This window comes from Bacillus sp. AR8-1 (genome assembly GCF_008042345.1).
Lineage (GTDB): Bacteria > Bacillota > Bacilli > Bacillales > Bacillaceae_G > Bacillus_A > Bacillus_A cereus.
Window position 1 is genome coordinate 144374 of the sequence record NZ_QNUB01000017.1, and the last position, 56573, is coordinate 200946.

Genomic DNA, 56573 nt, shown 5'->3' on the forward strand with positions numbered 1-56573 from the left:
AAAATAAACGAGTTGTAGAAGAAGCACCGGTCGTAGAAGAGAAATCAGTTGTAGAAGAAGCACCGGTCGTAGAAGAGAAATCAGTTGTAGAAGAAGCACCGGTCGTAGAAGAGAAATCAGTTGTAGAAGAAGTGCCGGTCGCAGAAGAACAACCCGTTGTAAAAAAAGAAGAACCAAAACGTGAGAAAAAGCGTCATGTACCATTTAATGTTGTTATGTTGAAACAAGATAGAACACGATTAATGGAAAGACATGCAGCTAGAGCAAATGCAATGCAGCCTTCTGCTAATGTACGAGTAGAGAATAAGCCAGTACAACAAGAGGTAGCAGAACCACAAGTGGAAGAACAGCCAATGCAGCAAGTAGTAGCAGAACCACAAGTGGAAGAAAGCCCAGTGCAGCAAGTAGTAGCAGAACCACAAGTGGAAGAACAACCAATGCAGCAAGTAGTAGCAGAACCACAAGTGGAAGAACAACCAATGCAGCAAGTAGTGGTAGAGCAAGTACAAAAGCCAATTTCAAGTACGGAAGTAAAAGAGAAGGCATATGTTGTAAATCAAAGAGAGAACGATATGCGAAATGTATTGCACACACCACCGACATATACTGTTCCACCATTAGCGTTGTTGTCAATTCCACAGCAAACAGCGCTAGATAATACAGAATGGTTAGAAGAGCAGAAAGAATTATTAGATACAACGTTTAATAATTTCCATGTTGGAGCACATGTTATTAATGTATCGCAAGGACCAGCAGTAACTCGTTTTGAAGTGCAACCAGACCCAGGCGTGAAAGTAAATAAAATTACAAATTTAAGTGATGATATTAAGTTAAGTTTAGCTGCGAAAGATATTCGTATTGAAGCGCCGATTCCAGGGAAGAGTGCGATTGGGATTGAAGTTCCAAATAAAGAAAGTAAGCCAGTATTTCTTCGTGAAATTTTAAGAAGTCCTGTATTCACAAAGAGTGAATCACCGCTTACTGTTGCACTTGGACTTGATATTTCAGGGGATCCAATTGTAACGGATATTCGAAAAATGCCGCACGGACTTATTGCGGGTGCAACGGGTTCAGGTAAAAGTGTGTGTATTAACGCAATTTTAACGAGTATTTTATATAAAGCGAAACCACATGAAGTGAAGTTAATGTTAATTGATCCGAAGATGGTTGAGCTTGCACCATACAATTCTGTTCCGCATCTTGTAGCACCTGTTATTACGGATGTAAAAGCAGCAACAGCTGCATTAAAATGGGCAGTTGAGGAAATGGAACGCCGTTATGAATTGTTTGCACACGCAGGTGCTCGTGATTTAACTCGCTACAATACGATTGTAAGTGAGCGAGAAATTCCAGGAGAGACATTACCTTATATCGTTATTGTCATTGACGAGTTAGCTGATTTAATGATGGTAGCACCGGGTGATGTTGAGGAAGCGATTTGTCGTATTGCGCAAAAAGCACGTGCTTGTGGTATTCATTTATTAGTAGCGACGCAGCGTCCATCTGTAGATGTTATTACAGGTTTAATTAAGTCAAATATTCCAACGCGTATTGCGTTTACTGTATCATCTCAAGTTGATTCACGTACGATTATCGATATTGGGGGCGCGGAGAAATTACTTGGCCGTGGTGATATGTTATTTTTAGGGAACGGTACATCTAAGCCAGTTCGTATACAAGGTGTCTATGTATCGGATGATGAGATTGAAAAAACAGTTGATCATGTGAGAAAGCAAATGAAGCCGAATTACTTATTTAAGCAAGAGGATTTATTAGCGAAAACAGAACAGGCTGAGTCGGAAGATGAATTGTTCTTTGATGCATGTCAATTTGTTGTAGAACAAGGGGGAGCGTCCACATCTTCTGTACAGCGAAAATTCCGCATCGGTTATAATCGCGCGGCACGTCTCATTGAAGAGATGGAATCGCAAGGAATTATTTCTGAAGGTAGAGGAACGAAACCGAGAGATGTCCTTATTTCTGAGGATGAATTTGCCGCTATGCAGGAAACAAATGTATAGTAAACGGTTTTGCTGTATACTAATAGAAAATGTTGGATAGTAAAGTAGGGAGTAAAGCGACATGAAAGAAATTGAATTAAAATTAAAAGGTGAAATAAATCGACTAACAAATAAAACATTTAAATTTGACGAACGCGTTGGGGAAGGTTGGTTCTCCGCCGTTTACTTTTTAAAAACTAGAGAAATTATTGAAGAATTTCGCCCAAAAAGTGTTGTAACGATGCAATTTTTCCAAAAAGAAAATGCAGTTCTTTGCGGAACAGATGAAGTAATTGCATTGCTGCAAACATTCGCTAAAAATCCTGAGGAACTTGAGATTAACTCTTTAAAAGATGGCGATAAAATTAGTCCATTTGAAACAGTGTTAACAATTCATGGTCCTTATGAGAATTTCGGATTTTTAGAAGGTGTTATTGATGGGATTTTAGCTCGTCGTACATCGGTTGCAACAAACGTATATAATGTTGTCCAAGCTGCACGTAGTGTAGATAAAGAAAAACCAGTTATTTTCATGGGAGATCGTGACGATCATTATACACAACAAGCTGGTGACGGTTATGCAGCATACATCGGAGGTATGAGCGCACAAGCGACGCATGCGATGAATGAATGGTGGGGCAGAAGTGGTATGGGAACAATGCCTCACGCATTAATTCAAATGTTTAATGGTGATGTTGTAGAAGCGGCAAAAGCATATCATAAGAAATTCCCAGAAGATGAATTAGTTGTACTAATTGATTACAATAATGATGTTATTACAGATGCACTTCGTGTAGCGCGTGAGTTTGGATCGACATTAAAAGGTGTGCGTGTAGATACGTCTCGCACAATGATTGATCAATACTTTATTCGCCACCCAGAAGTACTTGGAACATTTGATCCACGTGGTGTAAACCCATCGCTTGTATTTGCACTTCGCAAGGCGCTTGATGAAGAAGGATTCCAGCATGTAGACATCGTTGTAACTGGTGGATTTGATGAAAAACGTATTCGTGAATTTGAAGCTCAAAAGGTACCTGTTGACATATACGGGGTAGGAAGTAGCTTGTTAAAAATGAATATTGGCTTTACTGGTGATAATGTAGAATTAAATGGGAAACCAGAAGCAAAAGCTGGTCGTAAATATCGTCCAAACCCACGTTTAGAGCGTGTTCAATTAGAAAAAAGAGAAGATATGTAAAAGAGAGAAAAACTGATAGGTGATTGACCCTATCAGTTTTTCTGTTATCATAGTATAGCGGCTTCTTTTTTGCTATAATGGACTTGTTATGGACATATAAAGAAGTACGTACGAGTTTATCCTGATAAGTGAAGGGAAAGAATAACTTCACTACATCAAAAATGTATGATGATTACCAAAATAAGAAAAGATTCATATACTGTCTTATAGATAGGCCGTTGTATTAGTTCGAAATGTTGGAGGTTCTTTAAGATGACAGTTTACCATTTTGTAGGAATTAAAGGAACAGGAATGAGTTCATTAGCGCAAATTCTTCATGATATGAAGCATACTGTTCAAGGGTCTGATTATGAAAAGCGTTTCTTTACACAAACAGCGTTGGAAAAGCGTAGTATCTCGATCCTTCCTTTTGATAAGAATAATGTAGAAGAAGGACAAGTGATTATTGCAGGAAATGCATTTCCTGATACGCATGAAGAAATCGTAGCAGCAAAAGAATTAAACATCCCAGTCCATCGTTACCATCATTTCTTAGGTGACCTGATGAGCCAATACACAAGTGTTGCTGTAACTGGTGCACACGGAAAAACATCAACAACAGGTTTGTTAGCCCATGTAATGCAAGGTGCACACCCGACATCTTACCTTATTGGAGATGGAACAGGGCATGGGGTAGAAAATAGTAAGTATTTTGTATTTGAAGCTTGTGAGTATCGTCGTCATTTCTTGTCTTACAATCCAGACTATGCAATTATGACGAATATTGATTTTGATCATCCAGATTATTTTGCAGACATCAATGATGTATTCAGTGCATTCCAAGAGATGGCATTGCAAGTGAAAAAAGGCATTATTGCATGTGGAGATGATGAAGAACTTCAAAAAATTCAAGCGAAAGTACCTGTTATTTTCTATGGATTTGGAGAAGATAATGATTTCCAAGCACGTAACATTCAAAAGAGAACAGATGGCACGATATTCGATGTATTCGTTCGTAATACGTACTATGACACGTTCAAAATTACAGGATACGGCAACCATAGCGTATTAAATGCATTAGCAGTAATCGCGCTTTGTCATTATGAAAACGTTGATGTAGAAGCAGTAAAACATCAATTAACAACTTTTGAAGGCGTAAAACGTCGCTTTAATGAAAAGCCGATGGGAGAGCAAGTAATCATCGATGACTACGCACACCATCCGACAGAAATTAATGCAACGATTGAAGCTGCTCGTCAAAAACATCCAGAGCGTGAAGTTGTCGCTGTATTCCAGCCACATACATTCTCACGTACAGAAAAGTTCTTAGATGAGTTCGCAGAAAGCTTAAGCAAAGCTGACCAAGTATACTTATGTGATATTTTCGGATCAGCACGTGAAAACAAAGGTGAATTAACAATCGAAGATCTGCAAAAGCGTATTGACGGTGCAGAATTAATTACAGATACAACAACGGATGTATTAAAGAAACATAAAAACGGCGTTCTAATTTTCATGGGCGCAGGTGACATCCAAAAATTCGAAGCAGCTTACGTAAAAGAAGTTCAAGTTGCAGAGAAATAATAGAAAAGACGCATAGCGGTGGCTGTGCGTCTTTTTTGTTGTGTTCAACTTTTATTTATGTATTGACCTAGAGCTAACTCTAGGTTGTAAGATGAAAATGTAAAAACAAGGGGGAGAGAACATGTATAAAATCGGTGAAGTAGCAGAATTAACAGGGATGGGCATTCACACTTTGCGCTACTATGAGAAATTAGGTTTATTACCACCACCAACGCGATATAGCGGTATTCGTCAATATACAGAAGGCGATGTACGTTTATTAAAATTTTTATATTCATTAAAACAAACTGGGATGTCATTAGAAGAGATGGCTGAATTTGCAAGTGATGGGTGCATTATAGAGGAAATTAGGCAGAAGAAAGAGGAAGTACCAGCGAAAGTAAAAAAGAGAATTTCCATTTTAACAACGCACTTGGAGCGATTAAAAGAACAGCAGGAACAATTGCAAAAAGTTGTTCAGCTAACGGAGGAGAAGTTAGAAATTTATTACGGTTTTCTAGAAGATAAGGACTTGGAGGCCGGCAATGAAAAATAAAGTATATACGCAGTTATTAGGTTTTGCGATATTTACTGGTGGGACATTTAATGCTTCGAAATATGCGGTGCAGTATTTCGACGTAATTCATATAGCAGCATGGCGTTTTGGGATTGCTGCATTTGTGATGTTATGTTTGTTAAAAATACGAAAAGATTTTGATTTGAAAGTATGGATGCAGAATAGGACCTATTATCTTTTGCTAGGTATTGTTGGTGTATTCGGCTTTAACTTCTTTTTCTTTTTAGGAATGAAATATACAGAAGCTGTTAATGGTGCACTTATTATGGCGACAAATCCTCTCGTTACGACGCTGTTAGCAAGTGTCATTTTACGAGAGAAAATTGTGAAGCGCCAAGCTATTGGAATGTTACTTGCACTAATTGGCGTTGTTTTTGTACTTACACAAGGTTCGTTTACAATACTACAACATTTATCATTTTCAAAAGGGGATTTTTATATTTTATTAGGGAATATTTGCTGGGCGTTATACGGCGTGCTAGGCAGACGGTTTATTAAAACTGGTAATCCAATACAAACGACGACATATACGATGACTATTGGTGCACTTGCCTTTATTATCATATCTTCTACACAAAAAAGTATAGTACCAGTTTTAGAAATTCCTTTGTTGGCATGGGGAGCAATTCTCTTTATGGCAATTGGAATGAGTGTGCTTGGTTACTTATGGTGGAATAATGGAATTGCTCAAATTGGTGCAGCAAGGACATCATTATTTTTTAATCTAGTGCCTGTTGTTACAATACTTATTTCTTTTATTGAAGGAGTCAATATAACATCTGCACAATCTGTAGGAATGATATTAGTTATTACGGGAGTATCGTATTCTTCTGGTTTTATACAAAGAAAATCAAAAGAAAGTGTTAATATTTAACTTTTTACACCTAAAAATGTTAGAATAATAAGAAAACTAAAAAGGGGACTAAAAAGCATGTTCACACTCCGAGTAGATGACGAAATCGAACTACAATTACTAGAAAAACATCATAAAGAGGAATTATATCAATTATTAGATCAAAACCGTAATCATTTACGAAAATGGCTCCCTTGGATAGATGGGACAAAATCTGCTGATGCTTATGATGAGATTTTTCCGATGTGGTTAAAGAAATTTGCAGAGGGAGACGGTTTTGAAAGTGGTATACGTTACAAAGGAAAGCTCGTTGGGATGGTAGGTATTCATCCAGTGAGCTGGGGGAAGAAAGCCGCGAGTCTTGGTTATTACCTTGCAGAAGATACTGGAGGAAAAGGCGTTATGACGCGTAGCGTGAAGGCTGTGCTTCAATATGCATTTGAGAATTTAAAATTAAATAAAATGGAAATCCGATGCGGTGTTGAAAATGTGAAAAGTCGCGCTATTCCAGAGCGTTTAGGGTTTAAGTTAGATGGTATTTTACGAGATGAAGAATGGTTATATGATCATTTCCATGATGTCGCTGTATATAGTTTATTAGCTTCAGAGTGGAAAGAAATTCGATGAACGAGAAAATTCGTATTGTTCCGTATGAAAGTACGTTTCAAGAGGAAGTAGTAGATCTTATCGTTCATATTCAGCACAAAGAGTATAATGTTCCCATTACGAAAGAAGAGCAACCTGATTTACTTGAAATAGAAACATTCTATCAAAAGGATCACGGAAACTTTTGGGTAGCAATTTATGATGGTAAAGTAGTTGGAACAGTAGCTTTATTAGATATTGAGAATCGTCAAGTAGCGTTAAGAAAAATGTTCGTGAAGAAAGAGTTTCGCGGAAAAGAATGGGGCGCATCGCATATGTTGCTTCAAAAAGCAATTTCATGGGCTGAGGATAAAAAATTGAAAGATATTTACTTAGGAACAACAGTAAAATTTTTAGCGGCACATCGTTTTTATGAAAAGAATGGTTTTCAAAGTGTGAGTATAGATCAGTTGCCGAAAAATTTTCCAGTGTTACAGGTAGATAAGAAATTTTATAGGTACATTGTGTAAAAGGTCATTTAGAAATGGCCTTTTTCTATGAACTAAAATGGAAATAGTGGTATAATTTGGATTAGGGGGTGTAGGTATGAACTTTCCAATTCAAAGAAGTAAGTCAGTAGTCATTTTTGTTTGTCTTACGTTAGCTTTTATGTGTATATATCCAATTGTCATGCTTTTCACTAATAAAGCGCATTGGATATCGGCGTTGATTGGGATGGGTTTATGCTTCATTGTAAATGTACCACTTGTTTGGGAAGTATTTATTAAAAAACATAAAGTAGAAAATGGCGTATTAAAGTACGGTGTTTTAAATGACGATATTGTATTGAAAGAGATAAGAATAATTCGTCAAGTTGGGAAATCGCTTGAAATTACGACGAATGCATATAAAGTACATATAATTGCGATGCCGCAAAATATGAATGAATTTTTGGCGCTTATCGAGAAAGAAAATCCACATGTGAAAATAGAAATGGTAGGTAAGAAATGAAATATGTAAAACCTTTGTTTTGTTTGGAAATTTTGCTTGTGTTTGCTATTTGCACTAGAGTATATATGAAATGGGATCTGCCCTTATATGAACCGATATTAATAGGTACTATCGTAGTGGTGCTTTTATATTATTTTCATTTTCAGCAAACAAAAAGTAAGAACAGTAGATCAATATAGGGTGAGGATAATAAAAAAACGCTCGGATATAATTCCGAGCGTTTTTTATTATTTTAAGTTCTCTGGGTTTAAAGCTTCTAATTCAGGTACAACGAAGCGTCCGTCTTTACGGATTAGTACGTCGTCAAAGTAAATTTCGCCGCCGCCGTATTCAGGGCGTTGGATGCATACTAAATCCCAGTGGATGTTCGAGTTGTTGCCGTTCCATGCATCGTCGTAAGCTTGTCCAGGAGTGAAGTGGAAGCTGCCATCGATTTTTTCATCGAATAGGATGTCTCCCATTGGATGTAAGATGTATGGGTTTACGCCGATTGCGAATTCACCAACGTAGCGTGCGCCTTCGTCTGTATCGAAGATTTTATTAATGCGTTCTGAATCGTTTGCAGTTGCTTCAACGATTTGGCCGTTCTCGAACTTAAGTTGTACATTTTCAAATGTATAACCGTTGTAAGGAGATGGTGTGTTGTAAGAAACTGTACCGTTAACAGAGTCACGAACTGGTGCAGAGTATACTTCACCATCTGGAATGTTTAAATGACCTGAGCATTTAATTGCTGGAATGTCTTTAATAGAGAATGTTAAGTCAGTTCCAGGACCAGTTAAACGAACTTTATCTGTTTTATTCATTAATGTAACAAGGCTATCCATCGCCTTATCCATTTTACCGTAGTCTAAGTTACATACTTCAAAGTAGAAGTCTTCGAAAGCTTCTGTACTCATTTTAGCAAGCTGTGCCATAGAAGCATTTGGGTAGCGAAGAACAACCCAGCGTGTTTTTGGAACGCGAATGTCTCTATGAACTTTTTTGCCAACTGTTTGGCCATGAACTTTCATACGCTCACTTGGAACGTCAGCTTGTTCATTAATATTATCGCCAGAGCGAAGACCGATATAAGCGTCCATGTCTTTCATTACGCTTGCTTCATATGCAGCGATTTGTTCGAAATGTTCTTCAGTAGCACCCATTAATAAAGAGCGATCTACTTGATGATCTTTTAAAGAGACGAATGGGAAACCACCAGCTGCATATGCTTCTTTTACAAGTGCAGTTACAAGTTCTTTTTGTAAGCCAAAGTTTTCAATTAATACTTTTTCACCTTTTTGTAAGCGGATAGAGTAGTTAATTAAATTGTATGCTAACTTTTCAATACGTGGATCTTTCATATGTAAAGCCTCCCTACTAATTATGTATCCTCTCCTATTGTAACCTACTTAGTGGAATTTGTTGAATGATTTATGTTACAGTTAACGAATAAGTATGAAAATTCTAATGATGAGATAGGGATTAGAATGAAACGGAAAATGATTGTATAATAGGGGAAAGTATGAAAAAGATAAAGGAAGTGATGAAATGCAAGTTCTTTTATATGTAAGTGCGGCTATTATCGCGGTTGCTTTCGCAGTATTAGTAGTGTATGTATGCAGAACGTTGTTATCGGTTCAGAAGACGTTAGAAAACGTTGCAAGCACGTTAGAAGGTTTAGAAAAACAAATGCAAGGAATTAGCGTAGAGACAGAGCAATTATTACATAAAACGAATGCGTTAGCTGATGATATTCAACAGAAGTCACAGTCATTAAATAAAGTGGTAGCGGGTGTAGATGGGATTGGAACGACAATCCAATCTTTAAATACGAAGCTTCGTAATGTATCAGACTCTGTAACGGACGAAATTGAAAATAACGCTGATAAAGTAGCGCAAGTTGTACAGTGGAGCAGTGCGGCGATTGAAGTATACAATCATTACCGTGCGTCGAGACAAGAGAAGAAGGTTGAAAAAGAAGAGCGTAAATTAGAAAGAATTGAGAAAAACGCTGAAAAGAAAGAGAAGCGCTCTAGATTTCGTATGAGAGGTGAATCGTGATGAATATGACAAAGCTTGAAACAATTGAAGAGCTTGAAGTCTTAGTAGAAAAGAATGAGCCGTATGTTCTTTTTAAACATAGTACGACATGCCCGATTAGTCACGGTGCATACACAGAATTTCAAGCGTATTGCAGTGAAGAAAGAGAAGTGCCAGCGTATTACTTATACGTACAAGATGCAAGAGATGTGTCAAATCGTGTTGCAGAACAATACAGTATTAGACATGAATCCCCGCAAGTATTATACATAAAAGATGGTATGGTAGTATGGAATACATCTCATTGGAATATTAAAAAAGATGCTTTAGAAGAGAATATAAAGTAAAAAGAAGCAAGCTAAAGGTGCTTGCTTCTTTTTTTTGTTTTTGTTGAAATATATTTAATGGTACACTATTAATAGTTCAAACTAAATAACTAGATTGTTGAAAGTAGGTTTTAAGTAATGAAGAAAATGGCATTATCCTTCGCAGTCGTAAGTTTATTACTGGGAGCTTGTAGTAACAATAGTAATACGATTAGTAAGAAGGATGAAGTTATACAAAAAGATACAAAAGAAAAAAGTATGATTCCGAGAACTGCTGTTTCTAAAGATTATTATAGAACTGTTATTCCTTTAAAAGAACAAAAGGTTATTAATACAGCTAATATAAAAACAAATTCTAAATTAGATTTAGCAGAGTATGAAAATGGTTTAATAAATATTGCAACGCAGCAATTTGATACAGAGAGCCACGTACTGCAATTAAATCAGTATATTCCAGAGAAACTAGTTGATGAACTAGTTGCGAAAGTAGAAGCGCCAGTTTTGACGAATATTATAGAACAAGACTATTTCGGAAAACAGAATTCAAATGAATTAAGTTTATCTGGTGTTATGATTGGCTTAGCTATGTCTTCAAGTGTATCGAATGAAGAAGCTATGTCTAAAGGGTCTGAAGTTGCTAAACAACTTATTGAAGCTATTAACAAAAATGATAAATATAACAAATCTCCAATTACGTTTGCTATCTTTAAGCAAGAAAGTACAAGTTCTTTAAAAAATGGTACGTATATTGCTAGTGCTACTGTTCAAAAGAATGATACGAACCTTGGAAATTGGAGTACAATTGATGAAAAGTCGTATTCATATCCTTCTGATGAATTTACACAAGCACATGGAGAAGATAATACAAAAATAACTAACTTTGCTAAGGAAATAAAAGGTTTTTCTACTGGAGATTTTATTCCAGTCAACGCAAAAGTTTCTTATAAGAAAGATCAAATGGATACATTAAATATGAATATTGTTATTAAATATAACGGTAAAACAGAATTAATGGCTCTTACCCAATTAGCTGCGCAAGGTATGTTAGACAAATTGCCTAAAGATGCGAAAGTACAATTACAGATCAAGTCCGAGAGTAAAATTGAGGCCGTTATTATAAAAGAGAAAAACAGTGATAAACCGTTTGTTTCCTTCTTGTAAAAAAGACAGTATGTAAACTGTCTTTTTTTTATTTTAAATGAAAATATACAACGTTTTTTGATGGTAATTCATTGCTGTATATCGTGTGACAATCGTATATGTATCAACTATAATAAGTTATCTTAAAAAAGTAATATATAGGAATTTGAAAGAGGTGGCTTTCTTATGGCATCACAACAATTAGGTCGTTTACGTTCTAAAATTGATCAACTTTATTTACAAATATTAGAGTTATTAAACGAAAGAGGTCGTCTCGTACAAGAAGTTGGTACTTTAAAAGAAGTATAAGGTGTGAAACATTTTGATCCTGTACGTGAAAGAAATATGCTGGATTTAATTGTAGAGAATAATAATGGTTCATTTGAAACTTCGACTTTACAACATATTTTCAAACAAATTTTTCAAGCTGGTTTAGAGTTACAAGAAGAGGATCATCGTAAAGCACTACTTGTGTCTTGTAAGAAAAAAATAGAAGATACGATTGTTGAAATTAATACGTGGTGGTGCGTTCAAGCCACATACTTCACTGTATGATTTTCAAGGTCTTGGATTAGCAGGATTACAAATTTTACGCCAAGTAGCAGATGAATATGATTTGGCTGTTATTAGTGAAATTTTAAATCCAAATGATATTGAGATGTCATTAGATTACGTTGATGGTATTCAAATTGGCACTCACAATATGCAAAACTTTGATTTGCTAAGGGTAGCTGGTGCTGTAAATAAACCAGTATTATTAAAACGTGGTCTATCAGCAACGATTGAAGAATTCATTAATGCGGCAGAATATATTATGGCAAAGGGAAATGGGAACATTATTTTATGTGAACGAGGTATTCGCACGTATGAAAGAGTGACGCGTAAGACGCTTGATATTTCCGCTGTACCGATTTTAAAGAAAGAAACACATTTACCTGTTGTTGTCGATGTAACGCATTTTACAGGGCGACGTGACCTTCTCTTATCAACTGCAAAAGCAGCGATGGCAATTGGTGCAGACGCAATTATGGCTGAAGTACATCCAAATCCCGCTGTAGCTTTATCAGATGAGGCGCAGCAAATGAATATTCCGCATTTTAATGATTTTATGAATGAATTAAAATCATTTGGAATTAAATCATAAAAACTTTTAATGAGCTGTTCCAATAAGGCATTTTGGGGCATCTGTATAGAGACTGTCATTGTCGATTTTTGTTGGTAAGTTGATATATTAAAAAAATCGCTGATATAATTAGAGTTGTGGTAGATATATTTGGAAAATCGCTGATATATTTCGAGTTACGGTTGATATATTCGAAAAATCGTCGATATAAATTTCATTTACTATCGTACCGCTTAAAATAAGATTTCTACTTAGGAAACATCTATTTTTTTACAAAAAATGCTCTTTTTTCATAAAAAATACGAAAATACGAGAAAAGAAGCGAATTTTTTCGAAACTTTTGCGGGAAAATATTGTATGAGCCTGCGTTTTTATCGTATCATTAGTAAAAGGAAGAACTCGGGACGATTGGTGGCATCTGCAAATAGAGTTGATGTCTTTTTTTCATTCAAGTAACCGATACATAAAAATAGATAACAAAAATAGAAGGAGTGTGCGATGAGATGAACGTAACAATCTATGATGTAGCGCGCGAAGCGAACGTTTCAATGGCTACCGTATCACGCGTTGTGAACGGTAACCCAAATGTAAAGCCTACAACAAGAAAGAAAGTATTAGAAGCAATTGATCGTTTAGGGTACCGCCCAAATGCGGTAGCACGTGGACTAGCAAGTAAGAAGACAACTACAGTAGGTGTTATTATTCCTGATATCTCAAATACGTTTTATGCAGAACTTGCACGTGGAATTGAAGATATCGCAACAATGTACAAATATAACATCATTTTAAGTAACTCTGACCAAAACAAAGAGAAAGAGTTCCATTTATTAAATACGATGCTTGGAAAGCAAGTGGACGGAATTGTTTTCATGGGTGAAGATATTACAGACATTCACATTGAAGAATTTAAAAAATCTCCAGTACCAATTGTATTAGCAGCGTCATTCGATGAGCAAAATGAAACGCCATCAGTAAATATTGATTATACACAAGCAGCTTACGATGCAATGAAGCACTTTATTGAGCAAGGACATAAGCGTATCGGTTTCGTCTCTGGTCCATTCATTGATAAAGCGGGAAGCGCGAAGAAGTTACAAGGTTATAAAAAAGCTTTAGAAGAAGAAGGTATTTCATATGATGAAAATCTTGTAATCGATGGAGATTACACATATGACTCAGGTATCGAAGCATTCGAAAAGCTTTGGAGCAATGATGAAAAGCCAACAGCAATCTTCGTATCTTCTGATGAAATGGCACTAGGTGTAATCCATGCAGCACAAGACGCTGGATTAAACGTACCAACTGATGTAGAAGTACTTGGTTTCGATAATACACGCCTTGCATTAATGGTTCGTCCGCAACTTTCAACAGTTGTACAACCGATGTATGATATCGGTGCAGTAGCAATGCGTCTATTAACAAAGTATATGAACAAAGAAAAAGTGGAAGATCACACTGTTATCTTACCTCACCGTATCCAATTTAGAGATTCAACGAAGTAAGTATAAAAAAGCTCACAGCGATTGCTGTGAGCTTTTATTCATATTCAGGATAATATTTTTCAATTACTGTATCTACAGTTTCATTTTTCTTAACGTGTAAAAATCTTGCGTACAATTCTTTTCCAGTTTCAAATGGGGTATCGTCTAATTCAAACACATGTAACACTTTTCGGAACGTCCATGTGATTTGCTCATCATACATATTATCGTATGTGTGCTCCGATTGTATAGCTATATTTTCACCTAGTTCATGAGCTTCTTCTAAACTGTTTGCCTTAACAAGAATAATACTTTCTTCAAAAAGTGTATCGTGATTCTCTTCATAATGCTCATCAATTTTCGTAGGATCAGGCTCACCAGTATGAACAGACTCAAACAATAATTTTACAGCGTACACATTATGCTGCATGTTTCACTTTATAAATAATACTTGCGACAAGCGAAGCAGGTATTGTAAATACGTTACTTTGATAATGGTAATGTACTTGGGATTCTTCATAAGACATGTTGTCATATAGTTCGTTTTGTGAGACATTCATTTTTTTCTGTTTTTCTTTGAGCATTTTAATGTAGTTGTACTGTATTGGGACGAGAATGATGAAATAAGCTAATACGATTAGTGACATCCAAATCATTATGAACACTCCCTTACAAAGAATATTTGTATATGGTAATTATATCAATTTATATGAAAAATATCCATATTTTCCTAGTGGTCAATTTCTTTTCCAAAATGCAAAAAGTTCTTCAGCGCTTCGTAAATTATGTTCAAGGCATGTTTGGGCAGTGCGTTTTAAAACTTTGTATTAACTGTTCTAATCTAGAAGGATCATATTGTTTCACATGGCCAGTAATAATGGTTTCATCTTTGTCTAAGTCAATTGTAATTTAATCGAATCGCTCTACTTGTTTAAAATATCCTACAATATCATCTTCCAATTGAAATTCTCCCTAGTTTATAGCTTATTTAGAAGATTTCTCTATAAATTGTATGATTCCTTGTTATATGTCACATAAGTGCAAATTTACCTATTATAGGGCAATGTCATGTATAATAGAAAGAAAAGGCTTGTGAGGGGGGAGAAGAGATGATCGTTCTTTGGATAATTACGCTTTGTATGACTGCTATTTTTGCATATATGACGTTAAAACAAAATGGCTTAAAGCGGTTTGTTCCAGGAAGTATTCTTGCAGGAATTGCCCTTATCACGTATGTAATTTCTATTTTTATTGAAAGTGTATCAGTAGATATGAGCACAAGTTTAATGTTTATTGGTATTACACTATTTGCAGGTAGCATTATGGTACTTATGGTTGCTGGTATTATTTTATTTATTCATATGAATTCGGAAACGTTATAACATATAGAAAAGGCATGTCCCTTGGGACATGCCTTTTTATCCGTTCAATTATGCTCTATCTTTAGAAGAATTTTGTTGCTTTAATAAGTCGCGAATTTCGCCAAGAAGAACTTCTTCTTTTGTTGGTTCTGGAATTTCTTCCTCTTTTTCGTCTTCTTTTTTAGATGTTAGTTTGTTGAAAACTTTAATAAACATAAAGATAGAAGCTGCGATAATTAAGAAATCAAAAATTGTTTGGATGAAGTTACCATACATAACAGCTGATTTACCATATCCAAAGTGTAAATCTGTAAAGTTAACGCCACCTAATACCATACCAAGTAATGGTGTAATAATGTCTTTTACTAAAGAACTAACGATTTTACCGAATGCAGCACCGATTACAACCCCGACAGCTAAATCAACGACATTCCCTTTGAAAGCGAACTTTTTAAACTCGTTCCACATGTGTTAATCCCATCCTTTCCACGATTCAATATGAAATTTATAATTCCTATCAACATATTCTATAGAAATTTACGAGAGAAATAAAGAGGAAATGGGAATGAAAGTAAATTCTGAAAAATGTATCCGTTTTACATTTTGTTTACATCATCTAGTAAAGATTGTAGCATTTGCTGCGTTTTTAATCCTTCTAATCCATCTACAACAGGCTTTGTATCGCCTTGTACACACTCAATAAAATGATGAACAGCATCTTCAAAACCACGTTGTTTTAACGTCGTATCCCATGATGGGGAACCACTTTGTGAAACTGAGTTTTCCTGTTCAATTTCAAATGTATTCATATTTTTTACGCGAATGATTTTCCCTGGCGTTACAAGTTCAATTTGTTCTAAATTTGTACCGGCATGGCGATGCATTGCAGTAGAAAGTAACAGTCCACTTGGAGTTGTATATGTATGATGTCCGTAAAGAAGTTCATTCTTTTCATTGATTTGCATCATATTGTGAACGACGTTAAGGTCATTATTAGCTAACCAGCGAGCTGTATCTACAATGTGTAAATAATCATCTAACATAGTGAAATCGTACGTATATGGCCCGACTTTATTTGTGCGATGCTTTTCAATTCGAATCCATGAAATATCATTAGCCTGTTCTTTGGCAGCGACATACATAGGAACGAATCTGCGATTAAATCCGACCATTAATTTTCGGTTGTATTTCTCGCTCAACTCGACTAGTTGCTCAGCTTGTTCCACTGTAGCTGCTAGCGGCTTATCAACATAAACGTCGATCCCTTTTTTCAGAAGTTCAGAAACGATTTCATAATGTGATGCAGTTGAACTATGCACGAAGATTGCATCGCATTCCGAAGCTAACATTTCAATAGAATGAAAGTCTTGAATCCGGTATTGCTGGCAAACTTGTTTTCTTTTCTCCTCGTTAGGTGTAAACGCCCCTACAAAGTTCCAATCTGTTTCTTTTGTAAGTGTTGGAAGATAGGCCTTTTGCGCAATACTTCCAAGTCCAATCATCCCAATTTTAGGTTTGTTCATTTTAAATCCCACCCTATTAATAGTAATGTAACGGCTTAAATGTAGCATAGGGTGGGGGAGGAAGGCAAAAATTAGCTTTTTACTTACGGCCTTCTAACAAAATCTTCTCTATCTCTTCAAAGTGATGAGCGCGAGCATGCTCTAACGGGGTAACACCATCATGGTCTGGAATATTTACATCTGCACCGTGCTCAATAAGAAGGCGAATGACTTGTTGCTGTGTTTCGTTTCCGTTACTTAGTACGATGGCTTCCATTAAAGCTGTCCATCCGAGATTATTTACATGATTTACATCAATAGTTGTTCGAGTGAGGAGTTCTTTTATAACGTCAATATAGCCATGTTCTGAGGCTGGGATAAGAGCTGTTCCGCCGTAACGATTTGTAATCGTAGGATCTGCACCAGCATCAATTGTTAATTTTAAAATGTCTAAGTAACCTTCCGCACCGGCGTATAGAAAGGGATTATTTTTCATGTCATCTTGGATATTTACGTCAGCACCAGCTTCGATAAGTGCCTTTGTGGTTTTTACATCATTTTTGTATGTAGCAATCATAAGCGGAGTGCGTCCTTGATTATCCGTCGCATTTATATTTGCGCCTTGTTTTAGTAAAGATATAACAGTATTCGTTTCATTTTTTTCAGTAGCTGCTAGTAGTGCAGTCTCCATGTTTGTCATCTCCTTTTTTACTTCTTGTTCTTGCGAGCATCCTTGTAAAAAAATTACGCAACATATCATACTGAATGTTTTTTTGAACATGGAATTTCAACCTCCTAATTTCAACTGTAAAATAGGAACATTAAATTTTTATAAACTGACGCTAAAATTACTATAAAATCGCTTGAGTATTTGAACATATATTTTTATGCTTATGAATATGAAGGATGGGTAAAGTGAGGATGTAAATGATGTCTATTAAAACAAAGTTTTTATTTTCTTATATTGCTGTAATTCTCGTTTCTATTACGCTCATATTAGTCGCGGGATTTTTAATTGTTTTTTCGATAACAGGTGACTTGGAAGCAGTGAAAAATTTCTATAAAAGTTCTTACATTCAAAAGCCGCTTACACCAGAAGAAGAGAATGCCTATCTTGAATTAAAATTAGCGGCAAAGCAACATCAATCTCAATTATTAGATGAATCGTTCGTTTCATCAATTGAAAAAGAAGGCGTGAAAATAATTGTAAGAAAGGGAGAAAACATTTCTTATGCTACAAAGGGTTTTGAAAGTTCGACTTTAACAGAAGCCCTTCCGAAATTTGAAGCAGCAAATATTAATAGTCGTGGTACAACAGAACTAGGTGATACATTTTATCGATATGTAAAATTTGATTTTTATTTTGCAGAGAAAGAAGAAGGGAGTATATTTGTACTAAGAAAGCAAAGTTCATTTGTAGATCTTACACAAAAATTATTTCCAATCTTATTCGTATCGCTTTTACTATTAGCTATTTTATTTATTGGATTATTAAGTTATCTCGTTTCAAGAAGTGTAATAAAACCAATTTTTGTATTGAAAGGCGCAACAGAGAAAATTAAAGAAGGAAATTTAGATTTTCAAATGCCAGTTACATCGCACGATGAAATAGGTCAATTAAATCAAGGATTTGAGGAAATGAGGAAGAAGTTAAAAGAATCGATTGAAGTACAAACGCAGTATGAAGAAAATCGAAAAGAACTTATTTCAAACATATCGCATGATTTAAAAACACCGATTACATCTATTATCGGATATGTAGAGGGAATAAAGGACGGGGTAGCAAATACGCCAGAAAAAATGGATAAGTATTTAATGACAATTCACACGAAGGCAAAACATATGGACACACTCATTGATGAACTCTTTTTGTTTTCGAAGCTCGATTTGAATCGAGTTCCATTCCAATTTGAGACAGTTGAATTAAATACGTTTATGCAAGAATTAATAGAAGAGATGCAGATGGATTTAAGTGAAGAAGGTATAGAAGTTAACTTACAATTACATTCATCGCCATTATATGTAACGGCTGATTGCGAAAAGATAAATAGAGTTATATCAAATTTAATTCATAATAGTGTGAAGTACATGGATAAAGAAGAGAAGAAAATTACTGTAACAGTATCGAGTGATAACAATAATGTTATTGTGAAAGTGATGGACAATGGATCAGGTATAGAATCTGATACGCTACCGTATATCTTTGAACGTTTTTATCGTGCAGAACAATCGCGAAATTCTAGCACAGGTGGAAGTGGACTTGGTTTAGCAATAGCGAAGCAAATTGTTGAAGAACATGGCGGGGAAATTTGGGCGGAAAGCGAGCTTGGTAAAGGCACAAGCATTTTCTTCTCATTGGAAAAAGTAGAGGAATGTGGTGAGTAAATTGAAAAGAATTTTACTAATAGAAGATGAAGTAAGTATTGCAGAATTACAGCGAGATTATTTAGAAATTAATGATTTCCAAGTTGATGTAGAGCATTCAGGAGAAACAGGTTTACAAATAGCACTGCAAGAAGAATATGATTTAATTATTTTAGATATTATGCTCCCGAAAATGAACGGATTCGAAATTTGTAAACAAATACGTGCTGTAAAAGATATTCCGATTCTACTTGTTTCAGCAAAAAAAGAAGATATAGATAAAATTCGCGGACTCGGATTAGGAGCGGATGATTATATAACGAAACCGTTTAGTCCAAGCGAATTAGTTGCAAGAGTAAAAGCACATATTGCCCGTTATGAAAGATTATCAGGAAATGTAAGTAAGCAACGTGATACGTTATATATTCACGGAATTTCTATCGATCAACGAGCGAGGAAAGTTTTTATAAACAATGAAGAAGTGGCATTTACAACGAAGGAATTTGATTTATTAACATTCTTTGTAACACATCCAAACCAAGTATTAAATAAAGAACAGTTATTTGAACGCATTTGGGGATTAGATTCCGCTGGTGATTTAGCCACTGTTGTCGTCCACATTAGAAAGCTACGTGAAAAAATTGAAAGAGATCCTGCCCACCCGCAATATATTGAAACAGTATGGGGAGCTGGTTATCGTTTTAATGTGTAGGGAACCTGCCGAGTTATTGGCAGGTTTTTTGTATGTTATTCGAATGAAAAGGAAGGAATAGGTAATTTATGTTAAAATGTAAAGAGAAACAAAACAGAGGAGAGCATGGGGAGCGTGCTATATGTTGGGGGATATATTAAAAGATAATAAATCAAACAAGGCTTTAAAGATTGGAACTAATATCGTACTTATCTTATTGATTATTGGTGCAATACAAATGTTTTATGATGAAGATTCTACGAATGATCATTTTGGTTGGTTCTTTTTTGCGATCTTTTGGGTAATTAAAAGCATTTCTAGCTCTAAGGTAAGTTTAAAAGATAGAGATAAAAAGTCGGTATTACTTGATGTGGGTTTAGTTGTTATTTCTTGTATTTTTTTAGTTGTTTTTAGTGTGAAATATTTCTTTTGAAAAAAGCTCATAGTCTTATAGAGGCTGTGAGCTTTTTGTCAGTGTTTAGGTTTTCTTAATAAGAACGGTACTAACGATTTATAAAATGTTTGAGTAGTAGAAGTAAATTGAGCAGCTTCTTCTAAAAAAGGATAATGGTTGCTGTTTTCGAATGGAATGAAGATAGAATTACGTATCCCATCATGTATCTCGATAGAATATTGAATTGGGCACTGCACATCATATCTTCCGCATATAATAAGTGTCTTTGTTTGGATGGAAGGTAAATACTCCCTTAAATCAAATAACGGATATTCATTGGCGAAAGCGTTCATCCGGTTAGCGGACATTGTTTTTTTGATTGGTTTACAAAAATAAGAGTTGTAGTTTTCTGGTTTATACAATGATAATTTTGTTCTCTTAGTAGATAGTTCTTTCCGTTCTTCACTTGTAAGGTGAGGGCTTTTTAAGTTTTCGATGAGCTCCTGCATATAATGAAATTGTGAATGTTCGGGATGATAAATGCAAAATGGTGTTTCGGTATAGTTACTTGCTGCAGCTCCTGCTACGACTAATGATTGTAAGGAATTTGGATATGTAATCGCATATAAAAGTCCAAGCATACCACCTGTTGAATGACCAGCGAAATGCCATGTTGGAAGTTGTAATGCTTCTCGTATTGCTTCTAAGTCGTGGATTGTTTCAATTATGCTTAATTCGTTTTCTGAATGGGCGGTTACAGAGCGACCAGTATCTCGTAAATTAATGAGAAATACACGATGCGTAGCAGTAAAAACATCCGCAAAGTAATCACCAGTTTCATTAAATTGTGAATAGTGATGTGTAATACAAAGCGATTCGCCATCTCCTTTTGTAAAGAGTTCAAATGTACCACGTTTCGTGTGGATCATTTGTCGTTTCCACATAATATCACTACCTTTTCTCATAAAAGTTGGGCCAGGCTGTTATGAAATGAAAATATATCAGCGATTATTAAAATATATCGACTTACCGACAGAAACCGACAATAAATAAAAGGAGGCTATTCAAAAACGAGCCTCCTTTTCGTTTAGTACAAAGATTTTGTCATATTATTCCGAATAATTTCAAGGGATTTCGCTACAGTTAATGCATTTTTTTCTTCAATTTCTGGTTTACGGGGGATAGGTTTATACATGTTGTCTGGATCTTCCCATGTGAGGGGAAGTTCTGTTTCTGCTTGTCCTTTCCAAGCTTCAATCCATTCTGGAGGGAGATAACCTGAGATGTTTTGGATGTTGTTCATTTCGAGCCAAATGAGCGCCCAAGCTCTTGGTACGACACGCCAATGGTCATAGCCGCCACCGCCGACAGCGATCCAGCGACCGTCGCAATATTCATTAGCAATTTCACGAGCGAGCTTCGGTATTTCGCGGTAAATATTCATGGTCGCACAAAGGTGTGTAAGTGGGTCGTAGTAATGTGCGTCAGCACCATTTTGCGTTAAAATAATATCCGGTTTAAAGTATGCTGCAACTTCTTTTACAACAGTTCGATATGACTCTAAGAACGATTCATCTTCTGTAAAAGCATCGAGTGGAACGTTGAAAGAATAACTATAGCCATTGCCTTGTCCACGTTCATTTACAGCGCCAGTTCCAGGGAATAAATAACGCCCAGTTTCATGTAATGAAATAGTGCATACGTTAGGATCGTCGTAAAAAGACCACTGAACACCATCACCGTGATGAGCGTCTGTATCAATATATAAGACGCGTAAACCGTATTTCTTTTGAATATATTTCATTGCGATAGAACTGTCGTTATAAATACAAAAGCCAGATGCTTTACCACGGAAGCCATGATGTAAGCCGCCTCCTAAGTTAAGCGCGTGTTTTACTTTTCCGGAAAGAACAGCATCGACAGCTGTTAATGTACCACCAACGAGCAATGCGCTTGCTTCGTGCATATTTGGGAACATCGGTGTATCTTCTGTTCCAAGTCCATATGTCATCGCAATTGATTTTTCTAACTTTCCTTCTCCAGCACGTTTTACCGCATTTATGTACTCCTCTGTATGAACGTAGGCAATTTCTTCATCTGTAGCCATCCGTGGTGAGATGGTTTGGGAAGGAGAGATGAAACCGCCCTTTTGTAATAAATCATACGTAAGTGTGACGCGCAGTTGGTTAAAAGGATGATCAGGGCTAAATGAATAGCCCCGAAAGTCATCCGAATAAATAAACGCGCTACTCATGATTGCATCCCCATGATGTTCGGCCATAATACGCGGTAGCCTTCTGCTTCAAGTGCATCAATCACTTTTAGAGGATTCATCGTTTGAATGCGGAAAACGAGTACTTTATCATTCTCATCTTTTGCTGGGTAGACGAGAACGCTCACGATATTTATTTGTAAGTCACTAAAAATAGCAACGACTTTTCCAAGAATACCAGGTTCGTTTTTTACTTGAATTTCAATTTGTGAACTTGGTTGATGTGCCCCTGTTAATTTCACTAACGTGTGCAGTACTGTAGATTCAGAAATGATTCCAACTAACTTTCCAGCCTTTGTAACAGGAAGACAGCCAATTTTATTTTCAAAAAATAAAGTAGCAATTTCCTCAACGAAATCGAGAGGATGGCAAGTCATAACAGGATGTTTCATAATAAGTTCAAGCGGTTGCTGTAGCATATCGAGTGAAACTTGTTCATCTAGAATAGACGGACTTGCATCTCTTACATCCCGATCAGAAATAATGCCTACGACGTGATTATTTTGATCGACAATTGGAATGTGCCGAATGCCTTTCGTGCGAATCGTTCGGATTGCTGTTTCGATTGTATCGTTTGGATGTAGTGTAACTACATTTTGATTCATAATTTCTTCTACAATCATTCCAGTTGCCCCCTTTATTAATACATAAAACGATTGTGAAAACGTAGACGATCAAAAGCTTGAATAGAATCCGTATCAACGCGTTTACCGATGCGGACCATTAAACAGTTGGCGGGATGTGAACAAATTTCAGGATCGTCTGTAGCCATCCATTGTAACCCGCCGGCATTCATCATCTTTTCCATTACTTTTCGGTATTCCCACACATTCAATCCTGTTTGTTTCAAATCCCAGTGCCAATAATATTCAGTCGTCAATATAATGTAATCTTCCATATAATCGTCCATCATAGAAACCTCTAGTAAGTTCTTTCCGACAGAACTCCCGCGGAAGGCTGGGACTACTTCAATTGCCCCAAGCTCAATTAAGTTTTCCATTTTTCCTTCTGACCATCGTTCAAGTGGATCAGGATACAAGTATGTAACATATCCAACAATTGTTTGGTCATGTCTAGCAATAATGAGACGAGCTTCTGGTAATTTAGAAATTTCGACAATTGCTTTATATTGTTGCTCGGCAGGACGAAACGCAATTAAGTCTGGATGGAATTCATACATTTCAAGATTATGTGTAGAGACAGGACCTTCAATAATTAAAGTGCCTTTCGCTGTTTTTAAGTTTCTAGCATTGTATATTTTTTTATGAATCAATGTATTGCTCACCACCTTGAGGGTTTGTGAATCTATTAATATCGTACTTTATAATATATGCGATGTGAATCGAAATTTGTCATTAAAAATTTGTCTAAAAATCAACAAATATACTGAAAATTTTAAAAATATCATTATAATAGATAATAGAATACATAGGAGGGGGATGTAAAGTATGAAAGTAGAAACGCTTCCTGTCATTAAAGGAGAAAATAATTTGCCGAATTATGATGAGGCATACGCGAATTTTAACTGGGAAGAGGTTAATAAAAACTTTACTTGGAATGAAACAGGCCGAGTGAATATGGCGTATGAGGCAATTGATAAGCATGCGAAATCCGATCGAAAGAATAAAGTAGCTCTTTATTATCAAGATGGATCGCGAAAAGAGAAATATACATTTAAGGAAATGAAGGATTTTTCTAATAAAGCAGGAAATGTCCTGAAAAATTATGGCGATGTAGAAAAAGGCGATCGCGTTTTTATTTTTATGCCACGTTCTCCAGAATTATATTTCGCACTTTTAGGTGCAGTGAAATTAGGGGCAATTGTTGGACCGTTATTTGAAGCATTTATGGAAGGTGCGGTTCGCGATCGTTTAGAAGATAGCGAAGCAAAGGTGTTAATTACAACGCCTGAGTTATTAGAGCGTGTACCATTAAATGATTTACCTGCTTTAAAAACAGTTTTCCTTGTGGGAGATAATGTAGAAGAAGGCGGTAAAACAGTAGCGTTCAATCCTTTATTTGAACAAGCTTCAAAAGAATTACATATCGAATGGTTAGGCCGTGAAGACGGTTTAATTCTTCACTATACGTCTGGTTCTACTGGTAAGCCAAAGGGTGTGCTTCATGCGCAAAATGCAATGGTTCAGCACTATCAAACGGCGAAATGGGTATTAGATTTAAAAGAAGATGACGTATATTGGTGCACAGCTGACCCGGGCTGGGTTACTGGAACTGCTTACGGTATTTTCGCACCGTGGTTAGTCGGAGCGTCAAATGTTATTTTAGGTGGACGATTTAGTCCAGAAGCTTGGTATGAGGCACTGCAAGATTATGGTGTAACAGTTTGGTACAGTGCACCGACAGCGTTCCGTATGTTAATGGGAGCTGGACAAGACGCAATTAAAAAATATGACTTATCACAAGTTCGTCACGTATTAAGCGTTGGTGAGCCATTAAATCCAGAAGTAATTCGATGGGGTATGAATGCATTTGGACTTCGTATTCATGATACGTGGTGGATGACAGAAACAGGTGGACAAGTTATTTGTAACTATCCTTGTATGGAAATTCGTCCAGGCTCAATGGGTAAACCAATTCCAGGTGTGAAAGCAGCGATTGTTGATAATGAAGGAAATGAAGTGCCTCCATACACAATGGGTAACTTAGCAATTGCGAAAGGTTGGCCATCTATGATGCGTGCAATCTGGAATAATCAGCAAAAGTATGAATCTTATTTCATGCCGGGAGATTGGTACGTATCAGGTGACTCTGCCTATATGGATGAAGATGGATACTTCTGGTTCCAAGGACGTATTGACGATGTAATTATGACGTCAGGTGAGCGCGTTGGTCCGTTTGAAGTAGAAAGTAAATTAATCGAGCATGCTGCTGTTGCAGAAGCAGGTGTAATTGGTATTCCTGATCCAGTGCGTGGCGAAATTATTAAAGCATTTATCGCACTTCGAGCAGGATACGAACCATCTGATGAATTAAAAGAAGAAATTCGTCAATTTGTAAAGAAAGGTCTAGCAGCTCATGCGGCGCCGAGACAAATTGAATTTAGAGATAAATTACCGAAAACGAGAAGTGGTAAAATTATGCGTCGTGTATTAAAAGCGTGGGAGCTGAATTTACCAACAGGTGACTTATCAACGATGGAAGATTAAGAAAGGTCTGGACGTTATCATTACTACAATCTAAAAAATAGAAGGTAAGCGTATATTAATTATGATTAATATATTTGCTTACTATTTAGCTTGCGGGGATGCGATCGTTTAAAAGGAAATAAAAAACTAGAATTTTTGATATGATTAGGAGGAAATTAAATGATCACATTAAAGCCTATGAACCAAGAGGAGTTTCAACAGTATCGTATTCGTGCACTTGATGACTATACAAAAGACAAAATTACTTCTAGAAATTGGAGTGAGGATGAGGCAATTAACCAGTTTAGAATGGAATTTAATCAAATGCTACCAAAAGGTGAAAAAACTGAGAGCCAGTATTTGTTTTCTATCTTTCATGACCAACATATAGTTGGAATGATTTGGATTGGACGACAATCACCTACAAATATTGATGAAGGCTATCTTTATGATTTTATTATCTTTGATCAGTATCAAGGATTGGGATATGGTACGAAGGCAATGGAGAAAATTGAAATGATTGCTAAAGAATTGGGTATGAGGAAAATTAGCCTTCATGTTTTTGGGCATAACAAACCTGCACGTGGAGTATATGAAAAGCTTGGTTATGAAGTTGCGAATATGTCGATGGTAAAATTAATTTAAAAAGTTATTATATAGTGCTGAAAGGTGTTTTGTTTTATAAATTTCCTTTGGAAACGGTAATATATTTTATAGAAGAAGGATTTAATAAAATATATTAAAAGTGAGTTTTAATTAATCTTCTTGAAATATAATCTTTTGTGCTATAATAATAAAAAATTTATGTGTACATGTTTGAAGGGAATAGTAAAATGAAAACAGAAAAAGAAAAGATGATACTAGGAGAAATGTACATACCGGCTGATCCAGTTTTAGTACAAGAAAGAGAGCAAGCACGTATATTAACGAGAAAATTAAATGATACGCCAGAAGAGCAATTAAAAGAGCGTAGCGAAATCGTAAAAGAATTATTTGGAACGACTGGAGATAACATTCATCTTGAATCTTCTTTTAGATGTGATTACGGTTATAACATTCACGTTGGCGAAAATTTTTACGCGAACTTTGACTGTACAATTTTAGACGTATGCCCGGTGACGATCGGAGTGAATTGTATGTTAGCTCCAGGTGTTCACATTTATACAGCAACGCACCCACTCAATCCAATTGAGCGTATAAGCGGATTAGAATACGGAAAACCAGTTACAATTGGCGATAACGTATGGATTGGCGGGAGAGCGATTATTAATCCAGGTGTCACAATTGGAGACAATGCGGTTATCGCATCTGGCGCCGTTGTAACGAAAGATGTGCCTAATAATGTAGTAGTTGGCGGAAATCCTGCAAAGATTATAAAAAAAATAAAATAATATTTGAACGAAGCGTCTTCCTCGTCTGTATACATTTATGAAAGAATAGATGAGGGAGGCTTTTTTATGTCTAATAAATTACTTCTTGCTTTTGCTTTAATTGGAATTATAGTTGTATTTTCTTGTGGTCTTTTCTTACCGATACCAATTGGATATAGAGTATCAATGCTTACAGCTGGAGTTATAATGGGTGTTCTGTTTTCAATAATTATTCCATTTGATAGAAAACATATAGTACGGAAAAATGGATATAAAATTGATTTTACAAAAACAAAAGTGTATTTTCGCTGGAATGTATTTGATACTATTTCTGTCTGCCTTGCGTTGTATGCATGCATATGTGTGCAAGCGTTAAATATTTTAGTTGCAATGGGATTTACGATTCAAAACCCATATGTGCAATTTTTTACAAATCAATCACAATTGTGGATTTTTATTGCGATTGCATATTTAATTTCCCGTATTTCATTAACGTTAAAAGGAATAAAGGAGATCAAAAATCATGGCGCAGATTGGGATTGAGGAGGAGCTCATGCTTGCGTATCAAAGTGGAGATAAACAAGCGGGAGAAAGACTATATATTTTAATCAAACCAGCGCTATACACATTTTTATATCGATTTAACCGAGATGAACAATTAAGTATCGATCTTGTGCAAGATACGTTTTTGACGCTAGAGCGTAAGAAACATATGTATGAAAGTGAAAAAGGTAAAATAAAAACGTATTTATTTCAAATTGGTTATCGTCTTATGATTAATAAATTAAATAGGAGAAAAAGGTGGCGTACGCTTTTGCCATTTTTAGTGCCGATTCCGGAAAAAGAATTTTCTCACGAAGATCGGCTCACAGTAAGAGAAGCAATTTTGAAAGTTCCAGAAGAGCAAAGAGCGGTCCTAATCCTTTCTTATTATCATGATATGCAGCAAAAGGAAATTGCAGAAATATTAAACATTCCGATTGGAACAGTGAAATCGAGACTTCATAATGGAATAAAGAAATTGAAACAATTGCTGGAGGTGGATGAAATTGAGCGAAAATCCCTTTAAGAGTGAATATAAGTTAAAGCAACATTTAGATAGTGATCATGTAGAAATACCAGACTTTCCAAAAACGGTAAGTCGATTCGATCGATTAATCGGGTTTCTTGGTTCCCCGGCGAAAGATCCTGTGGAGGCGACCATTGGGAATGATTTATCGGTTGTGTTTCATGTATCGTTGTTAGTTGGGGTTCCAATTCTTTCTCTTATTACGATACTCTTTGTGACGTTGTAAAGGATTGGAAAGAAGAGAAATTCCACCTCTATTTGACACGCCTATATAAATGATGGTATAAAGAAAAGTATATGAATAATTGAGCGTGGAAAGGGAGAAGTAGTGATCATTTCCCTGTTTTAGAGAGCTGATGGTCGGTGGAAATCAGCACATAGATGATCGCGAATTACGCCCCTAGAGCATCTTTTTTCGATTGAATTGTATTCAAAAGGGAAAAGACGGTGCTAAGCCGTTATGTAAATAAGGTGGTAGGCTTTTTGGCCTGCAACTAGGGTGGTAACGCGATAATCAAAATCGTCCCTTATTTGAAGGGGCGATTTTTTTATGTTTTCAACCTTCACGCCAGTAATGAACTTAAAGGAGAGTATGTAGGATATGGGTATTTTACAAGATCTTGAATTTCGCGGTCTAATTAATCAGCAAACAGATGCTGAGGGCCTTGAGCAATTATTAGAAAAAGAAAGCGTTAAATTATACTGTGGTTTCGATCCGACAGCAGATAGCTTACACATCGGTCATATGTTACCAGTATTAATGTTACGTCGTTTCCAATTAGCTGGTCACCAACCAATCGCACTTGTTGGTGGTGGTACTGGTATGATCGGTGACCCAAGTGGTAAAAAAGCAGAGCGTACATTAAATACGAAAGATACAGTTGCTTACTACACAGAAAGCATTAAAAACCAACTTTCAAACTTCTTAGAGTTCGAAAACGTGGACAACCCAGCAACAATGGCTAACAACTATGACTGGCTTGGTAACTTAGATGTAATTTCATTCTTACGCGATATCGGTAAAAACTTCGGTTTAAACTATATGTTAGCAAAAGATACAGTAGCATCTCGTTTAGAAACTGGTATTTCATTCACTGAGTTCAGTTACATGATTTTACAATCATACGACTTCTTAAACTTATACCAAAACCATAATTGCCGCTTGCAAATCGGTGGTAGTGACCAATGGGGTAACATTACAGCTGGTCTTGAATTAATCCGTAAATCAGAGGAAGATGCGAAAGCATTCGGTTTAACAATTCCACTTGTTACTAAATCTGACGGTACGAAGTTTGGTAAAACAGAAGGTGGCGCAATTTGGTTAGACCCAGAGAAAACAACTCCTTACGAGTTCTACCAATTCTGGATTAACACAGATGACCGCGATGTTGTTAAATACTTAAAATACTTCACATTCTTATCTCATGAAGAAATTCTTGAGCTTGAAAAGCAAGTAGCTGAAGCGCCAGAAAAACGTGCAGCACAAAAAGCATTAGGTTCTGAAATGACAAAACTTGTTCACGGCGAAGAAGCATTAGAGCAAGCAATCAAAATTTCAGCTGCACTATTCAGCGGTTCTGTAGCAGAACTAACTGCAAGCGAAATTGAACAAGGATTCAAAGACGTACCATCTGTAGAACGTACTGCAGAAGATACAGTATTAATCGACTTACTTGTAGAAAGCAAAATCTCTCCATCAAAACGTCAAGCACGTGAAGATGTAACGAACGGCGCAATCTACGTAAACGGTGAGCGTACACAAGCGTTAGACTACGTTGTAACAGAAAACGACCGCATCGAAGGTAAATTTACAATCATTCGCCGCGGTAAGAAGAAATATTTCTTAATTCGTTACTAATAAATAAAAAGCTTTGGGGAAATTCCTCAAAGCTTTTTTGTTTTAATCTCCTTTTCGAGTTCATACGGAAATCACATGTAAGCGGTATGATAAATGTATAACAACTAGAAAGGAGTGGTAAAACAAAATGTCACTAGAAGCGCTCATTATTTTTTCTTTGCTAAATGCGGGTCAGCTTGCAGAGAATTCGAAGGTTGATATACATAAAGAGCAGAAAGATGCTTATGTATATGTTCAAAAAGAGGAAAATAAATAACTTTATTTTATATATAAACTTCAAAAGCCAATCCATTGGATTGGCTTTTTGTCAGGTCGTTGGAAAAAGAGCGTCCATTTTTCTCTTTTAAACATTAGCTAAAATTTGATCATAGCACGAAGTAATAAGTGCTTCCAGATCTTTTAAGTCATTAACGTTATCAATAAAAATTCTACTCACTCCCTGTGATTTTGGGGCTTGTTCAACCACAAAATTAGGGCATAGCTGTTTAGTAGCTTCTAAATCGAGTCTTACAACTAAGGATTTTGCATCGCCATCAAGGAAGAGACGTATAAACCATTTTGTGATTACACGATTCATGATACAAAAATAACTAATGGTATCTTTATATTTGAGGTTACTGATATCTCTTTGATGCTCAGTTAAAATCTCTTTAACAATGTTAAATGCGGTTAGTTCATTTTCTGTAGTGAAAACTCTATCTGTTTTGTCTTCTTTGTTAATGTCTTCAATTATTTCAGTAGAAGCAGCTGCAACTAGGCTTGTTTCTATTTTCTCCGATGTTTTTGTTTCTTTTGGTGTTAAACCATCACTGATTATTTCTAATAGTGTTCGATTAATTGCTTTTTTAACGATTGGTCGGAATCGCTCTAAAACGTTATTTGTAATTCTAGTTGAGCTAAAGTCTCTAATTAGAAAACGAAGGAAGTCATCTGAAGGATTTTTAAATAGTTCTTTAATTGTAGAGTTTAAATTGGTCATATAAATAAGCTCTTCAGCATATTTTACGATTTCTTCAGCTTCAAAATTTTCTTTTGTAAAAGTTTCAATCGTTTCAATATCTAAATTAGTTAAATTATCCATGCTGAATGTGAAGAAAGGTTTTTCATCCATCACATTGTCATTTGTTAAATCAGTATAAAACTTGTATTCTACACCATTAGTTAGTACCCCTACTTTGACATCAGGTAAGGCATTGAAATATCTAGATAGTTGCGCATCGTGTTTAAGGAGATTTTCTGTTACAGATTTTGCCTCGATTAAAATAATTGGAACCCTATTTTTAAAAACCGCATAATCGACTTTTTCTCCCTTCTTAGTTCCGAAGTCTGCAACATACTCAGGTCTAACTTCTAAAGGATTAAAAACGTCATAACCTAGTTTTTGAAGAAAAGGAATAATTAATGATTGCTTGGTCATTTCTTCATTAGTTATGTACTCTGTTCGTTCTAAAATTTGGTTAGCTATTTTGTTTATGTCATTTCTGAATTCCATATCAATGTCTCCTCGTTATAAAGTTTAAAAATCTTTAATATTATTGTTATTCCGTGAAAATTCATAATATAACAGAGTTCTTTATGGAAACAGGGAGGTTATTCTTTTTGTTTTAGATGGGAGTATAGGGTATTGGGATTTTTATGTTATGTAGGATATAAAAATAATGGGGGAATTGAAAAAAGCCAATCCACAGGATTGGCTTTTTGTCATTAACGAGAGTAGAACTCTACGATTAATGCTTCGTTGATTTCAGCTGGTAACTCAGCACGCTCAGCGTGACGAGTGTAAGTAGCTTCTAATTTGTCAGCATCGAAAGTTAAGTATTCTGGTACGAAGTTGTTAACTTCGATCGCTTCTTTAACAACAACAAGGCTGTTAGATTTTTCGCGAACGCTGATAGTTTGACCAGGTTTTACACGGTAAGATGGGATATCTACGCGAGCGCCATCAACCATGATGTGACCGTGGTTTACTAATTGGCGAGCTGCACGACGAGTGCGAGCTAAGCCCATACGGTAAACTAAGTTGTCAAGACGAGCTTCAAGAAGGATCATGAAGTTTTCGCCGTGCTTACCAGGCATTTTACCTGCTTGGTCAAATGTGCGACGGAATTGACGCTCAGTCATGCCGTACATGTGACGAAGTTTTTGTTTCTCTTGTAATTGTAAACCGTATTCTGAAAGTTTCTTACGTTGGTTAGGACCGTGAGGACCTGGTGCGTAAGGGCGTTTTTCTAATTCTTTTCCTGTGCCGCTTAGAGAGATTCCAAGACGACGAGACAGTTTCCAAGCTGGACCTGTATAACGAGCCATAGTTGACTCCTCCTTTAAAAATGTTTTTATTTACGTAAAATAAAAACAGACGTAATCGATATTTACGGGCATTTTGTTTTCATGTACCTTCGCTCCAGCAGCAGGGAGTTACGAGATACACCTCCGTAGAGGAACAAAATACAAACGATAAACTCACATTACAAGGCTGCCTTTTTATTTTACACAAACGCTATTATATCTTTTACCCAGAGTTTCGTCAAGCGAGTACGTTTTTGTTTTATGCATATAAATTTTGGAAATTAATATAAGAAGGAATTTAAAACAATATAAAAGAAGAGATAGAAACACAAATAAAACGCTTACATAAAATGTAGTAAAAACGTTCATCAGTTTTTTACTGGTGAATATGCGGTAATAAAAACATAAAGGGGATGTTTTTATGAAAAAGAAGCATATGGAGACAGCGTTAATTCATCACGGTTATACATCTGAGGAACATAAAGGAAGTTTAACACCACCTTTATTTCAAACCTCTACGTTTACATTTGAGACTGCGCAGCAAGGAGAGGCGAGTTTTGCGGGAGTGGATCCATCTTATATTTACTCAAGGCTTGGAAATCCGACTGTGAAATTATTTGAAGAACGTATGGCGGTGTTAGAAGGAGGAGAAGAAGCACTTGCCTTCGGATCTGGTATGGCAGCTATTTCAGCAACTTTAATCGGTTTTTTAAAGGCTGGGGATCATATTATTTGTTCAAATGGATTATATGGGTGTACGTACGGTTTTTTAGAAGTGTTAGAAGAAAAATTTATGATTACGCATTCGTTTTGTGAGATGGAGACAGAGGTTGATATTGAAAATAAAATTCGTCCAAATACAAAGCTTATTTTCGTTGAAACACCGATTAATCCAACAATGAAATTAATCGATTTAAAACAAGTTATTCAGGTTGCGAAGCAAAATGGTTTACTTGTCATTGTTGATAATACGTTTTGTTCACCTTATTTACAAAGACCGCTTGAGCTTGGCTGTGATGCTGTTGTGCATAGTGCGACAAAATATATTGGTGGCCATGGTGACGTTGTAGCGGGTGTAACAATTTGTAAAACGAAAGCGTTAGCTGAAAAGATTCGCCCGATGCGAAAAGATATCGGCGGCATTATGGCGCCGTTTGATGCGTGGTTATTATTACGCGGGTTAAAGACGTTAGCGGTAAGAATGGATCGTCATTGTGATAATGCAGAAAAAATTGTATCGTTCTTAAGAAAACATGATGCGGTAGAAGGTGTTTGGTATCCAGAAGGGGAATTAGCATCTCGTCAAATGAAGCGCGGGGGCGGTGTTATTTCTTTTTCAGTAAAAGGCGGAAAAGAAGAGACGCAAGCATTTATTAATGACCTCCACTTTATTACAATTGCGGTGAGTTTAGGAGATACAGAAACGTTAATTCAGCATCCAGCAACGATGACGCACGCTGCGATTCCAGCTGAACTAAGAAAAGAAATGGGCATTTTCGATAATTTAATACGCTTATCGGTTGGTTTAGAATCTTGGGAGGATATCGTTTCTGATTTAGAGCAAGCATTAAAGAAAATATCTACTGTTAATCAATAAAAAAAGAGTGAGCTATCGGTTTTGTACAGGACGTACTAAATCGATAACTCGCTCTTTTCTTTTTACATATGTTTTAGGAGTGTTTCCACAAACTTTTCTAAATAGCGCTGATCTACTTCATCAAAACGATTCTTTTCAGGACTATCAATGTCAAGTACACCAATGACAGCTCCTTCTTTCACAATCGGTACAACGATTTCTGAATTAGAAGCACTATCGCAAGCGATGTGACCTGGGAATTGGTGAACGTCCGCTACAAGCTGCGTTGTTTTCGTTTCAGCTGCTACGCCGCAAACGCCTCGTCCAAATGGAATGCGTACGCAAGCAGGCATTCCTTGGAACGGTCCAAGGACAAGCTGATTTCCTTCTGTTACGTAAAAGCCAACCCAATTAACGCGATCTAAAAATTGGTTTAATAATGCGGACGCATTTGATAAGTTTGCGACTACGTTTGATTCGCCAGTTAATAACGCATCCAGTTGTTTAATTACTGTCTCATATTGCTGCACGCGAGATCCTGCATAACTTTCTTTAGTAAACATGGAAACAGCTCCTTTTTTATCGAGATGTGTAAAATATTAGCAAAATACGATGTATTTCACATGACTTTGTCGATAGAAAATTAAAGGAATTTGTCTTAAAAGTCAAGAAATTTAAACTATAGCTGTTCATTGAGAGGAAGTGAGCGCATGAAGCAGACGAAACAAAAAGTAATTGATGCGGCAATATCGTTGTTTAATACGAAAGGTTATGATGGAACGTCGGTGCGAGACATTGCAAAGCGAGCGGATGTGAATGTAGCGAATATTTCATATTATTTTGCTGGGAAGCAAGGTTTATTAGAACAGCTTATTACTGATTTTTTAGAAGGGTATATTCATGTGATTGAAATTTCGTTTGAACAGAGAGAGTATTTGTCGGCTAAAGATGTGATGGTGCAAATGGTGCGTGGGATGTTACGATATCAATTTGAAAATAGAGAACTAACACGTTTCTTCTACCGAGAGCTTTCGCTTGATACGACATTAATTCGTGAAGTGATGACCGTTTATTTTTCTAAAGAAAGATATTATATAGAGCAAATTATTAGACAAGGACAAATGAAACAAGAATTTCAGAAAGTATCATTTACAATGTTTATGACGCAATTAAAAGGTATGATAAATATGCCGTTTTTATATCCACAATATATATCAGAAGTACTGCATTCTTTCCCGTCTGAGACATTTTTCATAGAAATGTATACGAAAGAGATTGAGCAATGGATGGAACAAGCGTTATGTAAAGCAAATATGTACCATGAATGGCCAAGAGCTGTTCATATGTGAAGAATCCCCACCTAACGAACTGAGGTGGGGATTTTTATGTTTACTTTTCTTTGCCATGAATTGTTACATAATAGCGCGATAATTGTTAATGCAGCTCCAGCGATTTCAATTTTATCGACTGTATAACCTCGAAACATAGAACCGATCAGGGCAAGGATAGGAACTAAATTCATAAATAATATGCCGTTAATAGATGAAATATAGCGATTGCCCATATTCCAGCAAAATACAGCGATAACTCCTGCGATAATCGACATATAAAAGAGCTCAAAACGAACACTCACAACTGTACGCAGTGACGGCATAGTAACTATATTTGTATACGTTAAGAAAGTAACAATAACTATGAGTGAAATGGAGCCAAATAAACAAGTTAATGTCGTATATCGAAGTGGTGACCAAGATTGAAAACGAGCACCCCCGTTTGTATAAATGACCCAGCAAGTAACGCCGCATAGCATCAATATATTTGTCGATAAGTGGCTTGCAGCTCCAAATAATAAGTGAATATTTCCTTTTGAAATGACAAGCATAACACCGAGTAATGCAACGAACATACAAAGGAATGTGTAGTTTTGTGGGCGCTTGTTTTTTGTTATCCATTGTAATGATAAGGCAATTAGTGGCATGAGAGACTGAATCATCGCTGCATGGATTGCTCCAGAAGGCCCGGCAAGTTGTTGTCCGTAGAAAACGAGAAAACCATATCCTGCGAAACCGACTGTCCCGTAAAAGAACAGAGAAAGTGTTCTTTTTTCTAAGCGGAGTGAAGTCTTCCCTTCAGTAATTAATAGCAAAATAAGAAAAATAATAGCTGCTGATCCATAGCGAATCGTTGTGAAGAAGAACGGATCGATAAATTGCAGGGCATTTGCCATTACAGGAAACATAAATCCCCAGGCAGTTACGGCGAGTAAGCATAGAAAGAATCCGAGTAGCATTTGTTTTTTGTTCAAGAGTATCTTTCCCCTTTGCATTTCGTTATAGTAAGTTGATGAAATAAGTATAAAGAGTAATTGTTTATAGGAGGAAATATCGATTTCTTATAACGGTTATAACTTTTTGTTAGAGGTGTGTACGATGGATTTGGAGGCAGTACGATCGTTTATCGAAGTGAAGCATACGCGAAGTTTATCAAAGGCAAGTAAGATTTTACATATATCTCAACCAGCGCTTAGTAAGCAAATTCAAAAGTTAGAAGCGGATTTAGAGGTTACTTTACTTAAGCGTTCTGCGCAAGGAGTGCAGTTAACGGAGGCAGGAGAGTTATTTATAAAAAGAATGCTACCGATTTTGGAACAAATAAATGAAGTGAAAACAGAAATGAGGAGGTATCAAGAGAACCGAAAGTTTTCAATTGGTATACTACCGAGTTTAGCAGAGCATTACATATTAGAGTGTAAAGATGTATTAGGTGATGAGTTCGAAGTAGAGTGGCAAATCGGACATACGGAAGTATTAAGAGATTTATTTAAAGCGCGGGAGATTGACGCGATGTTCATCGATTCAGTAGTAGAAGGTGCTACGTATATAAAAGAAGTGCAACAAGAGAAAATTGTTTGTGTCATTTCAAATAATCATCCGTATAAAGAGAAGAAAGTCATTCAAATAGAAGAGCTGCAAAATGAAAAATTAATTGTATATCCAGAAATATGCGATGTAAGGAGAATGATTATGAACATGTTTCATGAGATAGGTGTAAAACCAACTATAGCTGTGGAAACATCTTACGCAGAACCGATGCTTGCAATGGTAAAAGCTGGCCTTGGCATCACTTTACTTCCAGAAAGGGCAGTAGAGCAGTCTGTAAGGCAGGGAAATGTACATGGAATTTCTGTTGAACCACCACTCATGCGGAAAATTTATTTCGTATCTCATACGAAAGATTGTTTGTTATTACAATCATTTGAGGATAGGTAGTGAGGTAGGCGGAATATTGAGAAAGATTACAATCGCATTGAAAGAAACATGAAATTTTAAAAAAAACTAGGTCAAAAACAAGCCATTACATGGTATGATTAGTACATTGTTAGTTGTTAAATATAGGGGAATTCCCTTTTTATACATAATGCCTTCCATTTCATAAACGGAACGGACAAAAAAAGAGATATAACTAGGAGGCTTTTTTGCATGGATTCTATCCTGACGATCGTTATCATTGTAGTAAGCTCTATTCTAGTGCTGCTCATGATAGAGCTTGTGATAAGAAATCGTTCATATAAAGATATTGAAGCACTGGAGCAGTGGAAACAAGAGATAAAAGATAAACCTGTGGCAGATGAACTAAAACGGGTAAAAGATTTAAACATGACGGGTCAAACAGAAGAACTGTTTGGTAAATGGCGTGAAGAATGGGATGAAATTGTATCAACAACCCTTCCGAAAGCTGACAAAGATTTAGCGCAAGCGCGAAAATTCGCCTCGCAATTCTCCTTCCGAAAAGCAAAGCATGCGATGAACGAATCCATAAGTGGTTTAGATGACGCTGATAATCGTATTACAGGTGTTTTAAATGAATTACAGCAATTGTTAGAAAGCCATGAGAAAAATAGCTCGGAAATTGAAGGGTTACGTGATACATATCGTAGTATGAAAAAGAGTGTTCTTGCTCATAGACATATGTATGGAGCAGCAGAGCAGAAAATCGAAGAGATGCTAGACGCTGAATCTAATAAATTTAAAAGCTTTGAAGAAGCAACAGATAATGGTGACTACTTAAAAGCGAGAGAAATTGTTATTAGTTTAGAAGAAGGTTTAGCTGGTTTAGAAATCATTATTCACCAAATTCCAGATTTATTAGTAGAGTGTCAAGCGACGCTACCAGTTCAACTGGAAGATTTATTACAGGGTCATAATGATATGGTAAGACAAGGTTATGTATTAGAGTATTTGGAAGTCCCTAAAGAAGTTCGTGATATGACGACACAACTAAACACATGTTTAATGGATATACAGGAGCTTCATATAACAGAAGCGGCTGAAAAAGTGGAAGACTTAAAAACTCGTTTAGATGGTTTCTATGATCAACTTGAGCAAGAGGTGCATGCGAGACATTATGTGGAGCAAAAAACACTTTCTGTTTATGAAGACTTAGAAGAAATACGTATCGAAACGATTGAAACGAAAACAGAAACACAACTTGTGAAACAAAGCTATCAATTGCAAGATAAGGATATTGAATCTCAAAAAGTAATTGAAAAGCAAATGCACATTTTAACGAAACGTTTTGAAATGCTACAATTACGCGTTGCTGAACAAGATATTGCCTTCTCTATTATTCGTGAGGAACTAGAAGAGGTTTATGAGCAATGTGAAACGTTAAAAGTACTTCATGCAGAATATAAAGAAATGCTGCAAACGATGCGTAAAGAAGAATTTGAAGCGCGTGAGAAGTTACAAGAAATGCGAAATACTATTTTCGAAACGAAACGCTTTATGCAAAAGTCGAATTTGCCAGGTCTCCCAGAGAGTATTATGGAAGATTTAAAAAGAGGGCAAATGGCAATGCAAGCTGTATATGAACAATTAGAAGTGAAGCCGTTAAATATGAACGCTGTAAATAGCAGTTTAGAAGAAGCATACACAACTGTGAACGGTGTAGCTGAAATGACAGAAGAGTTAATTGGACAAGCGTATTTAGTTGAAAAATTAATTCAATACGGTAACCGTTACCGCAGTCATGATGAAAGCCTTGCAGAAAGCTTAAATTATGCGGAGAAATTATTCCGTGAATATCAATACGATGCAGCTTTAGAACAAGCAGCTTCTGTACTAGAGCAACTTGAACCTGGTGTTGTTCAAAAAATAGCTGAATATGTAGACAATGAACAAACCCTTTCATAAAAGGGTTTGTTTTTTTGTGTAATTTTGCAGACGATGTTGCTATAATGAATAGCGGAATACAGTAAGGTTATTCGTTTCAAAATAAAGTGAAACTGTAATCAGTGGGGGTATCTCACTAATTATTATTATTCACTAATCGGGATAAAACGGAACCTTTGCGTAGTCTTAGCGTAATGACACGTATTTATGATATGATTATATGATGTGATAGCGCTGAAAGGGGAAGAACGATGATCTATTTTGATAATAGTGCGACGACGAAGCCATATCCAGAAGCTCTTCAATCGTACGTGACGGTTGCTGGGAAATATTTTGGTAATCCTTCTTCTATTCATTCGCTTGGAGGAGAGGCAGAGCGTCTATTAACACAATCAAGAACGATTGCAGCGCAGCTTCTTCACGTTAAACCTTCTGAAATTATTTTCACATCAGGTGGAACGGAAGGGAACAACCTTGCGATTAAAGGGATAGCGATGAGGAATCGTTCGCGCGGCAAACATATCATTACAACAAATATTGAACACGCGTCTGTGTTTGAGGCATATAAGCAATTAGAAGAACTCGGATATGATGTAACATATTTACCGGTTAACGAGCATGGTGTTGTATCGGTAGAGGATGTAAAACGAGCACTTCGTGAAGATACGATTCTTGTATCAATTATTCATGTGAACAACGAAACTGGAGCAATTCAGCCCGTTGCTGAAATTGGAACGTTATTATCGAATCATCCGAAAATAAGATTCCATGTAGATCATGTACAAGGGATAGGAAAAGTACCGCTTGATTTATATGCTTCTCATATTGATCTTTGCTCAATATCTGGACATAAATTCCACAGTGTAAAAGGAACGGGTCTTCTTTATATACGTGATGGCGTAAGATTAGATCCGATTTTATCAGGTGGTCAACAAGAGCTTAAGTATCGCTCTGGTACAGAGAATTTACCTGGCATTGTAGCGATGGTGAAAGCACTTCGCATGACAATGGAACAAGTGAAAGAAAAGGTAGCTCATTTGCAAAGTTTACAAGCAGAGCTTGTCAGCTTCTTTAAAGAGATGGAAGATGTGACGATTAATACATCGCTTGCATATGCAGCACCGCACATTTTAAATGTATCATTTGTTGGTTTAAAACCAGAAGTAGTCGTTCATGCTTTAGAAGAGCACGGTGTATATGTATCGACGAAGTCTGCTTGTTCTTCAAAAGCAAATGAAGTGAGCAGAGTGTTAGTGTCAATGGGAGTGCCGCATGCAGCAGCTGCAAGTGCTATTCGTATTAGTTTGGCACCAGACAACACGATGGAAGAAGTAAAACAATTTGAAGGTATTGTAAAAGAGACGATGCCAAAATTATATGAAGTGATGAGGTAAAGAAATATGATGACATATGAATATATTTTAGTGCGTTACGGAGAAATGACGACAAAAGGTAAAAACCGTTCTAAATTTGTAAGCACATTAAAAGATAACGTGAAGTTCAAACTGAAAAAGTTCCCAAATATTAAAATTGATGCAACGCATGACCGTATGTACATCCAGTTAAATGGTGAAGATCATGAAGCAATCTCTGAAAGATTGAAAGACGTATTTGGTATTCATAAGTTTAACTTAGCGATGAAAGTACCATCAGAATTAGAAGACATTAAAAAAGGTGCATTAGCAGCTTTCTTACAAGTAAAAGATGATGTGAAAACATTTAAAATTACAGTGCACCGTTCTGATAAGCGCTTCCCAATGAAGACGATGGAGTTACTTCCAGAAATCGGTGGGCACATTTTAGAAAATACAGAGGATATCACAGTAGACGTCCATAATCCAGATGTGAATGTACGTGTAGAAATTCGCAGTGGTTACAGCTATATTATGTGTGGTGAGCACATGGGAGCTGGCGGTTTACCAGTTGGCGTTGGCGGAAAAGTAATGGTACTTCTTTCTGGTGGTATTGATAGCCCAGTAGCAGCGTACTTAACGATGAAACGCGGCGTATCTGTGGAAGCAGTTCACTTCCATAGCCCACCTTTCACAAGTGAGCGTGCAAAACAAAAAGTAATCGATTTAGCACAAGAGTTAACGAAATACTGTAAACGTGTAACGCTTCACCTTATTCCGTTTACAGAAGTGCAAAAAACGATTAATAAAGAAATCCCATCTAGCTATTCAATGACGGTTATGCGCCGTATGATGATGCGTATTACAGAGCAGATTGCTGAGGAGCGTAACGCACTTGCAATCACAACTGGTGAAAGTCTTGGACAAGTAGCAAGCCAAACATTAGATAGCATGCATACGATTAACGAAGTAACAAACTACCCAGTTATTCGTCCGCTTATTACGATGGATAAATTAGAAATTATTAAAATTGCTGAAGAAATCGGCACGTATGATATTTCAATTCGTCCATACGAAGATTGCTGTACAGTATTCACACCAGCTAGCCCGGCGACGAAGCCGAAGCGTGAAAAAGCAAATCGATTTGAAGCGAAATACGATTTCACACCGTTAATCGAAGAAGCTGTAGCGAACAAAGAAACAATGGTATTACAAACGGTTGAAGTAGTGGCGGAAGAAGAAAAATTTGAAGAACTTTTCTAAAACCATAAATTACCATATTTAAAACGTGTATGAAGTCATGTTATTTATCACACTCTATACTCACAAGGAGGTGATATAACATGTCACGTAGCACAAATAAATTAGCGGTTCCTGGTGCTGAATCAGCATTAGACCAAATGAAATACGAAATCGCTCAAGAGTTTGGTGTTCAACTTGGAGCTGATGCAACAGCTCGCGCTAACGGTTCTGTTGGTGGTGAAATCACTAAACGTCTAGTTTCACTAGCTGAGCAACAATTAGGCGGTTACCAAAAATAATCCCATATGATGGCTTAGAAAGAGCGGGTTCTCCCGCTCTTTCTTTTTGTTGTTCATATTAGTATAAATTCATTTCGACAAAAGCATAAAAAAATTGTCAAAAGAAGAGGGTTCAAAATTTACTGAAAATTCTTTATTATATAAGGGAGGCATAAAGAAAAAGGAGGATGTTTATGAAGAGAGAGGAATTGTTGGCACCACCATCTTATAATTTAGTTTCAGAAATAGAGAAATATACAGACGATAAAGAGAAGCTTGCTTTAATTTGGCAAGATGATAAAGGGAATAGACGAGAAGTTACATATTTTGAATTAATGCAAGGGGCAAATAAAATTGGAAACGCTTTTATAAAAAGTGGCTTACAAAAAGGGGACAAGCTCCTTATTATGATGCCGCGTTTAATTGAAGCGTACATGACGTATATCGCTGCGATTAAAGCGGGATTTGTCGTAATTCCAAGTTCGGAAATGTTGCGTAAAAAAGATATTGAATATCGAATTGGACATGGCGAAGTAAAAGCGATAGTAAGCTATGAGCCGTACATTGGACAGTTTGATGATATAGAAGCAATGGAATCCCTTCAAAAATTCGTCCTGAGCGAGCAGTCAGTAGACGGGTGGATCAATTTAAAAACAGCATTAGAAACAGAAAGTGACATGTTAGAAATGGAGAAAACAGATAAAGAAGATATGGTCTTTTTATCTTACACGTCTGGGACGACAGGAAACCCGAAAGGTGTTGTTCATACGCACGCGTGGGCATACGCTCATTTACGTACAAGCGCCCCGAATTGGCTCGGAATTGAAGAGAATGATGTTGTATGGGCAACGGCTAGTCCAGGGTGGCAAAAATGGATTTGGAGCCCGTTTTTAGCAACTCTCGGTTCAGGGGCAACAGGATTTGTGTACAACGGTAAGTTTGAACCGAAAACGTACTTAAATTTATTAGGCGATAATAAGGTGAATGTGCTTTGTTGTACACCGACTGAGTATAGATTAATGGCAAAGGTAGAAGATTTAAGTCAGTACAATTTAGAGGCGTTACATAGCGCTGTATCCGCAGGTGAGCCGTTAAATAGAGAAGTCATTGGAACGTTCCAAAAGCACTTTGATATTACAGTAAGAGACGGCTATGGGCAAACGGAAAATACACTACTTGTTGGTGTAATGAAAGGGATGGATATTAGACCAGGATCAATGGGGAAACCAACGCCAGGTAACCACGTCGATATCGTAAATGAGGAAGGTATTCCAGTTAAAGTAGGCGAAGTTGGTGATATTGCAGTTCACATTGAAACGCCGGCACTCTTTAAACAATATTATAAAGACGATGAGCGTACAGCGATGCAATTCCGCGGTGATTATTATATTACAGGTGATAAAGCGAAGAAAGATGAAGATGGCTACTTCTGGTTTGAAGGGCGTGGTGATGATATCATTATTAGCTCTGGTTATACAATCGGGCCGTTTGAAGTAGAGGATGCGCTTGTAAAACATCCTTACGTAAGAGAATGTGCGGTTGTCGCAAGTCCGGATGAAATTCGCGGAAGTGTCGTGAAGGCATTTATCGTATTAAGAGAGAATATAGAAAAGAACGAAGAAACATTAATTCCAACACTCCAACAACACGTCAAAGAACTCACTGCACCATATAAATACCCTCGCAAAATTGAATTTGTAGATGAACTACCAAAAACGATTTCTGGAAAAATTCGCCGTATTGAACTTAGAAAACAAGAGATGGAGATTCCGTCAAAATAATTTTGAAAACAGTGAAGTAAATAGTTGAATGAAATGTAAAACAATGATAATATAAAAACGAACACAGGTTCGATTTTATAAACTTAAAAAAGAGGTGTCCGTATGATTTTAGGTATTAATCCGTACTTAGTTTTAGATGGTAGTGGGCAAGAAGCTGTACAGTTTTATAAAGAGGCTTTAGATGCAAAAGTAGAAGTCATGCAAACTTTTGGTGACATGCCTGAAAATCCAGAATACCCTATTCCAGCTGAAGCGAAAGAGCGCGTTTTACACGCTACTTTAAAAGTTGGTAATACGGATCTTATGATTTCTGATACATTCCCAGGTCAAGGACATGCAATCGGATCTCAAGTAACAATCGCAATTCAAATTAGTAATGCAGAAAAAGCAAAAGAAGTATTCGATAAGTTACAAGAAGGTGGAGAGGTTATGATGCCACTTCAAGAAACATTCTGGAGCCCAGCATACGGACAAGTAAAAGATAAATTTAATATTGAATGGCAAGTTACAACGTCTACTACTGAACAAAAGTAATTTTTAGAAAAGCACCATGTTTTGAAATGGTGCTTTTTTTTATACAATAAAAAATAAAGGAGATGGGATATATGGGAGAAATTTGGTATGGCGGCACCATTTACACAATGAGAGAAGAAAATGAAAAAGTGGACGCTGTTTACGTTGAAAACGGTACGATCGTTGATTTTGGAAGTAAAGAAGAGTTAGAAAACCAATATGCCGCGGTTACATTGCACGATTTAAAAGGCAAAACAATGATCCCAGGCCTCGTTGATAGCCATATGCATCTTATTGGGCATGGAGAGAGATTACTCCGTCTAGATTTATCAAATTGTACATCTTATGGTGAAGTGCTTACTCTTGTTCAGAAGCGAGTGAAAGAAGCTCCAAAGGGCTCTTGGATTATTGGAGAAGGATGGAATGAAAATAACTTTACAGATACGAAAGATGTTCACGCGCGTGATTTAGATGAAATTTCGAAAGAACACCCCATTTTATTAAAGCGAGTTTGTCGTCACGTTACATGGGTGAATTCATACATATTGCAAGAAGCGAACATAACAGAAGCGACGCAAAATCCAAAAGGCGGGAAAATCGGTAGGGATTCATCAAATAAGTTAACAGGACTTTTATATGAACAAGGACAAGAATTAATTAAACATGTTCAGCCTGAAATTGATGAAGCGTATTTACAAAGAGCTTTGCAAACAGCGATTAAAGATTGCTGGAAATACGGACTTGTTGGCGGGCATACGGAAGATTTAAATTACTACGGTGGTTTTAGAAAAACATATAATGCGTTTTCTCACGTTATAAAAGAAATGCCATTTAAAGCACATTTGCTCGTTCATCATGAAGTAGCACATGAACGAAAAGAATATGAAAATGAACATTATATTGAATTTGGGGCAATGAAAATTTTTTCTGACGGTTCTTTTGGCGGAAGAACAGCATTATTAAGTGAACCGTATGAAGATGCGAAGGAAACGAATGGGGTTGCAATTTTCTCACGTGAAGAACTTGCGGAATTAGTGAAGAAAGCACGAGATTTACATATGCCAGTTGCGATTCATACTATCGGTGATTTATCGCTTGAATATGTCATTGATGCACTCGAATTATATCCACCAGCAAAAGGGTTACGTGACCGCATTATTCATTGTCAGCTTGCTCGTGAAGAGTTGATAGAAAGAATGAAAAACTTGCAAGCCATTATCGATATACAGCCAGTCTTTCTTTCATCAGATTTTCCGTCAGTCATTGAAAAACTGGGAGAACACCGTCTTCGTTATGCGTATGCTTGGAAGACATTACTGGAAGCAGGACTACATTGTAATGGTGGTTCAGATGCTCCTATTGAACAAGTAAATCCGTTTCTAGGCATATATAGCGCTGTTACACGTAGAAGTTTTATTGACGGTGTATGCTATATGCCTGAGGAAAGATTAACGGTATATGAGGCTGTTTCTTTATTTACAACAGGAAGTGCCTATGCAATCGGAAAAGAAGCGAAACGAGGGCAAATTACAAAAGGATATGAAGCAGACTTTACAATATTAGACCACAATATTTTTGAAATTGAGGCAGAAGAAATAAAAGAAGTACAAGCAGAAATGACTGTAATAGATGGCCGAGTTGTCTATAGAAAAGATGTGTAAAAATATATCAGCGATTTTCGGAATATATCGACCGTAACTCGAAATATATGAGCGATTATTAAAATATATCGACTTACCGACAAAAACTGACAAGAATAACGGCCGGATAGTAAGAGATTATTGTTCGCGTCAATCGGGGTAAATAAATAACCGCAGAATTATGGAATTCCATAATTCTGCGGTTATTTTAATCCTATAAAAACGTTCTCTGTACTTTTTCCCAGAACGAATTATTTTTTAATTTAACTGTTTTAATTTGTTTATCGCTTAAGCGTACAACAGCTTTTTCCACTTGTTTAATGCTAAGCGCTTCGTTATCCATGCCAATAACAGGATAATCGTTACCGTCTGGTCTTAGTTTTAAAGTTAATGTACGTTCGTGATTTAAAATGAACGGTGAACCGAGCGTACGGTAAGTGTTGTTGTTTAAAGATGCTAGTTCGCTTACTTGGAAACATGGAATAAGTGGGTCAACAACTGCACCATGCAATGATTTATTGTAAGCAGTACTTCCTGTTGGGGTAGAAACTACTAAACCGTCTCCTCTAAATGTTTCGAAATATAAATCATCAACGTGAACATCTACAACGAATGTTTTAATAATGCTAGAACGTAATGAGAACTCATTTAAACAATAGAAAGATGTACCATGATCTACATCTACCTGAATTGTTGGATATTTTCGCACTTCAATTTCATTTTTTGTAATTTCTTGAAGGGCTGTATCAATGTGATCAATGTGAAAATCGCAGTAGAACGAAGTTTCATCTTTCGTAGAAATCCCTGCGTATAAGCAATCTTCTCTAAAACCAGTTTTACGAACGGCTTGTAAGAAGGTTGCATCATCTCCAACACTGACGATAGCGTTTGCATTTTTTGGATGATCTAATATGGTAAATCCATTCTCTTCTAAAATACGATAGATTGGTTTCATTTTTTCAACGAGCGTTGCTTTGTCATCACCATAAAAGAAAAATAAATTGCGACGATCTGCCATTATGTATCCCTCCACTGCAGTTAAATTTTCTGTTTTTCGTGCTACATATCATTAGAGTCCGTTCCCTGATGATATGTTCAAATAATATATTTCGATACAAATTGTCAAAACACCTTTTTATTTTTAGAAAAATTTTTATATTCAATCTTATGGAACTCTGTTTAATGATGAATAAAGTTGTCGATAATGGGTACGGAGTGAAAGGATGATACGTATGAAGTGGCTCGTAATTGGAATAATAATTCTTCTCCTTTTTATTTTGCTTATACTATTGTCGAAAATATCGCTTAAGGTGACATTTTTATATTCAGAAATGGAAAAGCAATGTTTATTTCAAGTGAAAATATGGATGATTCGATATACATTTGATGTATTGGAAAGAATTGAAAAACAGCAGAAAAAAACAGGACAGAAAATCGAAAAAGCTGAAGAGGACGGCGGACTAGATAATAAAATTATGGCGCAACTTGACAGTATTGGGGAACTGATAAAAAGGCTTCAAAAAGTTCATACTATCGTTAAAGATTTTCTCAAACGAGTGAAAATCAATGGTTGGAAATGGCATACGCAAATTGGAGCAGGCGACGCAGCTAGTACTGGAATTGTCACTGGATATGCATGGGGGACAAAAGGAATGGCTGCTGGAGTTGTCGGACAATATATGCATATTGTCGATGTACCAGAATTTGAAATTACTCCTGTTTTTCAAGGGAAAGGATTTGCATCGAGATGCGAGTTAACGGCATCTTTTCGTATATTTCGTACTATAAAAACAGCGGTGAAATTGCTCATATTTATGAGGCAGCAAAAATCTGGTATGACAGAAAAATCTGTTCAAGCATAGGGGGGATATAGAATGGACCATCCAATTCAAGGTTTAATGACAACTGCAATGCAGCATTTAAAACAAATGACTGATGTAAATACAATTGTTGGTGACCCAATTAAAGCGGCAGATGGAAGTGTAATTCTTACTGTTTCGAAAGTAAGTTTCGGATTTGCTGCTGGTGGAAGTGAATTTGGTAGGGTAGAACATTCAGGTCGTCATCCATTTGGCGGAGGAAGTGGAGGAGGAGTTTCTATTAATCCTGTTGCCTTTCTTGTTATAAATGGAGATGGTGTGAAAGTATTACATTTAGACAAGCAAACGCATGTCATCGATAAAATAATTGAATTAGCGCCACAAGCTGTTGATAAAGTGAAAGAAATGATGGATAAACGAAAAGAAGATGATCCTGAATTTCAAATTTAACGAATAAAGAAGCTAATCAATAGGTTAGCTTCTTTTATTTTTTTGTAAATAAAGCGATTTTATTTGCATTATCGATAGGGACAAACTATCATTTACATTGTACATATTTTGTTTAAATAAGGGAGGATTTTCAAGTGGCAAACGTAACTTTTAAAGGTAATCCAATGACTTTAGTTGGAACAGAAGTTAAAGTTGGCGATCAAGCGCCAAACTTCCAAGTATTAGCAAACGACTTATCTCCAGTAAGTTTAGAAACATACAAAGGCGAAGTAAAATTAATTAGTGTTGTACCTTCAATCGACACAGGTGTGTGTGATGCACAAACACGTCGTTTTAACCAAGATGCAGCAGGTATTGAAAACGCAAAAGTATTAACAATTAGCGCTGATTTACCATTCGCTCAAAAACGCTGGTGTGCAGCAAACGGTTTAGAAAATGTTGTAACACTTTCTGACCACCGTGACCTTTCATTCGGTGAAGCTTACGGCTTAGTAATGAAAGAACTTCGTTTACTTGCTCGTGCAGTATTCGTAGTAGATAGCAACGACAAAGTAGTTTACGTAGAATACGTAGGCGAAGGTACAAGCCATCCAAACTATGAAGCAGCATTAGAAGCAGCTAAATCTGCAAAGTAATGTGAAGGAAATGACCTCTTATAAAGAGGTCGTTTTTTCTTTTTGGAAAAAATCACTTTGTGGTATGATATAAGTTATGTGTAAAAGAGAGAAGGAGGAATGTACGTGAGTCAGACAGTGGAAACATTATTTTCTATTTTTGATTCTTCTGCGGTAGTTTTACGTAAAGAATTAGATGTGACATATTTAGAGGCGCTTGTAGAAACAGGTGATAACTTGTTTGAGGGAGCGATTTTACAAGAGGAATTATCCGAATCAGCAATTGAAAGGCTGAATCGTGAATATAGTACGTTTAATGAAGAAACATATAAAGGTGAAGAAATTCGTAAAGCATTTCAGTTAGCCATCTTAAAAGGAATGAAAGAAGGCGTACAAGCGAATCACGAAATGACGCCTGATGCAGTTGGGATGTTCATGAGTTACTTATTCCATAAATTTATGCAAGGTCAAAACGAAATTACAGTTTTAGATCCTGCAATTGGAACAGGAAATTTAATGACTACAGTGTTTAATAGCGCCAAAGAAGGACTAACAATGAGTGGATTTGGTGTAGAAGTGGATGAAGTGCTAATTAAACTTGCTTTAGTAAATGCAAATTTACAAAAGCATGCAATCGAATTCTTCCATCAAGATGGACTAGCACCACTTTATATCGATCCAGTTGATGCAGTCGTTTCAGACTTACCGATTGGTTACTATCCAAACGAAATCGGTGCCAGTGAATATAAATTAAAAGCAGATGAAGGAATGTCGTATGCTCATCACTTATTTATTGAACAAAGTGTGAAACATACGAAAGAGGGCGGGTACTTATTCTTCTTAGTACCAAACTTTATTTTTGAAAGTGAACAGGCACCAAAATTACATGCATTTATTAAAGAAACATGCTTTATTCAAGGGTTATTACAGCTACCTGTTTCCATGTTTAAAAACGAGAAAAATGCAAAAAGTATATTTGTTCTCCAAAAGAAAGGCTCTAATGTAACAATGCCAAAACAGGCGTTATTAGTGGAGTTGCCTAAATTCTCTAACATGAAGGCGATGGAGAACATTATGGATCAATTAAATACTTGGTTTGCAACACATAAATAAAGCTGGGTATATGTAACAGAGTTAGTGATTCATGTAGTACAGTTTTATATAATATGTCATATTTTTAAATATATACTAGATTTAACTGAATTTTTTTGAAATCTGTAATATATATTTTTTCTTGGTGTTACAATTTTTTCACTTGAAATATATGTCGGACGATGTTTAAATTAAAATCGTGAGTATAAAATTTGCTAATGATGAAACGTTTTCATATTTAGTAAATTTGATTAGATAAAATCGAGCGGTTTGTGGAAACATCCACACAACTACCAAGAAAAAAAGGGGCGAAAGACTAGATGTCAAAAATCATCGCGATTAACGCAGGAAGCTCTTCCTTAAAATTCCAATTATTTGAAATGCCAAGTGAAACAGTATTAACAAAAGGTTTAGTAGAACGTATCGGTTTAGAAGATAGTATCTTCACTATTACTGTAGATGGCGAAAAACAAAAAGAAATTACAAACATTCCAGATCACGCAGTAGCAGTTAATATGCTTCTTAAAAAATTAACTGAAAACGGAATCGTTAAATCTCTAGATGAGATTGGCGGTATCGGTCACCGTGTTGTTCACGGCGGCGAAAAATTTGCTGACTCTGTTTTAATTACTGATGAAGTATTAGCTGATATCGAAGAATTAAGCGATTTAGCACCACTTCATAACCCAGCAAACGTTGTTGGTATTAAAGCATTCCAAGAAGTATTACCAAACGTACCAGCAGTAGCAGTATTCGATACAGCATTCCACCAAACAATGCCAGAATCTGCATTCCTATACAGCTTACCATATGAGTACTATGAAAAATTCGGCATCCGTAAATACGGTTTCCACGGAACTTCTCATAAATATGTAACTGAGCGTGCGGCTGAATTATTAGGTCGTCCAATTGAAAGCTTAAGCTTACTTTCTTGTCACTTAGGTAACGGTGCAAGTATCGCAGCAGTAGAAGGCGGTAAATCTATCGATACTTCTATGGGCTTCACTCCACTTGCTGGTGTAACAATGGGTACACGTTCTGGTAACCTTGACCCTGCGTTAATTCCATACATCATGGAAAAAACAGGCCAAACAGTAGAAGAAGTAGTTAACGTATTAAACAAGAAGAGTGGTATGTTAGGTCTTACTGGTTACTCTAGTGACCTACGTGACATCATTGCGAAAGAAGAAGAAGGCGACCACCGTGCGAAAGTAGCACTTGATGTATTCGTAAGCCGTATCCACAAATACATCGGTTCTTACACTGCTCGTATGAAAGGTGTAGACGCAATCATCTTCACAGCTGGTGTAGGTGAGAACAGTGCGATTATTCGTGAGCGCGTATTAGAAGGCCTTGAGTACATGGGCGTATACTTTGATGCAAAACGTAATAACGTATTCGGTGAAGAAGCATTCATCAGCTTCCCACACTCTCCAGTAAAAATTATCGTAATTCCAACTGACGAAGAAGTTATGATTGCTCGTGACGTACTACGTCTTGGAGATATTGGTTAATATATGAAAAGAAAGACGAGATCCTATAGGATTTCGTCTTTTTTCTTTTGGATATATTTTAAAACTCCATCCGGATATAATATTTTTTCTTTCTGAATGAATGCCGTAATAGGAATCCATTTCGCATACGCTACTGTTTCCTCATCTTGTATATTTAATATTTTCATTTCATATAGTGACGTGTCTAATAAACGCAAAGAATATAGTTGAATAATTTCATGACCAATGCCCCCATCTAGATGAAAGACATTTTCTAAACAACCTAAATAATTGATGATTTCTATCTCCGTATGAAGCTCTTCTGTAAACTCCCGAATAACAGTATGTGCTGATTTTTCACCAAGTTCAATGGAACCGCCAAGAGGACGATAATATGTTTCGCCTTCTGTATGATATTCTTGTACGAGAAGGCGATCTTGATGTACAGCAAGACCGAAAGCTTTTGCACGTGGATACATATAGAATCACTCCTTATTTGTTTTGTATAAGGACGATTATAATGTATGGTGTGATAAAAGTATCGTGTATTTAAGTGTGTGGTCTAACTGTAATTCCATCAAATAAGTCTTTCCAAAATGCTTCATTGTATTGGTATACATCCATAATAGGACATTTCATAACGCAAGTACGTTGTAATCCCCAATCTTCTTGGGTGATAGTTGGTATATCGGCAGGAATTAGTAATAGGACAGAGAATGTATGTGTAACGATTTGAGATAAAATTTGTTCTAGGGAACATGCTTCTTCATATGTTCCTCCAGTTCGAATAAACAATATGGATTCTGCCGTTTCAATTGTAGTTAGAAAACGATTAATTCGATGTTCATAGTTTAACTTAATTTCTGTATAAGAAGGCCAATAATTTGGTGTGTTTACATCTGTTTTAAAGTCATGACAGGAGTCAATTTCATAAAGGTTGTCCCTTAATCTTAATTTGGCATCATCATCCCAAAATGAGATGAAGGATAGATTTTCGAAATTTAAAAAACGGTCAAATCGATTTTGTAATAATAAATTTACTTTCGTTAATGAAGGACTTAGCATAAAATCAATAACGCCAAAAAATGGTGATAATTCTAATTGATATAATGCCCAAGCAGGCCAACAGTTTTGTCCTAAGCTGAATACTGCGTTATAGTTTTGTTTTAGATTGGATAGATTCATGTGAAGTATCTCATCCTTTTTGCTATTATTTTATGTCACTCATAAAGGGTATGTGAAAAGAGATATACAAGCATATTTGTAAAGAATAAGCAGAAATATGTTACAATAGAAAAAAATCGAACGAGGTGGTTGTTACGATGCGATCGAAGCGAGAACAAGCCATTTTAGACAATATAAAAGAATGGGAAGCGCAATTAGTTGAGCAAGAAGCGACCGATTTTCAAAAAGTGTTTGATAAATGGTTACATACTACAGTTGCGAAATTACCTGAGAAAAAGCGAAAAGAATTCTTCACGAAAGCAGATGGATGGCTCTTTCATTTGCATGCATTTATTCAAAGTTCACAAGCACAGTTAGACGCACGTAATCGGATTTTAGGAACATCGAGATTATTTGATGAATCGATTGAACAGCTTGAAGATTTGAAAGCATTATCTATTGATCAGTTAACATACATAGCAGAGCAGCAAACAGCACGTCATCGTCTATATTCATTTGTGCAAGGCGGGGCGACAGGTGCTGGAGGTTTATTATTATTAACGGCGGATTTTCCGGTTATGATCGCGTTAAATGTGAAGGCAGTCCAACTTATTGCAACATCATTTGGACATGATGTGAACAAGCCATACGAAATGATGCTTGCGTTAAAGGTGTTTCACGCGTCATTACTACCAGGAAGACTTCAGCAATACGCATGGTACAATTTATTGCAAGAGCTGGAACAAGAAGATTCGTTCTTTTATGAAGGAGACGAAGCAGTGTTACAAACAGCTTCTACTGAAGTTGTGTTAAAACAAATTTTGAAGACATTTTCGATTTATGCTCTTCGTCGTAAATTATTCCAAGGTATTCCGGTAATTGGAATGGCAATTGGATCTACAGTGAATTATCGTTTAACAAGAAACGTTACTGAATTTGCAAATAGATTTTATCAAGTGCGCCATATAGTCGAGAAAGAAAAAAGAGCATAAAAAAAAACGAGAGGCCGAAGCCTTTCGCTTTTTTAATTTGTTGCATGTTTTTTGGACATTGGAACAGATACTGGCTGCTTTTCTGCTGTTTTTTCTGTTTTTGGATAATAAATTAAATCCAATGTTTTTGCCTGTACGGCAATCGAAAGAATAGTAAAAGCAATTTCTGTCCAATTTAAATAATATAATGAAAGCGCAAGAACAATCGCGTCAAAGACGAAGAAAATTTGCCCAATTGTAAAACGAGTTCGTTTACTTAATACAATTGTTAAAATATCGTCTCCACCGGTTGCACCGCCAAATCGCAATATAAAACCGAGTCCAATACCAGCTAACGCACCGCCAACTACTGCAGCTATAAATAAGTTATTTGATAAATCTACCGTAAATGGAGAATAATTTTCCATAAAGGAATAAAATACTCCGAATGAAATTGAACCTAAGAATGAATAGCCAACCATTTTTCTACCTAAAAATGAAGCACATAGTAAAATAATTGGGATATCCATTAATACAGTTGAAATAGATGGTGAAATATCATAAAAGTTTTGAATGAATAGTGCAATTCCTACAAAGCCACCTTCTGTTAAGTGGTTTTGGAAGTGAATGTGATATAGCGCTGCTGCTAAAATAAATGAACCGATTAAAACCATAAAAATTTCTTTAATAATTTGCCGACTTTGGATGTTCCTCATCGTTATTCCTTCTTTCCGTAGTTAGTAGTCCTTTTTGTGTTGTAAACTAACTACGAGCTCACATGTAGCTTTCAGTTAGTTTACGAAAAAACTAACTACGCTATATGTCGCTGAAGAAATAACGAATAATCCTCTCGTCCATCAATTCTCCCTACCTTCGTTTTAGTTTAAGTCTTAAAACGACTAAACAAAACGTGGAGTAGGATTCGTCATTTAGCAATCCTGCTCTTCTGTGTTTTGTTTAGTTAGTAACAATTAAGTCCTAAACAAAACGCTATGTGTAAGAAGAGTCTTTTTTTTGCCAAATTATCCTTCGGGCAATCATAATTTCCCCACTCTCGTATTTTTTTCGCTAGACTAAAGTATCTGAGCTAAAAAATACGCTACGTGTATGATTCGTCAATACGATGCCACATGCTCCTTCGAGCGATCATGATATCAAAATCCCTTCCTTCAAGATTTATACTATTATATCATACTTTTAAAAAATGTATGCGGATGGAAACCGACAATAAACGGAGGGAATCTACAAAAAATGTTATGTTTAAATATTTTTGTAGAAAAGCCTAAGTTATTTCGGAGGATTGGACAGTTTGTAACGGTTTGTCCAATAAGTAAGAAAAAAAGGGTTTTATTCAGTTGTATTCTTTTCATCACTTTTATCTTTAAAAAACGCATCCCAACTAATCACACTTAAAAAAGTTAAAGCGATAATAACGAAAGCACGCATAAGCTTTAGACCTCCTTTTGTACATAGTATATGAATCATTCGATTCGGAATGTGTCATTTTTTTACAAGTCTTAACTATTATGAGAGCATATTAATATAGATAGATGAAGGGGAGAGTGAAGACATGTTAAAAGATATGTTCAAAAGAAAAGAATTAATATGCGTTTCATGTCAGAAAAAAATTCAATATGAAGAAGAGCTTGTTGCTTTTGTAAAGTTGCCGAAAGAAAGAAGTATATTAGTTGGTCCATTCGATGTATGTTTGGCGAAAACAGCACAAGAAATATATTGTAAATCATGTTACGACAAAAAAGCATGACCCAAAGTAATTGAGGGGCATGCTTTTTTCATTGGTGTGCTTTTCCCTCAGATACATTTTGAGTGAGTCGATACCAAAGCCAAAGGTCATTAATGATGGAAGCAAGATCGGCAATTTCTGAATTTAGTTTACAAGAAACTTCGAAGTCTTCTTCGTTATTTAAATAATGTTGTTTTGTATTAATATAGTGCTCAAGTTCTTTTATACGATCAGGAATTTTCCCGCGAACTTGTTCCCATTTTAGTAAAATAGCATGTTGCATTTTTTTGGGGATTTCTTCCCAGTCTTCTTGTAAATGCGGAATTTCAATTCCTAGATGTTCATCGTATAAGAAATACTTTTCCATAAGTTCACCCCCGTTTTCCTGCTTATATTGTACAGAAAAACAGAAAGAAGTTCGACGAAATTGTTTGAAAAAATTTGAAAATGACTCTTGATACATTTTGTGAAAGGTGGTAAAGTGTGAATTATTATAAAAGAAAATGAATATTTATTCTTTAGGGGGATGCAAAATGGAGAAGAAAAAAGTTGTATTAGCATATTCCGGAGGTCTTGATACTTCCGTTGCAATTAAATGGTTACAAGAGAAGAATTATGATATTATCGCGCTTTGTTTAGACTTAGGGGAAGGTAAAGATTTAGCATTTGTAAAAGAAAAGGCACTTTCAGTAGGTGCAATTAAATCATATATGATTGATGTTCAAGAAGAATTCGCGAATGAATATGCATTGATGGCGATGCAAGCACACACATTATACGAAGGGAAATACCCTCTTGTCTCTGCATTATCTCGTCCGCTTATTGCGAAGAAATTAGTGGAAATCGCAGAACAAGAAGGCGCAACTGCAGTTGCACACGGATGTACAGGGAAAGGAAATGACCAAGTTCGTTTTGAAGTTTCTATCCAAGCATTAAATCCTTACTTAGAAGTGATTGCGCCTGTACGTGAATGGAAATGGTCACGTGAAGAAGAAATTGCATATGCAAAAGAAAACGATGTACCAATTCCGATTAATTTAGATAGCCCGTTTTCAATCGATCAAAACTTATGGGGACGCAGCAACGAATGTGGAATTTTAGAAGATCCATGGGCAGCGCCGCCAGAAGATGCATATGAGATGACATTGGCATTAGAAGATACACCGAATAAACCAGAGTTTGTAGAAATCGGATTTGAAGCAGGCGTACCGACTACTTTAAATGGTACTGCATATTCACTTTCAGAATTAATTAAAACGTTAAATGCGCTTGCTGGAAAACACGGTGTTGGACGTATTGATCACGTAGAAAATCGTCTTGTCGGTATTAAATCTCGTGAAGTATACGAATGCCCAGCAGCAATGACGTTAATCACTGCGCATAAAGAGTTGGAAGATTTAACACACGTAAAAGAAGTAGCGCATTTTAAACCAGTGATTGAACAGAAAATAACAGAACTTATTTATAACGGTTTATGGTTCTCACCTTTAAAACAAGC

The 56573-nt window shown here is 36.3% G+C and carries 62 protein-coding genes, 1 pseudogene and 1 other annotated feature (1 of these 64 cut by a window edge); of the genes and pseudogenes, 44 read left to right on the plus strand and 19 right to left on the minus strand.

Features of this window, described 5'->3' with window-relative positions:
• From DN400_RS29865 to DN400_RS29870, 9 genes are all read left to right on the plus strand, one after another.
• A partial coding sequence (locus DN400_RS29865; protein WP_255477937.1) for a DNA translocase FtsK occupies positions 1 to 2021 on the plus strand: 2021 nt, incomplete at its 5' end.
• 61 nt (positions 2022 to 2082) lie between these two features.
• Positions 2083 to 3201: a nicotinate phosphoribosyltransferase gene (locus DN400_RS11975; RefSeq protein ID WP_000658372.1), complete on the plus strand. Its 1119-nt coding sequence runs from the start codon at positions 2083 to 2085 to the stop codon at positions 3199 to 3201.
• 252 nt (positions 3202 to 3453) lie between these two features.
• The gene (gene murC / locus DN400_RS11980) at positions 3454 to 4764 is read left to right on the plus strand and encodes a UDP-N-acetylmuramate--L-alanine ligase (protein WP_000219469.1); all 1311 of its coding nucleotides are present in this window, start codon (positions 3454 to 3456) and stop codon (positions 4762 to 4764) included.
• Between the two features lie 121 nt (positions 4765 to 4885).
• The gene (locus tag DN400_RS11985) at positions 4886 to 5299 is read left to right on the plus strand and encodes a MerR family transcriptional regulator (protein WP_000276604.1); all 414 of its coding nucleotides are present in this window, start codon (positions 4886 to 4888) and stop codon (positions 5297 to 5299) included.
• Entirely contained in the window at positions 5289 to 6194 is a 906-nt protein-coding gene (locus DN400_RS11990; protein WP_000792469.1) for a DMT family transporter, read from the plus strand. Before DN400_RS11985 ends, DN400_RS11990 begins: the two co-directional genes overlap by 11 nt.
• Positions 6195 to 6251: 57 nt before the next feature.
• Entirely contained in the window at positions 6252 to 6800 is a 549-nt protein-coding gene (locus DN400_RS11995; protein WP_000494676.1) for a GNAT family N-acetyltransferase, read from the plus strand.
• On the plus strand, positions 6797 to 7288 hold the full coding sequence (locus DN400_RS12000) for a GNAT family N-acetyltransferase (RefSeq protein WP_098205640.1): 492 nt from the start codon (positions 6797 to 6799) through the stop codon (positions 7286 to 7288). Before DN400_RS11995 ends, DN400_RS12000 begins: the two co-directional genes overlap by 4 nt.
• Before the next feature lie 76 nt (positions 7289 to 7364).
• On the plus strand, positions 7365 to 7769 hold the full coding sequence (locus DN400_RS12005; RefSeq protein WP_001010620.1) for a PH domain-containing protein: 405 nt from the start codon (positions 7365 to 7367) through the stop codon (positions 7767 to 7769).
• Positions 7766 to 7948, plus strand: coding sequence for a hypothetical protein (locus tag DN400_RS29870; RefSeq protein WP_080477974.1), 183 nt, complete (start codon positions 7766 to 7768; stop codon positions 7946 to 7948). The genes DN400_RS12005 and DN400_RS29870 overlap by 4 nt, the downstream gene beginning before the upstream one ends.
• 48 nt (positions 7949 to 7996) lie before the next feature.
• Here DN400_RS29870 and DN400_RS12015 read toward each other — a convergent pair whose 3' ends face one another.
• Positions 7997 to 9112, minus strand: a complete 1116-nt coding sequence (locus DN400_RS12015) for an aminopeptidase (protein WP_000654729.1) — start codon at positions 9110 to 9112, stop codon at positions 7997 to 7999.
• Positions 9113 to 9299: 187 nt separating this feature from the next.
• Here DN400_RS12015 and DN400_RS12020 point away from each other — a divergent pair, with 187 nt between their 5' ends.
• The 5 genes and pseudogenes from DN400_RS12020 to ccpA all read left to right on the plus strand — a co-directional run bounded on the left by DN400_RS12020 (position 9300) and on the right by ccpA (position 13882).
• Positions 9300 to 9812 (plus strand): DUF948 domain-containing protein, encoded by a 513-nt coding sequence (locus DN400_RS12020; protein WP_001197721.1) that lies wholly within the window; start codon positions 9300 to 9302, stop codon positions 9810 to 9812.
• Positions 9812 to 10138, plus strand: a complete 327-nt coding sequence (gene ytxJ, locus DN400_RS12025) for a bacillithiol system redox-active protein YtxJ (protein ID WP_001057469.1) — start codon at positions 9812 to 9814, stop codon at positions 10136 to 10138. Before DN400_RS12020 ends, ytxJ begins: the two co-directional genes overlap by 1 nt.
• 117 nt (positions 10139 to 10255) lie before the next feature.
• Complete coding sequence (locus tag DN400_RS12030; RefSeq protein WP_000738029.1) at positions 10256 to 11278, plus strand: CamS family sex pheromone protein; 1023 nt, start codon at positions 10256 to 10258, stop codon at positions 11276 to 11278.
• 165 nt (positions 11279 to 11443) lie between these two features.
• Positions 11444 to 12401 (plus strand): annotated as a pseudogene (locus DN400_RS12035) (bifunctional 3-deoxy-7-phosphoheptulonate synthase/chorismate mutase).
• Between the two features lie 482 nt (positions 12402 to 12883).
• Positions 12884 to 13882 carry a catabolite control protein A gene (ccpA, locus tag DN400_RS12040; RefSeq protein ID WP_001103303.1) on the plus strand — a complete coding sequence of 333 codons (999 nt, stop codon included), beginning with the start codon at positions 12884 to 12886 and terminating at the stop codon, positions 13880 to 13882.
• A 34-nt stretch (positions 13883 to 13916) separates the two neighbouring features.
• Here ccpA and DN400_RS12045 read toward each other — a convergent pair whose 3' ends face one another.
• Together DN400_RS12045 and DN400_RS12050 are read right to left on the minus strand one after the other, a co-directional pair.
• Positions 13917 to 14279, minus strand: coding sequence for a DUF4288 domain-containing protein (locus DN400_RS12045; protein WP_065229498.1), 363 nt, complete (start codon positions 14277 to 14279; stop codon positions 13917 to 13919).
• 1 nt (position 14280) lies between these two features.
• Complete coding sequence (locus DN400_RS12050; protein WP_097913301.1) at positions 14281 to 14517, minus strand: DUF3949 domain-containing protein; 237 nt, start codon at positions 14515 to 14517, stop codon at positions 14281 to 14283.
• Between the two features lie 453 nt (positions 14518 to 14970).
• Between DN400_RS12050 and DN400_RS12055 the strand changes: the two genes are divergently transcribed.
• Complete coding sequence (locus DN400_RS12055; RefSeq protein WP_000636589.1) at positions 14971 to 15243, plus strand: DUF3917 domain-containing protein; 273 nt, start codon at positions 14971 to 14973, stop codon at positions 15241 to 15243.
• A 48-nt stretch (positions 15244 to 15291) separates the two neighbouring features.
• Here DN400_RS12055 and mscL read toward each other — a convergent pair whose 3' ends face one another.
• The 3 genes from mscL to DN400_RS12070 all read right to left on the minus strand — a co-directional run bounded on the left by mscL (position 15292) and on the right by DN400_RS12070 (position 17505).
• Positions 15292 to 15690, minus strand: a complete 399-nt coding sequence (mscL, locus tag DN400_RS12060) for a large conductance mechanosensitive channel protein MscL (RefSeq protein ID WP_000267015.1) — start codon at positions 15688 to 15690, stop codon at positions 15292 to 15294.
• 128 nt (positions 15691 to 15818) lie between these two features.
• A complete protein-coding gene (locus DN400_RS12065; RefSeq protein WP_001039712.1) occupies positions 15819 to 16745 on the minus strand; it encodes a Gfo/Idh/MocA family protein in 927 nt (308 codons plus the stop codon).
• Between the two features lie 79 nt (positions 16746 to 16824).
• Positions 16825 to 17505, minus strand: coding sequence for an ankyrin repeat domain-containing protein (locus tag DN400_RS12070; protein WP_065229445.1), 681 nt, complete (start codon positions 17503 to 17505; stop codon positions 16825 to 16827).
• Positions 17506 to 17654: 149 nt separating this feature from the next.
• On the opposite strand from DN400_RS12070, the gene DN400_RS12075 reads away from it, so the two are divergent.
• The 3 genes from DN400_RS12075 to DN400_RS12085 all read left to right on the plus strand — a co-directional run bounded on the left by DN400_RS12075 (position 17655) and on the right by DN400_RS12085 (position 20212).
• Positions 17655 to 19109: a sensor histidine kinase gene (locus tag DN400_RS12075; protein WP_065229444.1), complete on the plus strand. Its 1455-nt coding sequence runs from the start codon at positions 17655 to 17657 to the stop codon at positions 19107 to 19109.
• A 1-nt stretch (position 19110) separates the two neighbouring features.
• On the plus strand, positions 19111 to 19800 hold the full coding sequence (locus tag DN400_RS12080) for a response regulator transcription factor (protein ID WP_003271808.1): 690 nt from the start codon (positions 19111 to 19113) through the stop codon (positions 19798 to 19800).
• Positions 19801 to 19921: 121 nt separating this feature from the next.
• Positions 19922 to 20212 carry a hypothetical protein gene (locus DN400_RS12085; protein ID WP_000900160.1) on the plus strand — a complete coding sequence of 97 codons (291 nt, stop codon included), beginning with the start codon at positions 19922 to 19924 and terminating at the stop codon, positions 20210 to 20212.
• 38 nt (positions 20213 to 20250) lie between these two features.
• Here the strand turns inward: DN400_RS12085 and DN400_RS12090 are convergent, their stop codons facing one another.
• The 4 genes from DN400_RS12090 to acuA all read right to left on the minus strand — a co-directional run bounded on the left by DN400_RS12090 (position 20251) and on the right by acuA (position 23718).
• Positions 20251 to 21138: an alpha/beta fold hydrolase gene (locus DN400_RS12090; protein ID WP_139062895.1), complete on the minus strand. Its 888-nt coding sequence runs from the start codon at positions 21136 to 21138 to the stop codon at positions 20251 to 20253.
• Between the two features lie 122 nt (positions 21139 to 21260).
• Positions 21261 to 22427 (minus strand): acetoin utilization protein AcuC, encoded by a 1167-nt coding sequence (acuC, locus tag DN400_RS12095; RefSeq protein ID WP_080477972.1) that lies wholly within the window; start codon positions 22425 to 22427, stop codon positions 21261 to 21263.
• Positions 22424 to 23068, minus strand: coding sequence for an acetoin utilization AcuB family protein (locus tag DN400_RS12100; protein ID WP_016080058.1), 645 nt, complete (start codon positions 23066 to 23068; stop codon positions 22424 to 22426). Before DN400_RS12100 ends, acuC begins: the two co-directional genes overlap by 4 nt.
• A 17-nt stretch (positions 23069 to 23085) precedes the next feature.
• Entirely contained in the window at positions 23086 to 23718 is a 633-nt protein-coding gene (gene acuA, locus DN400_RS12105) for an acetoin utilization protein acetyltransferase AcuA (RefSeq protein ID WP_000581388.1), read from the minus strand.
• Positions 23719 to 23893: 175 nt separating this feature from the next.
• On the opposite strand from acuA, the gene acsA reads away from it, so the two are divergent.
• The 8 genes from acsA to DN400_RS12145 all read left to right on the plus strand — a co-directional run bounded on the left by acsA (position 23894) and on the right by DN400_RS12145 (position 30144).
• Positions 23894 to 25612, plus strand: a complete 1719-nt coding sequence (gene acsA / locus DN400_RS12110) for an acetate--CoA ligase (RefSeq protein ID WP_000862047.1) — start codon at positions 23894 to 23896, stop codon at positions 25610 to 25612.
• 159 nt (positions 25613 to 25771) lie between these two features.
• Entirely contained in the window at positions 25772 to 26236 is a 465-nt protein-coding gene (locus DN400_RS12115; RefSeq protein ID WP_065229441.1) for a GNAT family N-acetyltransferase, read from the plus strand.
• Positions 26237 to 26424: 188 nt separating this feature from the next.
• The gene (locus DN400_RS12120) at positions 26425 to 26982 is read left to right on the plus strand and encodes a maltose acetyltransferase domain-containing protein (protein WP_065229440.1); all 558 of its coding nucleotides are present in this window, start codon (positions 26425 to 26427) and stop codon (positions 26980 to 26982) included.
• Between the two features lie 66 nt (positions 26983 to 27048).
• A complete protein-coding gene (locus tag DN400_RS12125) occupies positions 27049 to 27504 on the plus strand; it encodes a hypothetical protein (protein ID WP_000066428.1) in 456 nt (151 codons plus the stop codon).
• Entirely contained in the window at positions 27485 to 28030 is a 546-nt protein-coding gene (locus tag DN400_RS12130; protein ID WP_097821774.1) for an RNA polymerase sigma factor, read from the plus strand. The genes DN400_RS12125 and DN400_RS12130 overlap by 20 nt, the downstream gene beginning before the upstream one ends.
• On the plus strand, positions 28011 to 28256 hold the full coding sequence (locus DN400_RS12135) for a hypothetical protein (protein WP_001293784.1): 246 nt from the start codon (positions 28011 to 28013) through the stop codon (positions 28254 to 28256). The genes DN400_RS12130 and DN400_RS12135 overlap by 20 nt, the downstream gene beginning before the upstream one ends.
• A gap of 77 nt (positions 28257 to 28333) precedes the next feature.
• Positions 28334 to 28561: a binding site (T-box leader), on the plus strand.
• Positions 28562 to 28631: 70 nt separating this feature from the next.
• On the plus strand, positions 28632 to 29888 hold the full coding sequence (gene tyrS / locus DN400_RS12140; protein WP_098312728.1) for a tyrosine--tRNA ligase: 1257 nt from the start codon (positions 28632 to 28634) through the stop codon (positions 29886 to 29888).
• A gap of 127 nt (positions 29889 to 30015) precedes the next feature.
• Positions 30016 to 30144, plus strand: coding sequence for a hypothetical protein (locus DN400_RS12145; RefSeq protein WP_000050940.1), 129 nt, complete (start codon positions 30016 to 30018; stop codon positions 30142 to 30144).
• A gap of 87 nt (positions 30145 to 30231) precedes the next feature.
• Here DN400_RS12145 and DN400_RS12150 read toward each other — a convergent pair whose 3' ends face one another.
• Together DN400_RS12150 and rpsD are read right to left on the minus strand one after the other, a co-directional pair.
• Positions 30232 to 31380 carry a type I restriction endonuclease gene (locus DN400_RS12150; protein ID WP_147801690.1) on the minus strand — a complete coding sequence of 383 codons (1149 nt, stop codon included), beginning with the start codon at positions 31378 to 31380 and terminating at the stop codon, positions 30232 to 30234.
• 212 nt (positions 31381 to 31592) lie between these two features.
• Positions 31593 to 32195 (minus strand): 30S ribosomal protein S4, encoded by a 603-nt coding sequence (gene rpsD / locus DN400_RS12155; protein WP_000135315.1) that lies wholly within the window; start codon positions 32193 to 32195, stop codon positions 31593 to 31595.
• Positions 32196 to 32595: 400 nt separating this feature from the next.
• Between rpsD and megL the strand changes: the two genes are divergently transcribed.
• Positions 32596 to 33771 (plus strand): methionine gamma-lyase, encoded by a 1176-nt coding sequence (gene megL, locus DN400_RS12160; protein ID WP_098312726.1) that lies wholly within the window; start codon positions 32596 to 32598, stop codon positions 33769 to 33771.
• 62 nt (positions 33772 to 33833) lie between these two features.
• Here the strand turns inward: megL and DN400_RS12165 are convergent, their stop codons facing one another.
• Positions 33834 to 34313: a GAF domain-containing protein gene (locus DN400_RS12165; protein ID WP_000494340.1), complete on the minus strand. Its 480-nt coding sequence runs from the start codon at positions 34311 to 34313 to the stop codon at positions 33834 to 33836.
• A 147-nt stretch (positions 34314 to 34460) separates the two neighbouring features.
• Between DN400_RS12165 and refZ the strand changes: the two genes are divergently transcribed.
• Entirely contained in the window at positions 34461 to 35099 is a 639-nt protein-coding gene (gene refZ / locus DN400_RS12170) for a forespore capture DNA-binding protein RefZ (protein WP_000814914.1), read from the plus strand.
• 11 nt (positions 35100 to 35110) lie between these two features.
• On the opposite strand, the gene DN400_RS12175 is transcribed toward refZ, so the two are convergent.
• Positions 35111 to 36055: a DMT family transporter gene (locus DN400_RS12175; protein ID WP_065229437.1), complete on the minus strand. Its 945-nt coding sequence runs from the start codon at positions 36053 to 36055 to the stop codon at positions 35111 to 35113.
• A gap of 124 nt (positions 36056 to 36179) precedes the next feature.
• Here DN400_RS12175 and DN400_RS12180 point away from each other — a divergent pair, with 124 nt between their 5' ends.
• From DN400_RS12180 to DN400_RS12215, 8 genes are all read left to right on the plus strand, one after another.
• The gene (locus tag DN400_RS12180; RefSeq protein WP_147801691.1) at positions 36180 to 37019 is read left to right on the plus strand and encodes a LysR family transcriptional regulator; all 840 of its coding nucleotides are present in this window, start codon (positions 36180 to 36182) and stop codon (positions 37017 to 37019) included.
• A 210-nt stretch (positions 37020 to 37229) separates the two neighbouring features.
• The gene (ezrA, locus tag DN400_RS12185) at positions 37230 to 38942 is read left to right on the plus strand and encodes a septation ring formation regulator EzrA (protein ID WP_000377315.1); all 1713 of its coding nucleotides are present in this window, start codon (positions 37230 to 37232) and stop codon (positions 38940 to 38942) included.
• A gap of 230 nt (positions 38943 to 39172) precedes the next feature.
• Positions 39173 to 40315, plus strand: a complete 1143-nt coding sequence (locus DN400_RS12190; protein ID WP_000638982.1) for a cysteine desulfurase family protein — start codon at positions 39173 to 39175, stop codon at positions 40313 to 40315.
• A gap of 6 nt (positions 40316 to 40321) precedes the next feature.
• Complete coding sequence (gene thiI, locus DN400_RS12195; protein ID WP_000989274.1) at positions 40322 to 41536, plus strand: tRNA uracil 4-sulfurtransferase ThiI; 1215 nt, start codon at positions 40322 to 40324, stop codon at positions 41534 to 41536.
• 80 nt (positions 41537 to 41616) lie between these two features.
• Positions 41617 to 41814: an alpha/beta-type small acid-soluble spore protein gene (locus tag DN400_RS12200; RefSeq protein WP_000091640.1), complete on the plus strand. Its 198-nt coding sequence runs from the start codon at positions 41617 to 41619 to the stop codon at positions 41812 to 41814.
• 173 nt (positions 41815 to 41987) lie between these two features.
• Positions 41988 to 43574, plus strand: coding sequence for an acyl-CoA synthetase MbcS (mbcS, locus tag DN400_RS12205; protein ID WP_065229434.1), 1587 nt, complete (start codon positions 41988 to 41990; stop codon positions 43572 to 43574).
• Positions 43575 to 43676: 102 nt separating this feature from the next.
• Complete coding sequence (locus DN400_RS12210; RefSeq protein WP_000600352.1) at positions 43677 to 44108, plus strand: VOC family protein; 432 nt, start codon at positions 43677 to 43679, stop codon at positions 44106 to 44108.
• A gap of 71 nt (positions 44109 to 44179) precedes the next feature.
• Positions 44180 to 45748 carry an amidohydrolase gene (locus tag DN400_RS12215; protein WP_097821768.1) on the plus strand — a complete coding sequence of 523 codons (1569 nt, stop codon included), beginning with the start codon at positions 44180 to 44182 and terminating at the stop codon, positions 45746 to 45748.
• A gap of 193 nt (positions 45749 to 45941) precedes the next feature.
• Here DN400_RS12215 and DN400_RS12225 read toward each other — a convergent pair whose 3' ends face one another.
• Positions 45942 to 46745: an NAD kinase gene (locus DN400_RS12225; RefSeq protein ID WP_000785183.1), complete on the minus strand. Its 804-nt coding sequence runs from the start codon at positions 46743 to 46745 to the stop codon at positions 45942 to 45944.
• Positions 46746 to 46950: 205 nt separating this feature from the next.
• On the opposite strand from DN400_RS12225, the gene DN400_RS12230 reads away from it, so the two are divergent.
• From DN400_RS12230 to ackA, 5 genes are all read left to right on the plus strand, one after another.
• Positions 46951 to 47589, plus strand: a complete 639-nt coding sequence (locus DN400_RS12230) for a DUF2953 domain-containing protein (protein ID WP_002094156.1) — start codon at positions 46951 to 46953, stop codon at positions 47587 to 47589.
• 12 nt (positions 47590 to 47601) lie between these two features.
• Positions 47602 to 47997: a GerW family sporulation protein gene (ytfJ, locus tag DN400_RS12235; RefSeq protein WP_000350007.1), complete on the plus strand. Its 396-nt coding sequence runs from the start codon at positions 47602 to 47604 to the stop codon at positions 47995 to 47997.
• Positions 47998 to 48131: 134 nt separating this feature from the next.
• Positions 48132 to 48632, plus strand: a complete 501-nt coding sequence (gene tpx, locus DN400_RS12240) for a thiol peroxidase (protein WP_000024527.1) — start codon at positions 48132 to 48134, stop codon at positions 48630 to 48632.
• 105 nt (positions 48633 to 48737) lie between these two features.
• Positions 48738 to 49724, plus strand: a complete 987-nt coding sequence (locus tag DN400_RS12245; protein WP_016512246.1) for a class I SAM-dependent methyltransferase — start codon at positions 48738 to 48740, stop codon at positions 49722 to 49724.
• Between the two features lie 299 nt (positions 49725 to 50023).
• Positions 50024 to 51217, plus strand: a complete 1194-nt coding sequence (ackA, locus tag DN400_RS12250; protein WP_000034575.1) for an acetate kinase — start codon at positions 50024 to 50026, stop codon at positions 51215 to 51217.
• A gap of 23 nt (positions 51218 to 51240) precedes the next feature.
• On the opposite strand, the gene DN400_RS12255 is transcribed toward ackA, so the two are convergent.
• Both DN400_RS12255 and DN400_RS12260 read right to left on the minus strand, forming a co-directional pair.
• Positions 51241 to 51675: an NUDIX hydrolase gene (locus tag DN400_RS12255; RefSeq protein WP_016512247.1), complete on the minus strand. Its 435-nt coding sequence runs from the start codon at positions 51673 to 51675 to the stop codon at positions 51241 to 51243.
• 70 nt (positions 51676 to 51745) lie between these two features.
• On the minus strand, positions 51746 to 52381 hold the full coding sequence (locus DN400_RS12260) for a DUF1796 family putative cysteine peptidase (protein ID WP_001054296.1): 636 nt from the start codon (positions 52379 to 52381) through the stop codon (positions 51746 to 51748).
• Positions 52382 to 52518: 137 nt separating this feature from the next.
• On the opposite strand from DN400_RS12260, the gene DN400_RS12265 reads away from it, so the two are divergent.
• The gene (locus DN400_RS12265) at positions 52519 to 53352 is read left to right on the plus strand and encodes an EcsC family protein (RefSeq protein ID WP_001256853.1); all 834 of its coding nucleotides are present in this window, start codon (positions 52519 to 52521) and stop codon (positions 53350 to 53352) included.
• A gap of 32 nt (positions 53353 to 53384) precedes the next feature.
• Here DN400_RS12265 and DN400_RS12270 read toward each other — a convergent pair whose 3' ends face one another.
• Positions 53385 to 54047 (minus strand): YitT family protein, encoded by a 663-nt coding sequence (locus tag DN400_RS12270; RefSeq protein ID WP_001244515.1) that lies wholly within the window; start codon positions 54045 to 54047, stop codon positions 53385 to 53387.
• Positions 54048 to 54901: 854 nt separating this feature from the next.
• On the opposite strand from DN400_RS12270, the gene DN400_RS12280 reads away from it, so the two are divergent.
• A complete protein-coding gene (locus DN400_RS12280; protein ID WP_000910278.1) occupies positions 54902 to 55096 on the plus strand; it encodes a hypothetical protein in 195 nt (64 codons plus the stop codon).
• A gap of 28 nt (positions 55097 to 55124) precedes the next feature.
• On the opposite strand, the gene DN400_RS12285 is transcribed toward DN400_RS12280, so the two are convergent.
• Positions 55125 to 55442 (minus strand): radical SAM protein, encoded by a 318-nt coding sequence (locus tag DN400_RS12285; RefSeq protein WP_065229431.1) that lies wholly within the window; start codon positions 55440 to 55442, stop codon positions 55125 to 55127.
• A gap of 166 nt (positions 55443 to 55608) precedes the next feature.
• Between DN400_RS12285 and DN400_RS12290 the strand changes: the two genes are divergently transcribed.
• Positions 55609 to 56573, plus strand: partial view of an argininosuccinate synthase gene (locus DN400_RS12290; RefSeq protein ID WP_000412317.1) — the 5' portion only. The gene runs 241 nt beyond the window's last position; 965 of the gene's 1206 nt are visible here — the first part of the coding sequence; the start codon lies at positions 55609 to 55611; its stop codon lies beyond the right edge, outside the window.

What these genes read in the sequence shown, in the direction of transcription:
- DN400_RS12100 (WP_016080058.1), bottom strand. Translation starts at nt 23,068, where the DNA reads ATGATTGTAGAAGAAATTATGAATCAAAATGTAGTTACACTACATCCA.
- rpsD (WP_000135315.1), bottom strand. Translation starts at nt 32,195, where the DNA reads ATGGCTCGTTATACAGGTCCAGCTTGGAAACTGTCTCGTCGTCTTGGA.
- refZ (WP_000814914.1), top strand. Translation starts at nt 34,461, where the DNA reads ATGAAGCAGACGAAACAAAAAGTAATTGATGCGGCAATATCGTTGTTT.
- ytfJ (WP_000350007.1), top strand. Translation starts at nt 47,602, where the DNA reads ATGGACCATCCAATTCAAGGTTTAATGACAACTGCAATGCAGCATTTA.
- DN400_RS12255 (WP_016512247.1), bottom strand. Translation starts at nt 51,675, where the DNA reads ATGTATCCACGTGCAAAAGCTTTCGGTCTTGCTGTACATCAAGATCGC.
- DN400_RS12005 (WP_001010620.1), top strand. Translation starts at nt 7,365, where the DNA reads ATGAACTTTCCAATTCAAAGAAGTAAGTCAGTAGTCATTTTTGTTTGT.
- DN400_RS12130 (WP_097821774.1), top strand. Translation starts at nt 27,485, where the DNA reads ATGGCGCAGATTGGGATTGAGGAGGAGCTCATGCTTGCGTATCAAAGT.
- DN400_RS12055 (WP_000636589.1), top strand. Translation starts at nt 14,971, where the DNA reads ATGATCGTTCTTTGGATAATTACGCTTTGTATGACTGCTATTTTTGCA.
- DN400_RS12210 (WP_000600352.1), top strand. Translation starts at nt 43,677, where the DNA reads ATGATTTTAGGTATTAATCCGTACTTAGTTTTAGATGGTAGTGGGCAA.
- DN400_RS12065 (WP_001039712.1), bottom strand. Translation starts at nt 16,745, where the DNA reads ATGAACAAACCTAAAATTGGGATGATTGGACTTGGAAGTATTGCGCAA.
- ackA (WP_000034575.1), top strand. Translation starts at nt 50,024, where the DNA reads ATGTCAAAAATCATCGCGATTAACGCAGGAAGCTCTTCCTTAAAATTC.
- DN400_RS11975 (WP_000658372.1), top strand. Translation starts at nt 2,083, where the DNA reads ATGAAAGAAATTGAATTAAAATTAAAAGGTGAAATAAATCGACTAACA.
- tyrS (WP_098312728.1), top strand. Translation starts at nt 28,632, where the DNA reads ATGGGTATTTTACAAGATCTTGAATTTCGCGGTCTAATTAATCAGCAA.
- murC (WP_000219469.1), top strand. Translation starts at nt 3,454, where the DNA reads ATGACAGTTTACCATTTTGTAGGAATTAAAGGAACAGGAATGAGTTCA.
- DN400_RS12120 (WP_065229440.1), top strand. Translation starts at nt 26,425, where the DNA reads ATGAAAACAGAAAAAGAAAAGATGATACTAGGAGAAATGTACATACCG.
- DN400_RS12230 (WP_002094156.1), top strand. Translation starts at nt 46,951, where the DNA reads ATGATACGTATGAAGTGGCTCGTAATTGGAATAATAATTCTTCTCCTT.
- DN400_RS12070 (WP_065229445.1), bottom strand. Translation starts at nt 17,505, where the DNA reads ATGTTCAAAAAAACATTCAGTATGATATGTTGCGTAATTTTTTTACAA.
- DN400_RS12075 (WP_065229444.1), top strand. Translation starts at nt 17,655, where the DNA reads ATGTCTATTAAAACAAAGTTTTTATTTTCTTATATTGCTGTAATTCTC.
- acuC (WP_080477972.1), bottom strand. Translation starts at nt 22,427, where the DNA reads ATGAGTAGCGCGTTTATTTATTCGGATGACTTTCGGGGCTATTCATTT.
- DN400_RS12000 (WP_098205640.1), top strand. Translation starts at nt 6,797, where the DNA reads ATGAACGAGAAAATTCGTATTGTTCCGTATGAAAGTACGTTTCAAGAG.
- DN400_RS12020 (WP_001197721.1), top strand. Translation starts at nt 9,300, where the DNA reads ATGCAAGTTCTTTTATATGTAAGTGCGGCTATTATCGCGGTTGCTTTC.
- DN400_RS12270 (WP_001244515.1), bottom strand. Translation starts at nt 54,047, where the DNA reads ATGAGGAACATCCAAAGTCGGCAAATTATTAAAGAAATTTTTATGGTT.
- DN400_RS12125 (WP_000066428.1), top strand. Translation starts at nt 27,049, where the DNA reads ATGTCTAATAAATTACTTCTTGCTTTTGCTTTAATTGGAATTATAGTT.
- DN400_RS11990 (WP_000792469.1), top strand. Translation starts at nt 5,289, where the DNA reads ATGAAAAATAAAGTATATACGCAGTTATTAGGTTTTGCGATATTTACT.
- DN400_RS11995 (WP_000494676.1), top strand. Translation starts at nt 6,252, where the DNA reads ATGTTCACACTCCGAGTAGATGACGAAATCGAACTACAATTACTAGAA.
- DN400_RS12085 (WP_000900160.1), top strand. Translation starts at nt 19,922, where the DNA reads ATGTTGGGGGATATATTAAAAGATAATAAATCAAACAAGGCTTTAAAG.
- DN400_RS12260 (WP_001054296.1), bottom strand. Translation starts at nt 52,381, where the DNA reads ATGAATCTATCCAATCTAAAACAAAACTATAACGCAGTATTCAGCTTA.
- DN400_RS12190 (WP_000638982.1), top strand. Translation starts at nt 39,173, where the DNA reads ATGATCTATTTTGATAATAGTGCGACGACGAAGCCATATCCAGAAGCT.
- acsA (WP_000862047.1), top strand. Translation starts at nt 23,894, where the DNA reads ATGAAAGTAGAAACGCTTCCTGTCATTAAAGGAGAAAATAATTTGCCG.
- DN400_RS12145 (WP_000050940.1), top strand. Translation starts at nt 30,016, where the DNA reads ATGTCACTAGAAGCGCTCATTATTTTTTCTTTGCTAAATGCGGGTCAG.
- ytxJ (WP_001057469.1), top strand. Translation starts at nt 9,812, where the DNA reads ATGAATATGACAAAGCTTGAAACAATTGAAGAGCTTGAAGTCTTAGTA.
- ccpA (WP_001103303.1), top strand. Translation starts at nt 12,884, where the DNA reads ATGAACGTAACAATCTATGATGTAGCGCGCGAAGCGAACGTTTCAATG.
- DN400_RS29870 (WP_080477974.1), top strand. Translation starts at nt 7,766, where the DNA reads ATGAAATATGTAAAACCTTTGTTTTGTTTGGAAATTTTGCTTGTGTTT.
- DN400_RS12280 (WP_000910278.1), top strand. Translation starts at nt 54,902, where the DNA reads ATGTTAAAAGATATGTTCAAAAGAAAAGAATTAATATGCGTTTCATGT.
- DN400_RS12050 (WP_097913301.1), bottom strand. Translation starts at nt 14,517, where the DNA reads ATGATTTGGATGTCACTAATCGTATTAGCTTATTTCATCATTCTCGTC.
- DN400_RS12030 (WP_000738029.1), top strand. Translation starts at nt 10,256, where the DNA reads ATGAAGAAAATGGCATTATCCTTCGCAGTCGTAAGTTTATTACTGGGA.
- DN400_RS12200 (WP_000091640.1), top strand. Translation starts at nt 41,617, where the DNA reads ATGTCACGTAGCACAAATAAATTAGCGGTTCCTGGTGCTGAATCAGCA.
- DN400_RS12115 (WP_065229441.1), top strand. Translation starts at nt 25,772, where the DNA reads ATGATCACATTAAAGCCTATGAACCAAGAGGAGTTTCAACAGTATCGT.
- DN400_RS12265 (WP_001256853.1), top strand. Translation starts at nt 52,519, where the DNA reads ATGCGATCGAAGCGAGAACAAGCCATTTTAGACAATATAAAAGAATGG.
- mbcS (WP_065229434.1), top strand. Translation starts at nt 41,988, where the DNA reads ATGAAGAGAGAGGAATTGTTGGCACCACCATCTTATAATTTAGTTTCA.
- DN400_RS12090 (WP_139062895.1), bottom strand. Translation starts at nt 21,138, where the DNA reads ATGAGAAAAGGTAGTGATATTATGTGGAAACGACAAATGATCCACACG.
- DN400_RS12150 (WP_147801690.1), bottom strand. Translation starts at nt 31,380, where the DNA reads ATGGAATTCAGAAATGACATAAACAAAATAGCTAACCAAATTTTAGAA.
- DN400_RS12180 (WP_147801691.1), top strand. Translation starts at nt 36,180, where the DNA reads ATGGATTTGGAGGCAGTACGATCGTTTATCGAAGTGAAGCATACGCGA.
- DN400_RS12215 (WP_097821768.1), top strand. Translation starts at nt 44,180, where the DNA reads ATGGGAGAAATTTGGTATGGCGGCACCATTTACACAATGAGAGAAGAA.
- DN400_RS12285 (WP_065229431.1), bottom strand. Translation starts at nt 55,442, where the DNA reads ATGGAAAAGTATTTCTTATACGATGAACATCTAGGAATTGAAATTCCG.
- mscL (WP_000267015.1), bottom strand. Translation starts at nt 15,690, where the DNA reads ATGTGGAACGAGTTTAAAAAGTTCGCTTTCAAAGGGAATGTCGTTGAT.
- DN400_RS11985 (WP_000276604.1), top strand. Translation starts at nt 4,886, where the DNA reads ATGTATAAAATCGGTGAAGTAGCAGAATTAACAGGGATGGGCATTCAC.
- thiI (WP_000989274.1), top strand. Translation starts at nt 40,322, where the DNA reads ATGATGACATATGAATATATTTTAGTGCGTTACGGAGAAATGACGACA.
- DN400_RS12165 (WP_000494340.1), bottom strand. Translation starts at nt 34,313, where the DNA reads ATGTTTACTAAAGAAAGTTATGCAGGATCTCGCGTGCAGCAATATGAG.
- DN400_RS12015 (WP_000654729.1), bottom strand. Translation starts at nt 9,112, where the DNA reads ATGAAAGATCCACGTATTGAAAAGTTAGCATACAATTTAATTAACTAC.
- ezrA (WP_000377315.1), top strand. Translation starts at nt 37,230, where the DNA reads ATGGATTCTATCCTGACGATCGTTATCATTGTAGTAAGCTCTATTCTA.
- DN400_RS12225 (WP_000785183.1), bottom strand. Translation starts at nt 46,745, where the DNA reads ATGGCAGATCGTCGCAATTTATTTTTCTTTTATGGTGATGACAAAGCA.
- megL (WP_098312726.1), top strand. Translation starts at nt 32,596, where the DNA reads ATGAAAAAGAAGCATATGGAGACAGCGTTAATTCATCACGGTTATACA.